Origin of the sequence: Agaribacter marinus, assembly GCF_030160655.1 — a bacterium.
Taxonomy (GTDB): Bacteria; Pseudomonadota; Gammaproteobacteria; order Enterobacterales; family Alteromonadaceae; genus Glaciecola; species Glaciecola marina.
This window is the reverse complement of the sequence record NZ_BSOT01000002.1, coordinates 1-57,671: the sequence shown is the minus strand read 5'-3', so window position 1 is coordinate 57,671 and position 57,671 is coordinate 1. Positions and strand designations below refer to the sequence as shown.

52 protein-coding genes (1 of these 52 running past the window's edge) are annotated in these 57,671 nt (G+C 41.6%); 27 read left to right on the top strand and 25 right to left on the bottom strand.

The genetic code is table 11. The annotated features are described in order from the left end of the window. The 4 genes in view from QQK00_RS00730 to QQK00_RS00715 are tightly spaced (at most 53 nt apart) and all read left to right on the top strand, a layout consistent with a single transcriptional unit that may run on beyond the window. Positions 1 to 50: the 3' portion of a hypothetical protein gene (locus tag QQK00_RS00730; protein WP_284215565.1), read on the top strand. It extends 88 nt beyond the left edge of the window; 50 of the gene's 138 nt are visible here — the last part of the coding sequence; its start codon lies beyond the left edge, outside the window; its stop codon occupies positions 48 to 50. 13 nt (positions 51 to 63) lie between these two features. Next, on the top strand, positions 64 to 831 hold the full coding sequence (locus QQK00_RS00725; protein ID WP_284215564.1) for a MotA/TolQ/ExbB proton channel family protein: 768 nt from the start codon (positions 64 to 66) through the stop codon (positions 829 to 831). A 53-nt stretch (positions 832 to 884) separates the two neighbouring features. Next, on the top strand, positions 885 to 1,955 hold the full coding sequence (locus QQK00_RS00720; RefSeq protein WP_284215563.1) for a VWA domain-containing protein: 1,071 nt from the start codon (positions 885 to 887) through the stop codon (positions 1,953 to 1,955). Continuing rightward, the gene (locus QQK00_RS00715) at positions 1,952 to 2,908 is read left to right on the top strand and encodes a vWA domain-containing protein (RefSeq protein ID WP_284215562.1); all 957 of its coding nucleotides are present in this window, start codon (positions 1,952 to 1,954) and stop codon (positions 2,906 to 2,908) included. The genes QQK00_RS00720 and QQK00_RS00715 overlap by 4 nt, the downstream gene beginning before the upstream one ends. 58 nt (positions 2,909 to 2,966) lie before the next feature. Here QQK00_RS00715 and nagA read toward each other — a convergent pair whose 3' ends face one another. Further along, complete coding sequence (gene nagA / locus QQK00_RS00710) at positions 2,967 to 4,097, bottom strand: N-acetylglucosamine-6-phosphate deacetylase (protein ID WP_284215561.1); 1,131 nt, start codon at positions 4,095 to 4,097, stop codon at positions 2,967 to 2,969. 174 nt (positions 4,098 to 4,271) lie between these two features. Between nagA and QQK00_RS00705 the strand changes: the two genes are divergently transcribed. The 3 genes from QQK00_RS00705 (at position 4,272) to QQK00_RS00695 (ending at position 7,930) form a co-directional block, all read left to right on the top strand. Continuing rightward, on the top strand, positions 4,272 to 5,141 hold the full coding sequence (locus QQK00_RS00705) for an ATP-grasp domain-containing protein (protein WP_284215560.1): 870 nt from the start codon (positions 4,272 to 4,274) through the stop codon (positions 5,139 to 5,141). A 90-nt stretch (positions 5,142 to 5,231) separates the two neighbouring features. Continuing rightward, positions 5,232 to 6,197 carry a carbon-nitrogen hydrolase family protein gene (locus tag QQK00_RS00700; RefSeq protein ID WP_284215559.1) on the top strand — a complete coding sequence of 322 codons (966 nt, stop codon included), beginning with the start codon at positions 5,232 to 5,234 and terminating at the stop codon, positions 6,195 to 6,197. A gap of 167 nt (positions 6,198 to 6,364) precedes the next feature. Continuing rightward, positions 6,365 to 7,930 (top strand): alpha-L-fucosidase, encoded by a 1,566-nt coding sequence (locus QQK00_RS00695; protein WP_284215558.1) that lies wholly within the window; start codon positions 6,365 to 6,367, stop codon positions 7,928 to 7,930. Positions 7,931 to 7,993: 63 nt separating this feature from the next. On the opposite strand, the gene ribA is transcribed toward QQK00_RS00695, so the two are convergent. The 4 genes from ribA to QQK00_RS00675 all read right to left on the bottom strand — a co-directional run bounded on the left by ribA (position 7,994) and on the right by QQK00_RS00675 (position 13,430). Further along, on the bottom strand, positions 7,994 to 8,611 hold the full coding sequence (ribA, locus tag QQK00_RS00690) for a GTP cyclohydrolase II (RefSeq protein ID WP_284215557.1): 618 nt from the start codon (positions 8,609 to 8,611) through the stop codon (positions 7,994 to 7,996). A 100-nt stretch (positions 8,612 to 8,711) separates the two neighbouring features. Next, the gene (locus QQK00_RS00685) at positions 8,712 to 11,591 is read right to left on the bottom strand and encodes an EAL domain-containing protein (protein WP_284215556.1); all 2,880 of its coding nucleotides are present in this window, start codon (positions 11,589 to 11,591) and stop codon (positions 8,712 to 8,714) included. A gap of 73 nt (positions 11,592 to 11,664) precedes the next feature. Continuing rightward, positions 11,665 to 11,988 carry a hypothetical protein gene (locus QQK00_RS00680; RefSeq protein WP_284215555.1) on the bottom strand — a complete coding sequence of 108 codons (324 nt, stop codon included), beginning with the start codon at positions 11,986 to 11,988 and terminating at the stop codon, positions 11,665 to 11,667. Continuing rightward, positions 11,976 to 13,430: a protein adenylyltransferase SelO gene (locus QQK00_RS00675; protein WP_284215554.1), complete on the bottom strand. Its 1,455-nt coding sequence runs from the start codon at positions 13,428 to 13,430 to the stop codon at positions 11,976 to 11,978. The genes QQK00_RS00680 and QQK00_RS00675 overlap by 13 nt, the downstream gene beginning before the upstream one ends. Positions 13,431 to 13,545: 115 nt before the next feature. Between QQK00_RS00675 and QQK00_RS00670 the strand changes: the two genes are divergently transcribed. Further along, entirely contained in the window at positions 13,546 to 13,929 is a 384-nt protein-coding gene (locus QQK00_RS00670; protein ID WP_284215553.1) for a c-type cytochrome, read from the top strand. Positions 13,930 to 13,996: 67 nt separating this feature from the next. Beyond that, positions 13,997 to 14,689, top strand: coding sequence for a glutathione S-transferase family protein (locus QQK00_RS00665; protein WP_284215552.1), 693 nt, complete (start codon positions 13,997 to 13,999; stop codon positions 14,687 to 14,689). A 25-nt stretch (positions 14,690 to 14,714) separates the two neighbouring features. Here QQK00_RS00665 and recQ read toward each other — a convergent pair whose 3' ends face one another. Continuing rightward, positions 14,715 to 16,490, bottom strand: coding sequence for a DNA helicase RecQ (gene recQ, locus QQK00_RS00660; protein ID WP_431307714.1), 1,776 nt, complete (start codon positions 16,488 to 16,490; stop codon positions 14,715 to 14,717). Positions 16,491 to 16,663: 173 nt separating this feature from the next. Then, positions 16,664 to 17,032 (bottom strand): YbaN family protein, encoded by a 369-nt coding sequence (locus QQK00_RS20460; RefSeq protein ID WP_431307713.1) that lies wholly within the window; start codon positions 17,030 to 17,032, stop codon positions 16,664 to 16,666. 183 nt (positions 17,033 to 17,215) lie between these two features. Here QQK00_RS20460 and QQK00_RS00655 point away from each other — a divergent pair, with 183 nt between their 5' ends. The 6 genes from QQK00_RS00655 (at position 17,216) to QQK00_RS00630 (ending at position 23,593) form a co-directional block, all read left to right on the top strand. Continuing rightward, on the top strand, positions 17,216 to 19,768 hold the full coding sequence (locus tag QQK00_RS00655; protein WP_284215550.1) for a hypothetical protein: 2,553 nt from the start codon (positions 17,216 to 17,218) through the stop codon (positions 19,766 to 19,768). 175 nt (positions 19,769 to 19,943) lie between these two features. Continuing rightward, the gene (locus QQK00_RS00650) at positions 19,944 to 20,444 is read left to right on the top strand and encodes a DUF6491 family protein (RefSeq protein ID WP_284215549.1); all 501 of its coding nucleotides are present in this window, start codon (positions 19,944 to 19,946) and stop codon (positions 20,442 to 20,444) included. 411 nt (positions 20,445 to 20,855) lie between these two features. Continuing rightward, positions 20,856 to 21,611 (top strand): hypothetical protein, encoded by a 756-nt coding sequence (locus tag QQK00_RS00645; RefSeq protein ID WP_284215548.1) that lies wholly within the window; start codon positions 20,856 to 20,858, stop codon positions 21,609 to 21,611. A gap of 205 nt (positions 21,612 to 21,816) precedes the next feature. Next, a complete protein-coding gene (locus QQK00_RS00640) occupies positions 21,817 to 22,341 on the top strand; it encodes a P-loop NTPase family protein (protein ID WP_284215547.1) in 525 nt (174 codons plus the stop codon). Between the two features lie 108 nt (positions 22,342 to 22,449). Next, positions 22,450 to 23,319, top strand: coding sequence for an SPFH domain-containing protein (locus QQK00_RS00635; protein ID WP_284215546.1), 870 nt, complete (start codon positions 22,450 to 22,452; stop codon positions 23,317 to 23,319). 64 nt (positions 23,320 to 23,383) lie between these two features. Next, positions 23,384 to 23,593 carry a type II toxin-antitoxin system antitoxin gene (locus QQK00_RS00630; RefSeq protein ID WP_284215545.1) on the top strand — a complete coding sequence of 70 codons (210 nt, stop codon included), beginning with the start codon at positions 23,384 to 23,386 and terminating at the stop codon, positions 23,591 to 23,593. Positions 23,594 to 23,673: 80 nt separating this feature from the next. On the opposite strand, the gene cynS is transcribed toward QQK00_RS00630, so the two are convergent. Together cynS and uvrD are read right to left on the bottom strand one after the other, a co-directional pair. Further along, positions 23,674 to 24,123, bottom strand: a complete 450-nt coding sequence (cynS, locus tag QQK00_RS00625; protein WP_284215544.1) for a cyanase — start codon at positions 24,121 to 24,123, stop codon at positions 23,674 to 23,676. A 213-nt stretch (positions 24,124 to 24,336) separates the two neighbouring features. Next, entirely contained in the window at positions 24,337 to 26,505 is a 2,169-nt protein-coding gene (gene uvrD / locus QQK00_RS00620; protein ID WP_284215543.1) for a DNA helicase II, read from the bottom strand. A 179-nt stretch (positions 26,506 to 26,684) separates the two neighbouring features. Between uvrD and cysE the strand changes: the two genes are divergently transcribed. Together cysE and QQK00_RS00610 are read left to right on the top strand one after the other, a co-directional pair. After that, positions 26,685 to 27,503 (top strand): serine O-acetyltransferase, encoded by an 819-nt coding sequence (cysE, locus tag QQK00_RS00615; RefSeq protein ID WP_284215542.1) that lies wholly within the window; start codon positions 26,685 to 26,687, stop codon positions 27,501 to 27,503. Positions 27,504 to 27,998: 495 nt separating this feature from the next. Beyond that, positions 27,999 to 31,157, top strand: coding sequence for a carbohydrate-binding protein (locus QQK00_RS00610; RefSeq protein WP_284215541.1), 3,159 nt, complete (start codon positions 27,999 to 28,001; stop codon positions 31,155 to 31,157). Between the two features lie 149 nt (positions 31,158 to 31,306). Here the strand turns inward: QQK00_RS00610 and yghU are convergent, their stop codons facing one another. The 8 genes from yghU to lptM form a co-directional block, all read right to left on the bottom strand. Next, a complete protein-coding gene (gene yghU / locus QQK00_RS00605) occupies positions 31,307 to 32,155 on the bottom strand; it encodes a glutathione-dependent disulfide-bond oxidoreductase (protein WP_284215540.1) in 849 nt (282 codons plus the stop codon). 115 nt (positions 32,156 to 32,270) lie between these two features. Continuing rightward, entirely contained in the window at positions 32,271 to 32,849 is a 579-nt protein-coding gene (locus tag QQK00_RS00600) for an IMPACT family protein (protein WP_284215539.1), read from the bottom strand. A gap of 19 nt (positions 32,850 to 32,868) precedes the next feature. Then, the gene (locus QQK00_RS00595; RefSeq protein WP_284215537.1) at positions 32,869 to 33,600 is read right to left on the bottom strand and encodes an HAD-IA family hydrolase; all 732 of its coding nucleotides are present in this window, start codon (positions 33,598 to 33,600) and stop codon (positions 32,869 to 32,871) included. Beyond that, positions 33,597 to 34,511 (bottom strand): tyrosine recombinase XerC, encoded by a 915-nt coding sequence (locus tag QQK00_RS00590; RefSeq protein WP_284215536.1) that lies wholly within the window; start codon positions 34,509 to 34,511, stop codon positions 33,597 to 33,599. Before QQK00_RS00590 ends, QQK00_RS00595 begins: the two co-directional genes overlap by 4 nt. 64 nt (positions 34,512 to 34,575) lie before the next feature. Continuing rightward, a complete protein-coding gene (locus QQK00_RS00585; protein ID WP_284215535.1) occupies positions 34,576 to 35,277 on the bottom strand; it encodes a DUF484 family protein in 702 nt (233 codons plus the stop codon). Continuing rightward, on the bottom strand, positions 35,274 to 36,134 hold the full coding sequence (gene dapF, locus QQK00_RS00580; RefSeq protein WP_284215534.1) for a diaminopimelate epimerase: 861 nt from the start codon (positions 36,132 to 36,134) through the stop codon (positions 35,274 to 35,276). The genes QQK00_RS00585 and dapF overlap by 4 nt, the downstream gene beginning before the upstream one ends. A 6-nt stretch (positions 36,135 to 36,140) precedes the next feature. Then, a complete protein-coding gene (lysA, locus tag QQK00_RS00575) occupies positions 36,141 to 37,388 on the bottom strand; it encodes a diaminopimelate decarboxylase (RefSeq protein ID WP_284215533.1) in 1,248 nt (415 codons plus the stop codon). After that, positions 37,388 to 37,588, bottom strand: coding sequence for an LPS translocon maturation chaperone LptM (lptM, locus tag QQK00_RS00570; protein ID WP_284215532.1), 201 nt, complete (start codon positions 37,586 to 37,588; stop codon positions 37,388 to 37,390). Before lptM ends, lysA begins: the two co-directional genes overlap by 1 nt. A gap of 313 nt (positions 37,589 to 37,901) precedes the next feature. Here lptM and QQK00_RS00565 point away from each other — a divergent pair, with 313 nt between their 5' ends. From QQK00_RS00565 to QQK00_RS00555, 3 genes are all read left to right on the top strand, one after another. Further along, positions 37,902 to 38,669: a hypothetical protein gene (locus QQK00_RS00565; RefSeq protein ID WP_284215531.1), complete on the top strand. Its 768-nt coding sequence runs from the start codon at positions 37,902 to 37,904 to the stop codon at positions 38,667 to 38,669. Between the two features lie 161 nt (positions 38,670 to 38,830). Further along, positions 38,831 to 40,345 carry a bifunctional metallophosphatase/5'-nucleotidase gene (locus QQK00_RS00560; RefSeq protein ID WP_284215530.1) on the top strand — a complete coding sequence of 505 codons (1,515 nt, stop codon included), beginning with the start codon at positions 38,831 to 38,833 and terminating at the stop codon, positions 40,343 to 40,345. A gap of 1 nt (position 40,346) precedes the next feature. Further along, a complete protein-coding gene (locus QQK00_RS00555; protein ID WP_284215529.1) occupies positions 40,347 to 41,957 on the top strand; it encodes a GGDEF domain-containing protein in 1,611 nt (536 codons plus the stop codon). Between the two features lie 15 nt (positions 41,958 to 41,972). On the opposite strand, the gene QQK00_RS00550 is transcribed toward QQK00_RS00555, so the two are convergent. Together QQK00_RS00550 and QQK00_RS00545 are read right to left on the bottom strand one after the other, a co-directional pair. After that, on the bottom strand, positions 41,973 to 43,061 hold the full coding sequence (locus QQK00_RS00550; RefSeq protein ID WP_284215528.1) for an MJ1255/VC2487 family glycosyltransferase: 1,089 nt from the start codon (positions 43,059 to 43,061) through the stop codon (positions 41,973 to 41,975). Positions 43,062 to 43,064: 3 nt separating this feature from the next. Then, a complete protein-coding gene (locus QQK00_RS00545) occupies positions 43,065 to 43,589 on the bottom strand; it encodes a phosphatase PAP2 family protein (RefSeq protein ID WP_284215527.1) in 525 nt (174 codons plus the stop codon). A gap of 203 nt (positions 43,590 to 43,792) precedes the next feature. Between QQK00_RS00545 and rraA the strand changes: the two genes are divergently transcribed. After that, on the top strand, positions 43,793 to 44,281 hold the full coding sequence (rraA, locus tag QQK00_RS00540; RefSeq protein ID WP_284215526.1) for a ribonuclease E activity regulator RraA: 489 nt from the start codon (positions 43,793 to 43,795) through the stop codon (positions 44,279 to 44,281). Between the two features lie 5 nt (positions 44,282 to 44,286). Here the strand turns inward: rraA and QQK00_RS00535 are convergent, their stop codons facing one another. The 3 genes from QQK00_RS00535 to mpl are packed head-to-tail and all read right to left on the bottom strand — an operon-like array spanning position 44,287 to position 47,044. Then, entirely contained in the window at positions 44,287 to 45,069 is a 783-nt protein-coding gene (locus QQK00_RS00535; RefSeq protein WP_284215525.1) for a S1/P1 nuclease, read from the bottom strand. A gap of 36 nt (positions 45,070 to 45,105) precedes the next feature. After that, on the bottom strand, positions 45,106 to 45,717 hold the full coding sequence (locus QQK00_RS00530) for a flavin prenyltransferase UbiX (protein ID WP_284215524.1): 612 nt from the start codon (positions 45,715 to 45,717) through the stop codon (positions 45,106 to 45,108). A gap of 1 nt (position 45,718) precedes the next feature. Further along, positions 45,719 to 47,044, bottom strand: coding sequence for a UDP-N-acetylmuramate:L-alanyl-gamma-D-glutamyl-meso-diaminopimelate ligase (gene mpl, locus QQK00_RS00525; RefSeq protein ID WP_431307712.1), 1,326 nt, complete (start codon positions 47,042 to 47,044; stop codon positions 45,719 to 45,721). A gap of 243 nt (positions 47,045 to 47,287) precedes the next feature. Here mpl and QQK00_RS00520 point away from each other — a divergent pair, with 243 nt between their 5' ends. The 4 genes from QQK00_RS00520 to QQK00_RS00505 all read left to right on the top strand — a co-directional run bounded on the left by QQK00_RS00520 (position 47,288) and on the right by QQK00_RS00505 (position 51,152). Further along, positions 47,288 to 48,268 carry a class 1 fructose-bisphosphatase gene (locus QQK00_RS00520; RefSeq protein WP_284215522.1) on the top strand — a complete coding sequence of 327 codons (981 nt, stop codon included), beginning with the start codon at positions 47,288 to 47,290 and terminating at the stop codon, positions 48,266 to 48,268. 112 nt (positions 48,269 to 48,380) lie between these two features. Further along, entirely contained in the window at positions 48,381 to 48,911 is a 531-nt protein-coding gene (gene ppa / locus QQK00_RS00515) for an inorganic diphosphatase (protein WP_284215521.1), read from the top strand. A 98-nt stretch (positions 48,912 to 49,009) separates the two neighbouring features. Beyond that, positions 49,010 to 49,486, top strand: coding sequence for a DUF3299 domain-containing protein (locus tag QQK00_RS00510; RefSeq protein WP_284215520.1), 477 nt, complete (start codon positions 49,010 to 49,012; stop codon positions 49,484 to 49,486). 46 nt (positions 49,487 to 49,532) lie between these two features. Then, complete coding sequence (locus QQK00_RS00505; RefSeq protein WP_284215519.1) at positions 49,533 to 51,152, top strand: methyl-accepting chemotaxis protein; 1,620 nt, start codon at positions 49,533 to 49,535, stop codon at positions 51,150 to 51,152. A 17-nt stretch (positions 51,153 to 51,169) separates the two neighbouring features. Here QQK00_RS00505 and QQK00_RS00500 read toward each other — a convergent pair whose 3' ends face one another. Then, the gene (locus tag QQK00_RS00500) at positions 51,170 to 51,874 is read right to left on the bottom strand and encodes a 2OG-Fe(II) oxygenase (protein WP_284215518.1); all 705 of its coding nucleotides are present in this window, start codon (positions 51,872 to 51,874) and stop codon (positions 51,170 to 51,172) included. Continuing rightward, positions 51,874 to 54,714 carry an excinuclease ABC subunit UvrA gene (gene uvrA / locus QQK00_RS00495; protein WP_284215517.1) on the bottom strand — a complete coding sequence of 947 codons (2,841 nt, stop codon included), beginning with the start codon at positions 54,712 to 54,714 and terminating at the stop codon, positions 51,874 to 51,876. Before uvrA ends, QQK00_RS00500 begins: the two co-directional genes overlap by 1 nt. A gap of 283 nt (positions 54,715 to 54,997) precedes the next feature. On the opposite strand from uvrA, the gene QQK00_RS00490 reads away from it, so the two are divergent. Further along, a complete protein-coding gene (locus QQK00_RS00490) occupies positions 54,998 to 56,374 on the top strand; it encodes an MFS transporter (protein WP_284215516.1) in 1,377 nt (458 codons plus the stop codon). A 68-nt stretch (positions 56,375 to 56,442) separates the two neighbouring features. On the opposite strand, the gene QQK00_RS00485 is transcribed toward QQK00_RS00490, so the two are convergent. After that, positions 56,443 to 56,595, bottom strand: a complete 153-nt coding sequence (locus QQK00_RS00485; protein WP_284215515.1) for a hypothetical protein — start codon at positions 56,593 to 56,595, stop codon at positions 56,443 to 56,445. A gap of 390 nt (positions 56,596 to 56,985) precedes the next feature. Here QQK00_RS00485 and ssb point away from each other — a divergent pair, with 390 nt between their 5' ends. Next, positions 56,986 to 57,519 (top strand): single-stranded DNA-binding protein, encoded by a 534-nt coding sequence (gene ssb / locus QQK00_RS00480; RefSeq protein WP_284215514.1) that lies wholly within the window; start codon positions 56,986 to 56,988, stop codon positions 57,517 to 57,519. Positions 57,520 to 57,671 lie beyond the last annotated feature (152 nt).

The window sequence follows — 57,671 nt, the reverse complement described above, 5'->3', positions numbered from 1 at the left end:
CCGTACAAATTAGCCTTGATTCACCCGCTACTTTACCCAGTGATATTTAAGCGAGCAAACATAATGAAAAATGACGCGAATATGAACCCCTCGCCAATAGTATCTTTGATTGTATTTATTGGCATTATCGCAATCGTACACCTGTTTTATCAGGGCGTTGTGCGACCCGGAGCTGCAGCCGCAATTTTGGCAGAGGGAAGTGGCGCTACGACAAATTTATGGGTCATATTTAAAGATTTTGAACAACAAGCTTGCGTGAGTATTGGGTTATTCTGTGCATTCTTGATTATCTATAAATATCAGCGCATTGTATTTAGAGAAGAGCCTTTATTCACAATGGACTATTTGTCTGACTATGATAAATCTGAACGACTTAATGTAGGTGCTGCTTTAGGGTCTCTTGAATCAAGTACTTATTCTGAAAATTCGTCTATGCAAACGTGGATAAATTGCTTACAACGGTTTAAGAATACTCAAAATGTGCAGCATGCTGCTGACGCCATCAGCGATAGTGTAGATACGCTTGCCGCCCAGCTCGAATCAGGTAATAGCATGATTCGTTATTTTATTTGGGCAATACCTAGTATTGGTTTTATTGGCACAGTGAGAGGCATAGGTTCGGCGTTGGCGAAAGCAGAAGAAGCTGTGGCAGGCGATATTTCCGGTATGGTAGATAAACTCGGTGTTGCCTTTAATTCAACCCTTGTGTCGCTAATGATTTCAATTTTGTTGATGTACATACTGTACGTGTTAAACAATCGGCAAGACGAAATGGTGATTAATACGCGCAAGAATTGTGAAAAACATTTGCTAACGCACCTTCACCAGTAACTGTGTTTATTTTATTCGTAATGCGTAAAAACTCACTGTGAAGCTCACTCATCATGTTTAAGCGTCGTAAAGAAGAAGGATTCAACCTCGCCTTTCTAGATGTGATGGCGTGTGGTTTGGGCGCGGTTATTCTTATTCTAATATTGGTTAAATTTAACAGCAATACCAATGTGCCAGTAGAAGAATTAGAACGACTTCAACAAGAACTAGCAGCCTTGCAAGATGAATCGTCTGAACTTGCTCAAAGCCTATCTGAAGAGGAGCAAGAGACCGCTGCAAAGTCTGCGACACTTGAGGCGATCAAACAACGGATAGAGCAACTCAAAATTCAGCAACAGGAAACGTCTTCTGCATTAAAAGACCAGATCGCAGTCGTCGCTGATTTAGATAATGCAATAGCTGCGATTGCTCCACAAACAGCGGATGATCTATTAAAAACACCGCAGACCAAAGAAGAAAGTTACTTACTTGGTTTAAAGGTAGAAGGTAAGCGGATTGGTATCTTATTAGACACCAGCGCGTCGATGACTGAAGAAGCCTTGATAGACATTATTCGTCGTAAGGTGGGTACCGATAGCGAAAAGCGACAAGGAAAGAAGTGGCAGCGTACGTTGAGAATTGCTCGTTGGGTGTTGGCTAGATTGCCAGAAAGTTCGCATTTTTCAGTCGTGACGTTTAACAATGAAGCCAGTAGCTTAGGCAAGCAAGCCGCAAATAAAGCAAATGATACTGATGATTTACAGGCAGTGCTGGGCGATATTAATCGTTTAACGCCGACAAAAGGCACAAATTTAGAGAATGCGCTAAAAACGATTGCTCGCGATTTTCCGCATATGACAGATTTGTATATTGTCACCGACGGTCTACCAACCTTAGTAGGGTCTACTAGTGGATTTCCTCAAACACGCAAATGTAAACCAATAGAGGGTTTACAAACGACCATTACGGGCGACTGTAGAATGGAAACCTTTGCGCATACCTTACGCACTAACCCGCTAGCGGGTGTACGAACGAACATCATTTTACTGCCATTAGAAGGCGACCCGATTGCCCCTGGCGCATATTGGAGTTGGGCTGAACGTACAAAAGGGACTTTTATTGCGCCAGCGAGGACGTGGCCATGAGAAAGCAAAGAGCGCCAATCGAAGTCTTTAGCTTGTCGTTTTTGGATGTGATTTCATGTGCATTTGGTGCAGTGGTAATGTTAATTTTATTGGCCCAAAACGGGGACGATGGCGAGTTTAATGATACGAGCCAAATATCGTCTATTCTCAAGGCCTTAACGAAAGCAGAAGCAAGTGTCTCTAGCTTACAAAGTGCGATAGACAGTCAGCAAATACTACAACAACAATCTGCGTCGGAAAGTGCCAGCAATGCGACAGAAGCCGAAGCACTTGAAAGCAGTATTGCCAGAGCACAACGAGATTTACAGCAACTTACGGATAAGGCAAGTGGTTTAGAAAATGTCAAATTGATGCGAGAGCGTGCAGCAATATCCGTTGGTAAGGCGGATGAGCGTGACGAAGAAGTGGGTGGCATTCCCGTTGACAGTGACTATGTGATATTTATCATAGATACCTCTGGCAGTATGAAAAGTATTTGGCAAAAAGTCATGAGAAAACTCGATGAAGTATTAGAGATTCATCCGCAAGTAAAAGGGTTTCAAATTATGTCTGACAATGGCCAGTATTTATTAAAAACAACGGCAGGACGTTGGCGTTCAGACACACCCGCGAGTCGCTCGTCGGTGCTAAAAGCCATGCGGTCTTGGCGTGGTTCGTCAAACTCGTCACCTGTTGAAGGGATTCAAGCTGCGTTGCGAACGTATGGGAAAACCACGGATTCACTCGCCTTATATGTATTTGGTGACGACTATAGTGGTGGTTCTTATGATGCGACCCTTGCACAAATTAATAAACTAAATACTCACCCTAAAACCAAGGCGAAATATGCCAGAATTCATGCCATAGGCTTCAAGCAAAATGGTTTAGGTTTAACGCAAGAGCTAGTAAAGTTTTCAACGCTTATGCGTGAAGTGGCGGCTCAAAATAATGGGACGTTTATTGCGCAGAACTGACGTTTAGTCGATTTTTCTCGCGCGCCTGAAAGGCGGGTGCCTTAAAACAACATATGATTTACAATAAAGACTGCCCTTTGCAGACATTAGCAGTAATTTTGTAGGCGTCATTGAAGCAAATAAAATCAGCACTATATCCCACTTTAACTTTACCAAGTGTATCCGACATTCCTAAAAAAGCGGCTGGCGATGAACTTGCCATATTTAGGCTAGTGCTTAAGGGAAGGTCAAGTCCATGATGAGTGTTAACGACTGCTTGCATCATATCAAGTGCAGAGCCCGCTAGCGTCCCATTAGGCGTCGTTAATTTGCCTTGTTCAAGTAGAATGGTTTCACCGTTAAATACAAGTTCAGATTCAGGTGCGTCGGCAAAGTTCATCGCATCAGTCACCAGCATCATTTGCCCAGGAGTCTTAAGTTTTATGGCCATTTTAGCGTTAAGGTCATGCACATGCATATGGTCGACGATAATGCCGGCAAATGTCTCTTGGGTATTTAGCGCGCAACCAATTACGCCGGGTTCACGTGCGTTGCTCATTGACATTGCATTGTATAGGTGAGTAAAGCCTGTAGCACCAGCGTCAACGGCTGTCTTCGTTTGCATGAAAGTAGCGTTAGAGTGGCCAATAGAGACGATAACACCGGCGTTGCATAAGGCTTGTATTTGCTCTGGTGGCACGGTTTCAGGAGCAAGGGTAACAACTACTTTACCTATGTCTTGGCGGCAAAATAAATCAAACTCTTGATTGGATAGGCCCCTAATTTGATCTTCTGGATGAATACCGCGCTTTGGTGCGCTCAGGTGAGGGCCTTCAAAGTGAATTCCCAAGAAACCTAGCTGTTTTACAGCTATGGCTTCAGACATCGCATCTGCGGCGGATGCCATTACATGGTAGCTATCGGTAATGACGGTCGGTAGCATGCATGTGGTACCAAACTTAGCATGCGCGTTCCGCATGCAGATTAAGGTCTCAATACTTGGTTGATGGTTTAATAACACACCACCCCCGCCATTTACCTGAGTATCGATGAGTCCTGGTGCAACGCGCCCATCAAGAATGATATCGGCTTGTTGTTGGGAGCCATCCGTAATTTCTTGGATACGACCCATCGCGACAGATATAAGTTTGTTGCGTAGCCATGTATCACCATCAAATAAGTGCGAGGCGAAGTAGGTGGTTTGCTTCATTTGACATTCCTTATAAATTCGTACAACAAAGGCCAATATCAACTGGCGCTATTCGATCTTGATTCATTAATGGTTGATTTGCAACGAATGTTTACTTATGTGGGTATTTGGGCATATATTGGATAGGGAAAGGCGTGCTGATCTAATCAAAACATTATTGCTGGAGTATTTGCTATGAAACGATGTGCGTTTTTATCTACAAATAATCTCGAAGACTTTTATGTGTATGACGACATGGTGAAACCATTTCTAACGCGTTTGGGATGGGATGTTCAAGATGTGTCATGGCATGACAAAGCGGTTAACTATGACGAATTTGATTTGATCATAGTGAGAAGCACTTGGGACTATCAAGCGCATGCAGAAAATTTTTTAGCATGCTTAGAACGTATTAATGCGTCGAGCGCACGTTTAGAAAACTCGCTCGATCTAATGCGTTGGAATCTTTCAAAGTGCTATTTACGATCGCTGCATAGTAAGGGTGTGCCGATTTTGCCCTCTGTTTGGCATGATCAGTTTAATCTTGAAGCGTTCAAGGCTTGTTACACAAGCTTACAAACTGATGAATTGGTAATTAAACCGCTTGTAAGCGCAAATGCAGATTACACGTATCGAGTGCATTTTGAACAACTAGAAGACATGCATGAAGAACTTGAAAATGCGTTTTCTTATCGAGCGTTTATGGTCCAAGCGTACGAGCATTCGATTGAGCAGGTGGGTGAATATTCCCTTTTTTATTTTGATCATCAGTTTAGTCATGCGATTCAAAAAAAGCCGAAAGTCGGCGATTTTAGAGTGCAAGAAGAACATGGTGGCGAATTATTTAGCACTGCGGCGACTAAAGCGATGAGACAGTTGGCAAGGCTGGTATTGGATGCGCTTCCAGAGCGTGCATTGTATGCAAGAATCGATATGCTTGATACCGATAGAGGTTTAGAAATCATAGAAGTAGAACTGATAGAACCGTCACTATATTTCAATATGGACAATGCGTCAGCTGAACGTTTCGCAAAGGTCATTAACAATAAATATAGTAAGCAATGAAAATTATCTAAGTAACCATGGTGTTGGCAGTTATACAAGCAATTAACACCTTGTCCATTATGGCAATGGTAGCATCACAAAGGAGATGAAATGGCAGAACTAACAAATTGTAGCCAGTTGAGAGTAGCGTTGGCGCAAATGGCAGCAGTGTGGCTGAATAGGCAACAAACCACAGAAAAAGTGGCGCAGTATATTTGCGATGCGGCGGACCAAAACGCTAATTTAGTTGTGTTTGGCGAATGCCTTTTGCCAGGTTACCCCTTTTGGTTGGATTTTACCGGCGGTGCGGAGTTTAATGCTAGCAAACATAAAGAAATTCATGCGCATTACCTTACCCAAGCGGTTAACATTGACGAAGGGCATTTAGACTCAATTTGCGCACTTGCAAAAGAACGCAGTATCGCGGTAATTTTGGGGATTGCAGAGCGGCCAAGTGATCGTGGCGGCCATTCAATTTATTGTTCCCTCGTGTACATTGATTCAGATGGTATTATTCAAAATGTGCATCGAAAGTTAATGCCTACCTACGAAGAAAGACTTACTTGGTCGCCAGGTGACGGACATGGTTTACGTACCTTTCCAATGAAGAATTTTACCTTAGGTGGTTTAAATTGTTGGGAAAATTGGATGCCCTTGGCACGTGCAGCGTTGTATGCACAGGGCGAAGATTTACACGTAGCGATTTGGCCGGGCGGGGAACACAATACGCACGATCTTACGCGCGTACTAGCAAAGGAGGGTAGAAGTTACGTTATTTCAGTCAGTGGCCTCATGCGGAAAACGGACTTCCCCGCGGATACGCCCTATATTGATGAGATTTTAGCGGCTTCAAAAGAATTAATTGCAAATGGCGGTTCATGCATATCAGCGCCAGATGGCACTTGGGTGATTGAACCACAAGTGGGTGAAGAAGGTTTATATGTTGCAGATATTGATCACAAAAATGTACTACGCGAACGCCAAAACTTTGATCCAGTCGGACATTACTCTAGACCAGATGTTACCCAACTCACGGTGAATAGAGCGCGCCAAACGACGGCGATTTTTAAAGATTAGTACTGGCAGAATTGGTTGGTGCATAGTTGCACGGATGCAACGTCGTTTTTCTACGCTTGTTGCTCATAAATCACTGTCGATGATCGTGTTAGATAAATTACCTTGTTGTATGATGACATATAACTTATGGTAGTCTCTAGATATGTAAAAGAAGTCTAGGGCTAAAAATGTCTCGAATAAACAAATGTAGTATGCAGTTTATCACTGCGTTACTTGCTGCCATGTTTTCATCGTTGGTAAGCGCAAATACAAATGATACGAAAGGCGTTCACGAACGTTGCGGCGAGACTGCGTGTTATGAAGAAAGCTGGTCTTCGATGGCTAAGCATCAAGAAGATGCACAGTGGTTAAAAGATGCAAAATTTGGTATTTACTTTCATTGGGGTGTCTATTCGGTGCCAGCATTTAAAAATGAATGGTACCCACGTAACATGTATATTCCTGGTACACCAGAGTTTGAACATCATCGCCAAACATATGGAAATGAGGTTCACTATGCGGATTTTATTCCACAATTCACGGGTGAACACTTTGACGCAGAACAATGGGCCAGGCTATTTAAGCAAGCCGGTGCTAAATTCGCTGGGCCAGTAACTGAGCATCATGATGGTTTTTCAATGTGGGACAGTAGCGTAAACCCTTGGAACGTCAATGATATGGGCCCAAAAGTGGATATATTGGGTGAGTTAGCCACTGCACTGCGTGCACAAAACTTGAAATTAATTACGACTTTTCACCACAATAAGCAGCTAAATCGTTATCAAACGCCAGATGCGCTAGCGCAGGAATTATCGCGCAGTGTGGAAAAAGAGAGTCGACGCTTTTGGCATTCTCACTACCCGCCTTATCCGGGGACGCCACAGGCCGCATTCTCCGACGATCAGCTAAATATTTTGTTCGGAAATATCGACGAAGATGAATGGCTCGAAAAGTTTTGGTTTGGGAAACTCAAAGAAGTCATCAACAAGTATCAACCAGATATATTGTGGTTTGATGCATGGTTGGACTCAATTCCAGAAAATTACAGATTGAAAGCGAGTGCTTACTACCTGAATGAGGCATTGAAAAATAACCAGGATGTTGTGCTAATCAGAAAACAAGATGATTTACCTGATGAGGTATCTATTGAGGATTTAGAACGATCGCGCAAACAGAATGTTGAAGAACGCCTATGGATGACCGACGCTGCCATAAGTCCTACATCATGGAGTCATGTAGAAAACATGACGATCAAAAAAGGTAAAGACTTATTGCATATCTTAATTGATATAGTCAGTAAAAATGGCGTACTTTTACTCAATATTTCGCCACAAGCAAATGGCCTCATAGATGAGAAACAACAAGATGCATTGCTAGAAATGGGGACGTGGCTATCACTTTACGGTGAAGCAATCTACGGAACCAGCGCATGGAAAACCTTTGGTGAAGGTCCTACCAAGCAACCAAAAGGGCATTACGACAATAGTAAAAAATTTCAAACCCTTGTTTATTCTGAAAAAGATTATCGATTCACACAAAAAGACAACGTAGTTTACGTTATTCAGTTAGGCAAGACTGATAGCCAGAAAATTCGCTTAAAGAGCTTTACAGAAGATAGCAAGGTTAAGAGCGTAATTGCATTGTCAGATGTCAATAATGTTCTGTGGGCACAAAACAAAGATGGTTTGGAAATCGTTCCACCTAAACGGCAAAATGATTTGGCAAATGTGTATAAGGTTACGCTGGTTAAATAGCGTAGTATTCCTAATGAAATGCTAGTAGATACTCATCAACGATGAGTATCTCTGTTTTGTCTTCTACTTCAGCTTTTCTAGGTTAAACACGTGTCCAAGCTTAGAGGTCTTTGTCATTAAGTAGTGCTTGTTGTCATCCGTCACGCCGTGGTCGATTGCTTTGCGTTCTACGACATTTATACCCATAGCTTCCAACGCATTTAATTTTTTAGGATTGTTTGTCATCAATTGGACTTTTTGTACATTTAGCGTATCTAACATCAACTTACAAATACTATAGTCTCTAAGGTCAGCGTCAAAGCCTAGATGCTCATTTGCCTCAACAGTATCTAGTCCCGTGTCCTGAAGATTGTATGCCTTAATTTTATTGAGTAAGCCAATACCTCTGCCTTCTTGGCGTAAATATAAGATGACACCATGCCCTTCCTCAACAATATTCGCTAGGGCTTTTTCTAATTGAAACCCGCAGTCACAACGCGTACTAAACAAGGCATCACCTGTTAAGCATTCGCTATGTATTCTGATGGGAACAACGTCGCCCGTTTGCCATTCACCGTATGAGAGCGCTACATGCTCCTGTTGTGATGCTGTTTCTACAAATCCGTGAATAGTAAATTCACCGAATCTAGTGGGGAGTTTTGCGCAACTGACAAATTCATACGCAACGTGATTGTTACTCATTTACTTCTGATATTTACTGAGGGATTGCTAAGTATTGGGGGTGAACGCTAACATTGCAACTATTTTTTGACTGGTCTACCACTGGTCATCGTCGACCATGTCACATGTTACTTTGATTCTCTATACTTGAGTATGACTCGAATTCTGATAACGGCATGGGCGTCGCGATACAAAACCCCTGTGCATAATCTAGTCCCAACTTACCTATTTGCACCATGACTTCTTTAGATTCTACAAATTCTGCAACGGTCTTAATTTTCATCGCCTCAGCGACGTCTCGAATGGAGGTTACCATCGCCAAATCAATTTTATCACTCAAAATATCCCGGATAAAATTACCGTCGATTTTAAGAAAATCTACCGGTAAATTCTTCAGGTAACTGTAACTCGAAAAGCCACTACCAAAATCATCTAATGCAAACATACACCCAAGTTTTCTGAATTCCTTGATGAATTCTATCGCATCTTTCATCTTGATGATGGCCATGGTTTCAGTGATTTCAAAGCATATTTTATGGTAAGGAATTTGATATTTTTCAAAGGCATTGAGCAAGAAAAATTTAAAGTCATCGTCTGATAAGGAGAATCCAGATAAATTGATGTTAGCTTTTGCCAATGACGCCATATTATCTGAATGCGTATTCAGCCACTTAAAATAATTTTCGATGACGTTTTTGTCTATATTGTGACTAATATGCGCTTTTTCGGCGCTAGGCATGAAAAAGTCCGGTGCGACCAAATCGTTGTCTTGCGTTCTTAAGCGCACAAGTACTTCATAGTAGTCACGGTCATCTTGTTCCGCTAATGGTCGATAGTGCTGGTAAAATAGTTCGAAACCATCGTCTTTCAACGCGCTTCGTACTTCATTGATCCAATATAATTCGCGTTTGTATGACGAGTGCATACCTAACTCTGCACTGTATATATGAATCTTATCTCTACCACCTTCTTTTGCAATCAGGCAAGCAGTATCAGCAAAGCTCAATAGCTCTTCGGCACTAGGAATCACGGATTCGTATACTGCAATCCCTATGCTGACGCTTTGGTTAAATAAATGGCGATCCCAGCGAAATCCGAAATTACGTACCTTGTCCAGCAATTGTTGCGCAAACTGCCTTAGTTGATTGCCGTTCTCATGTTCAATCAGTATACCAAACTGGTCAGCGCTAAGACGTGCGAACGGAAATTTGTCTGAGACGACATCAAAGAGTTCTAGTGATAACTCTTTGATATAGATATCTCCGGCACTATGTCCACATGTGTCGTTAATGACTTTAAATTGGTCTACATCTAAAAATACGAGTGCGAAAGGTTTTCCGGTCTCATCAAATTTTTCAATTTTCTCGGTCATTATTTGAAGAAAATGACGTCGATTATATAAACCAGTCAGCTGATCGTGTGTATTTAGATATTGGAGATTAATTTGATGCAATCGACGTTCGGTAATATCAAATAATGAACCGAAATGCAGGGTTTGCTCTTTCACCTTTTTAATCTGGCAGGATATTGAAAACCAAAACTCGCTTCCGTCCCTGCGTTTTCCTTTAACTTCTTTGCCTAACACGGTTTGTTGAATACTGAGTTCACCCAGTAAAAGGTCAACATCTTTTGTTGTTGCAAATAGGCTTGCTAAGTTTGGATTAAATTTAATGAATTCATCGTTATTTTTGTAACCGAACAAGCTACAAATAGCAGGGTTTACATGAATAAGATCGCCATTGGGGAAGGCGGTAAAAAGTCCTTCAGCGGCATGCTGAAACAAGTCATTGTATTGTTCTAAGTGCGTTATTTGTTGAATCTGAATAGCACTTTTTTGCGCTTGAATAGATTGTTCACGACTTATAATAGCTACGCCAATTAGCATGACACCGAGACAACTAAACGCAAAAGGGTACGGCGCAGAAAATGACAAGTGACTTGCATTATTAGCAAAGGTATAAAACTCCAAAGCGCCGACAATACCGAGAGCTAACCACCCTAAGAAATAAATTGTTGCGCTACGAAAGTCTATGGCTTTTCGGTAAAACAAAGTGGCTAATATTTTACTCGCAAAGAACAATGCTGCAAAAGATATCAATAATATCAATTGGTAAAAATCATCTAGCAAAATGATGCCAACAATAGGGATAACGAGCAGCACATAATGCGCGCGTATCCATATTTCTGAGACCGGAGCAAATACGATTCGAGTGATTTTTATGGCTGCAAAGAGTGTACTTATTAAACTAATGGCCGTGAGCTCGGCAGCAAAATTGGGCAACATGAATAACATTGGTAGTATGCCCTCAGCACACAACATGGTTGTCATTGCTGAGGCCGAAAATACGCAAAACCAGAAACGAGAGGGCGCGTTTCTTAGTATGTATGTCAGCAAAAAGTAAGTTGCCAGCAATGATAGACCGCCACTCATTGCGCCAATCAGTATTAGCCGCATACTAGATTGTTTGGCATAGCTTTCAGATTGCCACAGTTCAATGGGGATCAAACTCAGTCCGTCATCCTGAATTTGCATGTAAATGGTAAACGTTGATTCTGCGCGAGACGTAAAACTCATTTTAAAACCATTGCGGCTTAAATTTGCAGTATTTGATAGGTCACTTTGCAAACGTGATGATTGTATAATACGACCCTGCTCATCCAATAGATACGCTTCTGCACGATCAATAAAGGTGTTGCCTGCAATCAGCGTCAACATTTTACTTGCGGTCGACTCGTTAACAACCGAAAAACGCAGCCATAAGCTAACACCTTCCGGAATATTCACAATATCACTGTGTTGCCGCCAGTCCTGCATGCTAAGGACGTCAGAAAGCAATAAGCTTTGCTCTGTGAGCAAAAACTCTGTGCGTTCCGTCAAATTGATCGAGGAATCGAAATCCACATTGACAGGTTTAGATGTCGTCTGTGAAAAACTAAACGTAGACCAACAAATTGTCGCGAGTAAAAACGTAAAAAGCAAATGTCGCAAATGATTGCTCATTTCATGTTTTTCTTTTCATTTAGCCAGAAATCGTTGATGAAGTGAACACTTATCTCGACTTTTGTCTGAATTTTCATTGATGTACCAACAGTCTAGATTCAATGTGGTCGAATAGTTTGAAGAATTTTTTTTCATCATGTTTGGCCAATTCAAACCAAATATCGTCAATTGTGTAGTTAACTTTCAAGAAAATCATTTCTTCACCTGTTTCCATATTGATTTTTGCTGCAGCGACAAATAGGTCTGCGGATACTTCTTCATCAACATAACTTAACTTCAATAAATGGAGTAACTCTTTGCTCCACTGGCTCACTTGGTCCATATCTGGTGGTGTTCGCGACGTTAACACAATAGCATTCTTTACGATGTCGCATTTGGTTTTTGTTAACTGCTGCATGAGAGTGACATTCCTTTTTCATTAGCGCTTGGTGCTTGCATGAATATTTCAAGTGTTTCTTGTCGCTGAAAAGGTGTTGAGATGGCAGAAAATAAGTTTTCACAATATGAAAAATCGCCGTTTTCTGCCCTTAAAATCGCTTCTTGCATATGATGATTACGCAACACGTAGCGAGGATTTACTGAGCGCATGTTTTGTTGTACTTGGGTTATGTCATTTTCTAGTGCTGTGAGCACCTTTTTATAAGTGACCGCCCAATTCGAAAACGCTTCCTTTTGTTCAAAATGAGAGGAGAGCGCTTGCGTATTGCCATTGATAATGTCCATGAGGTGTTCAGTAATATGCAGAAAACTAAGGTGATAGTCGGTAAACTCATCACGGACTAACTGCATGAATTGATTGATACATTTAGACATTTCTTCGGTTTTAGTCGCACTAAATCCAAAGCGCTGTTGAATAAGTTTTTGGTACTGAGATAGAAACGCAGGTTCAAAGGTCGACAATGCTTGCTTTAGCTCGTCCATTGAGAGCTTGTTGCTAAACGCGTGCGCTAAGGCATTTAAGTTCCATAACGCAATGCTTGGTTGTTGGTCAAACGCATAACGTCCGCTGTGATCAGATTTATTGCAAATGTAGTTGGGAATGAAGTCGTCTAAAAAAGCGTAAGGGCCATAGTCAAAGGTGATACCATGGATAGACATATTGTCGGTGTTCATCACCCCGTGATTGAAGCCATAAGCCTGCCAATAGGCTATCATTTTGCCGGTGTTTTGACATACTTCAGTGAGCATTGCTAGGTAAGGGTTGCTAGCTTTTTGGCACGCCTGAAAATAGAAATCAAAACAATAGCTAAATAGTTGATCGAGCTTCTCAAATTGTTTGCTATGGAAAAAATATTCGAAATGGCCAAATCGGATATGACTTGGGCAAGTACGAATAAGCATTGCGCCCGATTCTACCACTTCTCTGCGGACGGGCTCTTCACTTGCAATCAAGCATAAGGCGCGTGATGTCGGGATGTTTAGTTGATGTAAGGCTTCACTTGCCAAGTATTCGCGAATCGTTGATCTCAATACTGCTCGTCCATCTGCGTGACGACTATAAGGTGTTTGCCCCGCGCCTTTTAAATGCAGATCGACAAGGTTCCCCGTCGGTGTTTTAATTTCGCCTAATAATAAGCCCCTGCCATCGCCTAATTGAGGGTTCCATTGCCCAAATTGATGGCCTCCATATTTTTGGGCAACACTATTTAGTGATGGCGTATAGTCTTCATTAAATAGTTGCTTGAATAGTGCTTCATCGTCTAAGTGACTGAGGGGAATGCCGAGTTCGCTTGCTAGTTTTTCATTTTTTAGGGCAACACGAGGAGATTTAACGGGGAATGGTTTTACGGGACTACAAAGTGTTGGTAAACGTTCTGCAAAATGATGAAATAGCTGCATTTAAATCCTAGGGTCTGTTAGTCTGAGAGAAGAAGCATGAGGGTAGTATACGCTTATGCTGTGTGATTTCGATTAAAGCATATTAATTTTAAAGGAATGTTAAAAAGAGTGGCATATGATTCTGACAGGCAATAAGCGTATACATATCACAAGATGTGAGTTACACCGCCGATACATTTTGCCAGTGGTTTCAATACTGCTGCTGCAAGCGTGTTTGGAAGAGCCTTTAACTGCAAACGACGACGTAGGAGAAGATAAGCTTGCAAAATGCGGTGCGTGCCATGGTCTTAACGGCATTTCGAATATTCCAATTATACCAAACCTTGCCGGGCAAAAAGCAGAATATACTGTGCTTCAACTTAAAGCATTTCGTTCGGGGGAGCGAGTCAATGCTGCGATGACGCCTCACGCTAAATCGTTAAGCGATCAAGACATTGCAGATCTAGCTGCACATTACGCAAACCTAGATCCAAGTGGTAAAAGTAGCTCCTCACCTTAATCTAAAACCCTTGGATAGATGTAAGCACTACATTATGTATTTTTAAGTAACTCGAAAAGGTATCAGTATGTTTACTGTGCATCACTTGACGCAATCTCGCTCTCAACGCATCGTCTGGCTGTTAGAGCTCACCAATGTCGAATATCAAATTGTGCCTTACGCGCGAGATCGTGAGACGAATCTGGCGCCTAATGAATTAAAAAAAATTCATCCATTAGGTGCGGCACCGGTTTTAGTGCATAACGACACCGTACTCGCTGAATCAGGCGCAATATGTGAATATATTTTGCAACAAACGAGCACGACACAGGATACGTCCACGCAAAAGAGCGGGCTACTGCCGCCAAGAGAACAACAAGCGTATATTGATGTTCAATTCTGGTCGCATTTTGCGGAAGGAAGCTTTGCGCCGCCCTTAGTTGCATCCCTCGTATTATCAAAAGTGAAAGTCAAAGCGCCGTGGCTAATACGACCAATTGCGATCAAATTGGCTGATGCCATAATGGGCGCTTACTACGGTAAAGTGATTGCACGTAACTTGGCGTTTATTGAAAACCATTTGCAAAGTAACACGTGGTTTGTCGGTGATTCAATTACCTTGGCCGATGTGCAAATGAGTTTTGGCATGGAACGCGTATATAACGCAGGTATGATTTCGGCGTTTCCAACTATGTGCGCTTATGTTGAGCGTTTGCTTGCCGAACCTTCATTTCAACAAGCAAAGCGTAAAATAGAAGATGCAGAAGCAAGTTTGGAATAATTTTCTTGGTGTAGAGGCGCACAAACTACGCCTTGGCAGCTAAGTAATCACCTATCAGGTTAATAAATGCACTGCCATAGCGTTCGAGTTTAGTTTCGCCTACGCCATTTACACGCATAAAGTCGTCATTTGAGGTCGGTAGTTTTGTTGTCATATCGGCTAGACTTGCATCACTAAAAATAACAAATGCGGGTAGGTTATTTTCATCAGCAATTTGTTTGCGCAATTGTTTGAGTTTGGCGAAAAGTTGCTTATCAATATTTGACGGTACATATTTATTTTTCTTGGCTGAATTAACGGATAAGCGGGGAAGTGCCATTTCTATAGGTTTTTCTCCTTTGAGTACTGCCCGCGCACTTTCATTTAGTCGTAAAACGCCGTTCCGGGTCATGTCGATATATGCTAAGCCCTGATGTATTAGCTGCTGAATAATATTATGCCAATAGTTATCTGATTCAGATTTTCCAATCGCGTAGGTGCTCAATTCATCATGTTTGTTATCGAGGATTTTGCGAATACTTTTACCGCGTAATACATCAATAACATATTGTGTTGCTGTATCTGCTTGTAGACGGTAAATACAAGAAAGCACCATTTGCGCCTGACGGGTAGCATCAAACATTTTAGGGGGGTCTTGGCAAATATCACAATTGCCACAAGCCTTCCCGAGGTAATCAGAAAAGTAATTGAGCAATACCTGCCGACGACATGTTTGTGATTCCGCAAATGCCTGCATAGCGTCAAATTTGTGCATTTCTATTTCAAAACGGTCTGAGGTGGCACCATCAGCTATCCATTTTTTGATTCTTGCGGCATCTCGTTCATCGTATAAAAGTAAGGCTTCTGCGGGCATACCGTCGCGGCCTGCTCGACCTGTTTCTTGATAAAATGATTCGACACTGCGAGGCACATCGTGATGCACGACAAAGCGAACATTGGATTTATTTATGCCCATACCAAACGCGACTGTTGCCACAACGACTTGCAATTGGTCACGTAAGAAACGATTTTGCACAGCTTCTCGTTCTTCTGTTGATTTGCCCGCATGATAACCGTCGCAGGGAACACCCGCTTGTTGCAGTTTTAGTGTTAAATCATCAACTTTGGCGCGGCTGCCACAATAAACGATGCCGCCATTGCCGCCCTGTTGCTCAACAAAACTGACTACCTGATCAAAACCTTTGTATTTACTCAATAGGTTGTATCGTATATTTGGGCGGTCAAACCCACCTTTAAATACAAATGGTGCTTGCATATTCAACTGATGAATAATATCAGCTTGGGTAGCTGTGTCGGCAGTTGCAGTAAGCGCAATCATGGGTGCACTGGGGAAGGTCTTTTTTAATTGGCCTAAGGCGCGATAGTCTTGGCGAAAATCATGCCCCCAATGACTGACACAATGCGCTTCGTCTATCGCGATTAACTTGATTGGAAATTCGCTAATGTGTTGTAAAAAATATCCCCGAAGTAATTTTTCGGGGGCAACATATAGCAAGCGGATTTCGTGATTACCTAGGCGCTTATAAATAGCTTGCTCTTCGTCTTGCGTTAACGAAGAGTTTAAATATGCTGCACTCACGCCTTGTTCGCTTAATTGTTGTACTTGATCTTGCATCAAGGAGATAAGCGGGGAAACCACTAAGGTCAATCCTTCCATTACAATTGCAGGCACTTGATAGCATAACGATTTGCCACCACCGGTTGGCATTAAAACTAATGTGTCTTGACCGTCAAGGACAGCGGAGATTGCCTCCCATTGGCCGTCTCTAAAGCTATCATAACCGAAGCTTTGTTTTAGCACCTGGAGACTTGTTTTTTGAAGGCTATTTACATCGACGGACAAACTAAAATTGCTCTTAAATGGTAGGAATGTATTTATGTTTTTCCAGATTGTATCATGCAAAGTGCAAGTCAGAATACCTGTCCTTGGGGTCTGCCAGACTTTATTTTCGCAATTAAATCGATTATCCGTATTTATTCTGAATTACGTGTCCAAATCCAGCATGCTACAGCGATTAAAATCAGGCTAATACATAGCGAAACCCATATATTTGACTGCGTGTACCATATCATCACACAACTCGCACTCATGAAGATTGTAGATGCCCACTTTGCTTTTACTGGTACTATTCGGTTTTTTCGCCAATTAATGATATGAGGGCCGAAGGTTTGGTGGTTCAACAGCCAATACTCTAGCGCTGGCCATCCCTTACTGCCGCTCCAAGCAGCAACGAGAATAAAAGGGACCGTTGGCAATCCAGGTATTATGATACCTATGATTCCGAGGCAAAGTGCTAGGCATGCTAAGATTCTCCAAAGAATCGTTGTAACAAATTTTCTCAAGCTACGCTAAACCCTTAGTGAAATTTTGGAATGTGTAACGCTATCAAAACGCCCGCGTGTTTGCAGAATATCTCAAAAAACATAATCATCATAGGTAGAATAGATAAGCATGCCTAACGTATGTTGAACAGTTAGGTTAATTAGCTCTGTTAGCTAATTGTGACGCATTGGAAGTACTTTTACATGTTATACAAAGCGATGTTACCCAAGGCCATTACGCGAATATTCATTATTTTTGCGCTTTTTATGTATCAATTATCTGCTTACAGTTTTGTCATGCAGGTTGCACAGAACAATAGTGCAAGTGCAAAAAGCTCGAGTGCTTTGCGATATGATGTTGCGCACTATGAGAATTTTGTTAATCTCGAAGGTGATATCAACCTTCAGCACCCTATGGTCCAGTTTGCCTTAAACAAACTTAGTATGACAATGTCATCGTTAGACATGCCGAACTATGTCATCAATCTGCGGTTTGTTAATAGTGTAGAGGCGCAAGCTTATGCGATTTCATCAGATGACAAGGCCCTAAATGTTAATGCAAGTGATTACCATGGCTTAATGTATGGTTTGTTGGAGGTTAATGAACGCTTAAGTTTTGGACAAAGCATTCAGCAAATTTCGCTTACGCATACACCTTATCTAAAAAAGCGAGGTTTAAAGTTTAATCTTCCTTTAGATGCAAGAACCCCCTCTTATGATGATACAGGCGATTCCGCCCAAACAAACATCGCCACCGTTTGGGATATGACATTTTGGGAAGCGTACTTAGACAGAATGGCGGAGCATCGGTATAACCAACTGACGCTTTGGAACCCTCAACCGTTTACATCTATGTTAATGCTTGAGCGCTTTCCAGGTTTGGCCCTAGATGACGTGTATGTCTCCAATGCAGCATTGACGAAAAAGATAGGCGTGTGGGGCGAAGCCGGTGGTGTCTCTGCTGTTGTTACAAACAACATGCGCAAAGTAAAAACCTTGAAGATAGCAAGTAAAATACAATTTTGGCGAGATGTGATGGCGTATGCAAAAAGCCGTGGCATAGATATCCACATTGTCACTTGGTCGATTTATGTGAATGGCATAAACGGCGCGCATGGCATTGATGCAAACATTGATAGCCCCAAAACGCATGCGTTTTTTCGCGAAGCCGTAAAGGAGTTAGTACTTACATACCCAGATTTAAAAGGGATTGGTATTACCGCGGGCGAAAACATGCCTGTGGATGGTGAAGTACAAAAGTGGACACGAGAGAAGTGGTTATGGCAAACCTATGGCTTGGGTTTAGCCGATGCGAAAGAAGTAAACCCCAATAGAGAGATCGATTTTATGCATCGGTTTTGGTATTCAGGTTTTGAAGATATTCAAAAATACTGGCAGGACTATCCTGATGCGTTTTCGTTTAGTTTTAAATATTTGATGGCACGAATGTATTCGTCTCCTGAGCCGTCGCATATTGCGCAGCGTGTTATTCCTCTATTACGTAAGCATGAGGCACAGGGACAGCCGAAGATTAAAACGTGGTGGAATTTACGCAATGACGACATTTTTGTATATCGTTGGGGGGACCCTGAATATGCGGCTCAATTTATAAAGAATTTACCTTTGGATATTACAGAGGGTATACATATGGGATCAGACGGATATGTGTGGGCTAAGACATTTTCAGATAAACAAATCGATGAGTCTAACCGGTGGGAAATAGATAAACACTGGTATAAGTTTATGATTTGGGGGAGGCTTGCATATGACCCAGACCTACCAAAGTCTTTTTTCCTTAAGCATTTAGCTTATAAATTTCCTGAGCTCCATGCTGAACGTCTCTATGCCGCGTGGCAAGCGGCGTCAAAAATTGTGCCGGCAGTCAACCGCTATCAATTTCAACCAGGTGACCGAAAGTTTGCGTCAGAAACCTCGTCTTCTCGCGAAACTTTTCGATATGTGAATGATTTTCAAGTCGCGCGTTCAATGCCTGCATCTAAGCAAATAAACGCTAGGCAATATGTTGAGGCAGTATTAAGCAAAACAGATATTGCAGATAAAATAAGCCCATTGGCTTTGGCAGAGGATATGGAAAACAATGCCAATGAGGCGCTTTCTGGCGCATTGAAACTGAGTGAAAAGATACAGATAGACGGTGAGACGGCTCGCACGCTGGCCGATATTAAAGCCTTTGCGTACCTTGGTTTGTACTATGCCAATAAAATTCGTTCTGCCGTTGCCTTAGAGTTTTTCGAAAAAACGTATTCACTAGAGAATGATGCTGCACCATATAAAAATGAGGCTATCGCGGCCATTGAACGCGCGATTGTGCACTGGGCAAATTACCGCGAAATATCGGAAGAATATTATCATCCGCAACTTTTGGCGCGCGTTAACCGTATTGATTGGAAAGCGCTTGAAAAAGAAGTGCTTTACGAAAAAGTGATTGTGCTACAAAAGGTCACCTCTCCGATGACATTGCCGTCGACAAATGATGTCGACGGTAAGCTTAAAATCACTTACAACCCAGATTTACAAGGGGAAGAGCGGCATCAACGCTTACGCATAAAAACGCCAGATGCAGGTCAATTTATGGTAGAGGTATATGAGCATGATGGTGTGCTGATAAATAACTATCATAGCAGTGGAAACGGGCCTATGCGCTGGGAATGGTTGCAAGAACGGCCAAAAGGGCAGCTGTACTATTTAAACCTTAAGTGGAAGGACATAAATTCGGTCATTAAGGTACAAAATTAGTTATCAACTGTGTTTATATGTGCTCGTTGTTGTACAGTTTTGTTGCCATAATTAAATAAATATCATGAAACTAAATCATGTTATCGGCGTTCATATTTACTGTCTTTTACGGAAAATGTGTAGAGAAGAAAGTAGTGAATGACATTAAGTAAACGCTAAGAAACAGGTGAATATTATGAAAATCCACGCGACAGCTTTTGCAATTGGTGCATCAATACTATTGAGTGCATGTGTCAGTACAGAGCCGCCCTTGCCAAAATACGACGAGTTACTAAAGGCAGAAACACAACAAGACGGGCGAGCTTGTATCCAGCAGCGTAATATCCGTGGCTTTGGTGTGTTGGAAGATAACGTGATAAGTATTGATGCTGTCGGTAAAAAAGATTACTACCTTATTACCACGATTTATCAGTGCAATTCCTTACAAACCGATTTTAGAGCCGGCTTCAAAGGGTCATTTACCCAGCTGTGCGGTGGTGGTCGGGACCGAGTCATAACATCTGAAGAGTCTTGCCCCATTCGCAGTATTTTTGAATTTGAATCTAGAGAAGAAGCGTTTTCCGCATTCAATAAGACCAGAGAGATACGCGAAAATATGCGTCAGAAAAATAAAGAAGAATCCAGTGGTGAAGAGACTAAAACGCAGAAAGAGCAAAGCTTGATTGCTATGCATTAGTTGGATTTTTTATATAAGTTTTCGAATAACTTGTGCGCCACTTTAAGTGGCCAAGTAAGGCAATTTTGAGCATCTCTGAAGGCTAATACACGGCTGCGCCTTTGTGTTCATTATTGTAAAGCGAATCGAAGGGGCGTAAATCTACATGATGATTCACAATGTGGTTTCGAGCCACAGCAGGCAATAGAACACATATCTAAATTAAGGGGTGTTGCGGTTCCAGATACTCAGGAACAAATAGATTGGGTGGTAAAAGGCCATGCAGCAATGTCAAACACGTAACAGAAAATTCAACCTGACCTCCGCTGAGTCGTCTGTTTTTGTGGCTTCACGCTAGGCTACCACAAAAAGTAAACAACTCAGCTTTAGCAGGTAAATTTAGCATTAGATGCTATATGAATTTGGCAAATTATGCTTAAAAGAACTCTTTCATTCACAAGCTTAGTTTTTTTCTACTTTCTTGTGTCTGTTGTTATTCATGAAGCTGGTCATGCTTTTACTGGAAAAGTGTTAGGGCTTGGCACGCCAATTATTAGCATCTGGCCTGGAATCGAACTTTTCCCTAATATAGGAGCATCAATTTCTACAACCCCTTGGCCAGAAAATGCCATTGCTTATGTCAGTTTCATTCCAGAGGCAACTAGGTTTGTAATTGAGTTTCCTGAATATTCTCGCTTTTCAAGCCTTAACCCAAAGCTAACAGTGGTCCCCGTGAATACTAATCAAGAGAATTACTTTCCGCCAATAGTTGGTCTCATGGGAAGTGGCGCTACATATCTTATGTCACTTTTTTGTACACTTTATTTGTACTTTTTTAAGCCCAAGGGTATTTGCCGAATCTTAGCTGTATGGGGTGCTTTCTTGTTCTACGACATACTTTGCTATACGGTATTTCCAGTGTTTTTTGGCATGTCGCATCTCATCTTTATAGGTGGTAATCATCCAGAGCCAATAATTTTTCTAGCTAATATGGGAATTCCTTTTGAAATTGCGGTTACATTGGTTATTAGTATCTGTGTCGCCCAAATTGCGGCACTATGTTATATATCAAGAAAAGAAGGATTGTTTAAATTAAAAGTACCTAACAAGCAACTTAATTTCCACTCTTCTAAGTCAAGCGGGTATAGATGTAGGGGTAACAGATTTACTGGTCGGTATTCCAAATGAGTAAAATGTAATTGTTAGTTGACATTAAGTAACCCTTAGGTAAATATAAACGAATGAATACTACTCTTACGCAACTCACAGCTCGAATTATCATCATTCCATAGGAATGGTGGGATGTGTAATATATTAAAAAATTAATCAAACCCGCCCTTGAGGCGGGTTTTCTATTTCTGCCTCTTGGGGAAACCTAGTTGGAGGCACTAGAATGAAGAAAGTAGCAATATTTGGCAAACCTGGTAATGGTAAATCCACTTTAAGTAAAAAACTGGCGTCAGCTACCGGTATACAGTTGTATCCTTTAGATTCCATTTTATATAAAGCCAATGGAGAGGAAGTGGATCGGAAGAGTTACGAAGATACACACGAGAACATTTTGTCTTTAGATAAATGGATTATTGAAGGTTTTAGTCCCATAAACTCATTGGATACTTTCAACAGGAGGCTAGAAGAGGCTGATACTCTTATCTATATAGATTTGCCTTATTTTGTGACTTATTGGCTTGTAACTAAACGACTCATTAAAAGTGTGTTTCAAAAGCCAGAAGGCTGGCCTGAAGGAAGTTCGGTATTAAATGGAACACTGAAAAGCTATAAAGTGTTAAAGCTTTGTCCAAAATTTTGGAATGATAGTTTCTTGCAAAGGGTAGAAAAACTGTCGATTAACAAGTCATTACATGTCATTCGATCCATTTCTGAGTTAAATACCTTTGTAGAGAAAAATGTGCAATAAATTGAATTTTTTACACTTGTCAGAAACATGCATTTACAAATTCAATTTGCATAATCTTTAAATTGATCTTAAAGTGATATCATAATGATATCAGCTAAGGTGTGTTATATGATCAATGAAAAGCAAGGTTTTTCGGTAAATGGTTATGGTGTTGTTGTAGTGTTGAGTATTGCTGCAATTTGGGTTTTATCTCAATTGCATAATATTTCTCAGGCATCAACGAGCTTTATCGTAGCGCTTAGCGTGACTGCGGTACTCGTTATTCTTTGTCTGCCTGGTTTTTTTATGGTGCAACCCAATCAAGGTAAAGTTTTATCACTATTTGGCAGTTATGTCGGTACCGAAAAGCGCAACGGTCTGCGCTGGACCATCCCTTTGTATTTGCGCCGAGTAGTGTCGCTGCGGGTACGCAATTTTGAAAGTGCGAAAATAAAAGTAAATGATAATCAAGGGAATCCCATTGAGATTGCGACGATTGTCGTTTGGTCAGTAAGTGATACCGCTGAGGCAGTGTATGAAGTGGATGACTACGAAAGTTACGTAACAATTCAAAGTGAAGCCGCGCTTAGAAATTTAGCTAGTATTTATCCCTATGACCCAAGAGATGATGCTGAGTCAGAAATTGCATTGCGCAGCCATCCGACGGAAATTGCAGATAATCTGCGTACTGAAATACAAGAACGCTTAGGCAATGCAGGTATTACAGTGCTTGAAGCAAGAATAAGCCACTTAGCTTACGCACAAGAAATCGCCAGTGCCATGCTCCAGCGTCAGCAAGCGTCGGCTATCATTGCAGCTCGTAGCCGCATAGTTGAAGGTGCGGTGGGTATGGTTGATATGGCATTAACCCGCTTGTCTGAAAAAGAGATCGTAGAGTTAGATGAAGAGCGCAAAGCGACAATGGTTAGTAACCTACTTGTGGTATTATGTGCAGAAAAGAGTACTCAGCCTGTGGTGAATACTGGCACGCTGTATTGATCTTGTATTTACCGATATTCGCAAATACTACTGAAAGCAAGTATGTAAGTTAGGGCTGTTTAGAATGGGCAAAAAAGCTTATCCACTTAGAATTAATGAGCAAGTATTGTCTGCCATGCAACGCTGGGCAGATGACGACTTGCGCAGCCTTAATGCGCAAATTGAATATGTGTTACGTGAGGCCTTAGTCAGTTCAGGTCGCGTAAAAGTGACGCAACGAGTTATAACAGATATCGAACCAAATGATGCGGATGATAACAGCAAGGCTAACTGACCATAGACTTGTGTTATCTCCACGTTATCTAGCGCCTATGCGTTTTTGGCGCAATTACACCTAGTTGTGTCGGCAGATTGTTAGTATGTTTTATAAGGCAGGAACTTACCTGACATTACTACGCTCACACGATCGCCTTTGTCGTTTTCTTCGCGTTGTAAATCCATCGAAAAATCGATAGCACTCATAATGCCATCGCCAAATTCTTCATGAATTAATTCTTTTAATGTTGTCCCATATACATTCACAAGTTCATACCAACGATAAATTAGCGGATCTGTAGGTACTTCTGTCGGCAATGACCCCTTATAAGGCGCGATTTGCAACCAAGCAACGGCTTCGTCTGACAACGAAAGTAATTCACCCACTGCTTCTGCCTGAGATTTCGTCATTGCCATTTGACCTAAGCAAGCTGCCGTTGACCATTCTTTGGAATGGCCAATTACCTCGGCTATTTGTTTCCAGGTAAAACCTTGCGTGATTTTTGTTGCTACGATCATTTTGGTGACTTCTTCTCTAGATGTAATCATCTTGTATGTCCTTTGATTTTGTTAATACTAGCGAGGGAAGAGCAATTTTGAAGCCAAACAAGGTAAAGGGATAAGTGTCACGTCGTCAGGTAGTTTCGACGGTATAATTCGAGAAAATCGACATTGTATGCCCGTCAAATGTTAAATTTAGGTGCAGTTTAAAATCGCTCTGCACCTAAATGATTCAATGACTCAGCGTTTTACTTCTGTTGTTCAGCACGTTGACAGTTTTGCATACGCCATCATTAACCATTTTGTACCAAAGTCATCAAAGTTTACTTGTACACGCGCATGCTCGTTGGCACCCTCATAATTGAGTACAGTACCTTCACCAAATTTTTTATGTGAAACTCGCTGACCAAGCGAAAAACCGCTATCGCTGAAAGTTTCATGAGACGCTGCGCTGTCAAAACGGTTGTATACGGGTTGCGATACCTGAGAGCGTAGGCGTATTTCTTCAAGATACTCTGACGGAATTTCACGGATGAAGCGTGACGCTGTATGATACTTATCTTGACCATATAAACGCCTTGTTTCCGCATACGTAATGATGAGCTGCTGCATCGCGCGTGTCATTCCTACATACGCAAGGCGGCGTTCTTCTTCCATTCGTCCAGGTTCTTCATTACTCATGCTGCTTGGAAACATGCCTTCTTCAACACCGGCCATAACCACCAAAGGAAATTCTAACCCTTTAGCCGTGTGAATCGTCATCATTTGCACGGCATCTTGATCTGCTTGCGCCTGTCCCTCACCAGCTTCAAGAGAAGCGTGAGCTAAAAACGCTGATAAGGGTGTCATACCATCCGCTTCTTCGGGCATTTCAAACTGTTTACAGGCCGTGACGAGTTCTTGCAAATTTTCTACTCTTGCTTGTGCTTTGTCACCTTTCTCGGCTTGATACATTGCATACAAGCCGCTCCCTTTAATGACACTGTCCGCTTGTTTTTCTAATGCTTGTTGACTGACATTTTCGGTCATAGAGTTGACCAGGTTAATAAAACTCTGTAGTGCATTTGATGCACGCCCAGTAAGGCGTTTTTCATTCAGCATGACTTCACTCGCTTGCCACATTGAATAGTTGTTCTCTCGGGCAAATATGCGAATGTTACTCAAGGTTTTATCGCCTAACCCTCTTGCAGGCGTATTGACCACGCGTTCAAATGCTGCATCATCGATTACGTTGTTTACTAAACGCAGATAACTTAGCGCATCTTTTATTTCTTGGCGTTCAAAAAAGCGCAATCCGCCATAAATGCGATAAGGCAAGCCTTCGTGAATGAGCGCTTCTTCTAATACGCGTGATTGGGCGTTATTGCGATAAAGTATTGCGGTGTCATTTAGTGCATTACCTGCTTCAAAAAATTGTTTAATGCGCGAGACGATGAATCTTGCTTCATCAAGCTCATTGAAACCGGCGTAAAGCGCAATTTTTTTGCCTTCATCACCCTCTGTCCATAAGTCTTTGCCGAGCCTGCCGCTGTTGTAGGCAATAACAGCGTTGGCTGCATTTAGAATATTACTGGTAGAGCGATAATTTTGCTCAAGTCTTGTTGTACCAGCGCCTTCATAATCTTTTAAAAACTTAGATATATTGGCGACATTGGCGCCTCGCCAACCGTAAATTGATTGGTCGTCGTCACCCACGATCATCATACTGTTACTGGGCGATTTCATTAGTTTTAGCCAAGCGTATTGAATATTATTCGTGTCTTGAAACTCGTCGACAAGTATTGCTCGAAAGCGTTGTTGATAGTGATGCCTGAGTTCTTCATTGTCACGCATCGTTTCAAAGCAGCGCAGTAGCAACTCGGCAAAATCGACTAAGCCGGAGCGTTGGCATGTTTCTTCATACGCGGCATAAATTTCTTTCATCTTTTGTTGATTGGGGTCGTTATTCGTCTCAACATGAGCGGCGCGTAAGCCTTCATCTTTATTGCCATTAATAAACCATTGAACCTGTTTAGGTGGACAATGTTTTTCATCTAAGTTCATCGCTTTTAGTAAGCGTTTTACTAGTCGGTATTGGTCATCAGAGTCAATAATGGTGAAATTTTGAGGTAAGCTTGCTTCTTCGTAATGTAGTCGCAATAAACGGTGGGCAAGACCATGGAAAGTACCAATCCACATGGCATTCAACGCACCACCAGAGAGCCTTTCAACTCGGGCACGCATTTCTTTTGCTGCCTTGTTGGTAAAGGTGACCGCTAAAATACTGTACGGAGATATATTTTCAACTTCCATCAACCATGCGATTCGATGCACTAATACGCGTGTCTTGCCGCTACCCGCACCAGCCAGTACCAACATATCTCCGGTTGGCGCTGCGACAGCTTCGCGTTGTTTGTCATTCATTTGGTCTAAAAGTCGAGATACGTCCATCTTTATATTGGTAGTCTATTTCTGTTCTATTTTGTTGGCACTATACCAAAGTTAATGAAAAAAAACTGTCTATTTATACAGCTTTATTGTCAAGAATACAGGTATTCTTGTGTAGCTAATTTGACACGGTGTATAATTTAAATAGACTTAGCGAAAATTATGATGTTGTGAGTATTCTTATGACGATACAAATAGAAAGACCACAAGCACTTTCGAGTGAAGACTTTTGGCGTGCACTTAAGTTGGAGGCAAAAGATGTCTCGGAGCGAGAGCCTTTGCTTGCCAGCTATATACACTCCTGCGTTGCTGGACATCATAATTTTGAGACCTCATTAAGTTTCATATTGTCCAATAAGGTAAGTGATGACGTAATGCCAGCAATGTCGGTAGGTGAAATCTTTAATGAAGCCTATTTATTAAATCCTGCAATGGTTGAAGCTGCTATTTATGATATTCAAGCGGTGGTTGCACGAGACCCAGCGGTTTCTGCATTCCTACCTGTATTGACCCACTTTAAAGGATACCAATCGTTACAAGTACATCGGCTTGCGCATTATTTGTGGAAAAACAATCGTAAGGAATTAGCTTTGTTCATGCAAAGCCGTAACTCTGAAGTATTTTCAGTAGACATCCACCCAGGTGCAGTCATTGGGCAAGGTGTGATGCTTGACCACGCAACAGGTATTGTCATCGGCGAAACGGCCGTGATTGAAGACAATGTGTCGATATTACAAAATGTGACGCTGGGTGGTACTGGTAATGAGCAAGGGGACCGACACCCCAAAGTCCGCGAAGGCGTGATGATTGGTTCCGGCGCTAAAATTCTGGGTAACATAGAAATTGGGAAAGGCTCAAAAGTTGGCGCCGGCAGCGTTGTGTTAAATAACGTTGCGTGCGGTGTCACGGTTGTTGGTGTACCAGCAAAAGTTGTCGGTAAACCTGATTGCACGATGCCTTGTGATTCAATGGAGCAGAACGTACTTCGAGACAAAGCCTAGTTCGACTAGCCTCTATTCTTCAAAAGAATAACTAAAAAAGACAATATTTAATTTAAATGTGTTAATCAATAACTGTCGCAAAATGTATACGTTTACATTTATTTTAACAATTTGTTGACAATAAATACACTAATAACCTACCTTTAAATAGCAGTCTCACAGAGATTTAGGGTTTTCATACTATTTTTAGTGAGTCCGTTTTAGATATTTATGTTAACGTTTACATTTTCCTGGCGATGGGTATATCAAGACATACAGCATACGCAAGCCGCTTCTATTATGCATAGAAGTAACTTACTTATCCTGTATTAAGGGATTAACTGAATTCAATTCTGTGTCAAGGGAGGGATATAGCGAAAATACAAGACATTCAATCGAACAGTAGTTGGTTGTGTAGCAGTCTAGTTTTCGAAAGGCGTAAACGTTAGTGGATATCGTACGAGAAATTGCGTCGTGCGCAATTTAGTTATTTATACTAACGTTAAGGCACACCACATGTACACACAAAAGCTATCACCAAAGCAGCATCGGTTATTCAGCCGATTAAATTGGGTAAGTAGAAAGTTCTCACTTAAGTTTCAAGTACTCTGTTTTTGTAGTTTAACTTCCATTCAAGCTTTTGCTTGGGATGGTCCAACTGACAACGCTACTTGGAATCAACTAAAAAGCCAAGTAGAGGCAAAACGACAAGCACTTATTGCCAAAATTTCTGAGGCAGAAGCAGCAGGCGTCAATACAGACTATGCCTACGTGACGCAAGTCACTATTGAGCGGTTTCAGACCTACGCACAATATGACCGAGACAATCCAAATAAACTTTTGGATGCAGTGAATGCGGTATGGTGGAGCAATAAAATCCCTGCAAATTATCATATAGAATTACCTTTTGACGAGCTAGATGCGTCTATTGATATAGCTGATGAAGCAATTGCAGAATTGAATGCCCAAATAAATGGCACCATTGTAAAAAAAGATCCTGTCGATTTTTCTGCACAAAAAGTGACGCTTAACGGAGAATATTATCGTCAATTCGGAAAACCTGTTTTTCCAAGTAATTTCAATTTCATGCCAAGAGATGAAGACGTCATGCAGGCATTTGGACGACAAGGTGGGGCATTTTATTCAACAAAAGATTTGCAACAAGATGGCACAGTCGCAACGAATCGTATCAATAATATTTCCAATAATATTGCAAACCAGAATGCGGACAGTGTCGGTCCCATTTCATATTTTATTGGTCATACCGGAAGTAATAGTTGGCAACAAGCAAATCATCCTGAAGCATTGCAGTACGGACGGTTTTTTACTCAGAGAGACATTGATAGTCCCGTTGTCAGGTCTTGGTATACTGACCTATTTGAGAGCGTATTACCTCAAGTAACACCATCGTCAGGAAATACAGAAACGATGCATTTATTGCACAATGAACCTAGTTTTTCTACTAGAGAAGGTGGATGGTTAGCTGCAAACGGTGTTTCAAGTTTCACCAGAAACAAATATCGCATTTGGTTACGCGAAAAGTATGGCGAGTCAATTGCGAATTTAAATGCGGTTTACGGTACGAGTTACTTCGATTTTAACAATGCAGCACAAAGCCTCACAATACCTGTGCCAACTGCCCTGCAAGGTGGACCAATTTGGTATGACTGGTGTCGTTTTAATATGGATAGGGTAAATGATTGGTGGACATTCTTAGCAAACGGCACTACTTCTAACGATATCGACAATTCACCTATCACCGTTAAGGTGTTAGGTGGCCAGCTTAAAAATCCGTACCGAGATAACGGTCTTGATATGGAGTTCCTTGTAAAGTTGCAAGATATTCCAGGGCAGGATTTTGCCATGGCTCCTGCAGAATTAACGGATATAAATATTCGACCAAGAGACAAGGAGTGGATGGCACATTACCAGTTGGATTGGGTAGAACAGTCGATGGGTTTGGACTTTACCAAAACCGTTGCGCCGGGTAAGCCATTCTATGACTCTGAATGGCATGGTTTAAGTGCACGTTGGCAAGATTTTAATATGCGTCCAGAATATGTTCGCGCGGGCCTTTGGTTAGCTTATACACATGGTATGAGTGCCACTACCGCATGGGTATGGGGGCGTAAAAATGATGGAAGCTTTGAGTCTGTGAATTCAATTTTCATATCAGAACCAACCACTCAGCCTCGTATGATGAATGCATTTGGGCAAACATTTAAAGAGTTAAACGCCCACGCAGAATCCATTGTTGATCTGGTGCCACAAACTCGTGACTTTTATATCTACTACGTGGAAGATTCTGCCATTCAGGATCCCGATTATATTCATGACCTTGAAGCAGTATACGAAGCATTAAAAGTCATGAACGTTCGCGTTGGTTTTACTACGCCGAGTGAAATAGGTTCTCTTGCTAACAGCAAGACAGTCATCGTGCCGCGGACACCGTATATTTCAGATGCCAACTTAAATGCGTTAAAAAGCCATGGCGGGAATATTGTCGTTATTGAGCCTAGTAGTAGCTTTGCCAAAACGGAACATGGCGACAATCGTGGTGCTGCAAACGTTAATACCTTTGCTACTTTTAATTTGGACTCGGCGTTCGCGATGGCGGATACTTTTAAAAGTGGTTTTGCGAGTATTATTCCCTCGCAGTTGGTGCCGTATACGCAGACGAAAGCGAATGGGCAAAACGGTTATGGTGTACTAATTAACCAAGCAAATACCGGTAACGCGGGGGCTACAACAATCAGCATGATCAATATTTCAAATGAGCCGCGAACCGTTGATTTTTCTTTAACTGGTGGTGCTAATGCATTTGTAGATTTAACTACGGGACAAGTCGTTTCTAAAACACAAACCTTACAACCTTACGACGTACTTTTGGTTGAGACAACATCAGCGAGTGCGTCTGTTCAGCTAGGTGCACAAGTAGAGGCTGAATCGTTTACCAATCAGTCTGGTATTCAAATAGTCGGTGGCATAAAGGTCGGTTATATTCAAAACAATGATTGGACTGAATATGCATCAACGGATATTGCTGGTGCAGATCAATTTACAGCGCGCGTTGCTAGCAATACATCAGGTGGCCAAATTGAAGTAAGGGAGGGGAATGCAAATGGTCAGCTCCTGGGTACCTTAAGTGTGCCGAATACCGGTGGTTGGAATCAATTTCAAAGCTTTAGTACGTCTATTACTAGTCCAAGTGCTGGTGCAGATATATATTTAGTTTACAAAGGCGGTTCTGGCTTCTTGTTCGATATTGATTGGTTCCAGTTTGACTCCGTGTCACTCGCAAATGAGGACTTAGGTGACACCATTGAAGCAGAGCAGTTTGATTCAATGAGTGGCGTTCAAGTCGTCAATAACGCGAAGGTTGGTTACATTGAAAACAACGACTGGATTAAGTTCAAAAATCGCCGTTTTGCCGGCGCGTCGAGCATTACGCTAAATGTTGCAAGCAACACCTCAGGCGGTACTATTGAAGTAAGAATTGGTGCTACGACTGGCCCACTTTTGGGTTCAGTAACGGTACCAAATACGGGGGGGTGGAACCAATTCCAAGATGTTACAGGAAGTATTTCAGGTATTAGTGTCGAGACAGATATTGTGCTGTCCTTCAAAGGTGGCAATGGTTTTCTATTTGATGTGAATTCATTCCGTATCGATTAGAAAAGTTCCGCTAGATTTACGGAAAGATAAACCAACATTGCAAAGCGGCCGAGTAAGGCCGCTTTTTTTAGGCCTTAAATAAAACAATAATTGCCTAACAAACAACTGAATTTCATTTTAGTCTAATGATTCAAACTTATATAAGAAACTTAAACTCTACCTTCAAAGTCAGCTGCACAATGACGCTCACGTAATTGTTCGTTTTCCTCACCCCAAGGCTTATTTACAATTCGACCGCGTTTAACACCTGGCCGCTCGGCTATTTGATTTGTCCAGCGTTGTAGGTGTTTGTAATCTTGCACTTGCAAAAATTCACCAGCTTCATAAATATTGCCTTGTGCTAACACGCCATACCAAGGCCATATTGCGATATCTGCAATACTAAATTCTTGACCGGCTACAAATTCATGCTGACTAAGTTGTTTGTCTAACACATCCAATTGTCGTTTGACTTCCATGGTATATCGATTAATGGGATATTCGAAACGCTCAGGTGCATAGTGATAAAAGTGACCAAAGCCACCTCCTAAAAATGGTGCACTGCCCATTTGCCAAAATAGCCAGTTCAACGTTTCTACACGTCCTTGTCCATTGCTAGGTAGCAATTTTCCAAATTTTTCCGCGAGGTATACTAGAATATTACCTGATTCGAATACGCGTTGGATACTATTCTCGCTATAGTCCAATAACGCAGGAATTTTAGAGTTGGGATTTACCTCAACAAAGCCGCTGCCGAATTGGTCGCCTTCAGAGATATCAATCAACCAGGCATCATATTCTGCTTCACTCACCCCAAGTTCTAATAATTCCTCAAACATGATAGTGGCTTTTACGCCATTAGGCGTTGCAAGTGAGTATAGTTGAAAATTGTGCTTACCTTTTGGTAGTTCTTTTTCATGCGTGCTACCAGATATTGGACGATTTATATTAGCAAATTTTCCACCACTTGCTTGATCCCACGTCCACACATTTGGGGGTGTATACTTTTCGGTCGTCATTGGTTTTGCCTATGGAGTATTAAATTGTCTAGTATTAGATTGGGTCTTTATATGAAAACTTTCAAGGATATTTTTTTGTGTTTTAGATGTCGTGTAAGCTGGTCAGGGTTTTCGTTTATGAACTGTGAACTTGATACGGTAATATGAACTGTTTAAATTGTGCATCGTGAGACTTGGGAATGCGAATAGCCATTGTAACAACTGATGTGTATGAGACGTCTACGAGGTCTCCCTCATGTTGTGAAAGCCAATGCCTTATTTTTTGCTCGTCGCTAAAACTAACGGTGCAACGTCGTTCAAGCATGTCGATAAATTCAATCGTTTCAACTGCGTTAATCGCTTGATTTGTTGCATTTGAATAAGCCCTAACAAGGCCGCCTGCGCCCAATTTGATACCGCCGAAATAACGGCTTACCACAACAATTACGTTACCTATTTCGCCATGTTGCAATACATTAAGTATAGGCTTTCCAGCAGTACCACTCGGTTCACCGTCATCTGACATTGCTGCACTCGTAGGCACTTTGGGTGAACCAAATAGGTATGCCCAGCAATGGTGCCTTGCATCAGGGTATTTCTGCTTGCAAATTTCCAATGATTGCATTGCGTCCGCTCTATTTTCTGCTTTGGCGACATATGCGAAAAATTTACTCTTTTTTTCTTCAAAGAGAGTTTCGACAGGTTTTATTGGCATCAAATAACTCAAGCGTACTTTATCTCTGTTTTTTTATAATGCGTTTAAGTTCTTTTAAATGTTTAAGTTGTATGTGGGGCAGTAATCTAGCATCACGTTCATTGCTGATTGCCATTTGCCGGTCTGCTGCATACCAAGCGGTATTGTAGCCAGCGTCAATGGCACCTTTGATATCTTTATCCAAGTTATCGCCTACATGTAGCATTTTTTCTGGCGGTATATTTAGCAATATTGATGCTTTGTTAAACATATCCGCTGACGGTTTCATTCTGCCATCTGGGCCAGCCAACAGTATATGTGAGAAGTATTTACCAATGCCTATCTTTTTGCAATCTACGTTGCCGTTAGTGATTGCAACGAGCGGTAGACGGTATGATAGGCTTCTTAATAAACGCCGAATGCCTTTGGACACCATAAAATCGCTTCGTTTGTCGTAAAAAGCATCAAAACATTTACTGACGGCGGATGGAATGTCTTCAGCATTCATTTCTGCAAAAACGAATGCTTTAGTCAATGTGACTTCTCTTAGTACGCTGACATGATGCGCTAGTTCAGGTTGTTCCTGCAGCGCTTTTAATTTGAACAATGTCCAATCTTGTCGCGTATAATGAGCCGCTTGAGGATAGTGCTTACTAATATAGTCGAGTAAATACTGATCGGCTGCCTTAATATGGGGCCAATTGTCGTAAAATGTATCATCTAAATCGAAACTTATAGCTTCAATTTTTGGTAATGGTTTGTGAATAATCACTTCTTCTTCGCCCTTGGGTGTGCCTTGTCATATACGTCTGCGAGATGTTGAAAGTTCAAGTGAGTATAAACTTGTGTGGTAGATAAGTTAGCATGTCCTAACAATTCCTGTACGCCACGTAAATCATTGCTACTTTCTAGCACATGAGTAGCAAAAGAGTGGCGCAGTGTATGCGGACTAATCTTTTGATACAAGGTTTGTTCTTGTGCCCATTTACTGAGTCGATTTGCCACTTGCCGATTACTTATACGGCGCTTTTGTATGGAAAGAAAAAGTGCTTCAGGGTCCTTTACATCAGCAAGTGTTTGACGTGCCATTTTATATTTTGCGAGTGCCGTTTTGGTCTTCCTACCTAGTGGTATTTGCCGTTGTTTACTGCCTTTTCCCATTACGGTAACATCCCCTGAATCTAAAATATCATTTACATTTAGGTTTGTTAATTCTGATAATCTAAGCCCACAGCCATACAGTAATTCAAATATTGCTTTATCCCGTAAGCCAAGAAAACTGTTTTCATCGAAATTAAGCAATGCTGCCATTTCATCGACGTTAAGTTGTTTTGGTAAGGGTTTATTTTCTTTAACGGATTGTATTTGCGTTGCAGGGTTGTGCGCGAGTATTTGTTCACGGACTAGGTATTTGCAAAAGTTACGTAGTACTGTTAGCCGCAGATTTATGCTGCGAGGTGACAGGCTACTTTGGCTGCTTACATGCACAACTCTTTTTACGTGTTGGGCCGTTAATAAAGCCCAGTCTCGATTGCCTAAAATCTCTGCGCACGCTAAAAGCTGTCGTCGGTAATTATTCACGGTGTGGTGAGATAATTGACGTTGAACTTCTAACTCCCTTAAAAATTTTATGACTTGTATATAAACAGGGTGCTCTTCAGTCAGTTCTAATTCGCTTGGCATAATAAACATAGCACCTGTTTGTGCATAATATTGGTTAAGCTTGATTCTCTATTCTGCGTTCAGCTTAACTACTAAGTATCCGTTCCAAATGAAACGCTAAAAATTGTCTCAAATAGTCGAGTAAAGAGGTATCCATTGAAGGAGAAAAATGTGATGCATCTTCACTGGCAATGGCTAAAACTGCTTTTACAGTAGTCTCTTTTGTTTCGATCCCATTAATTTTTACTATTGCAACAGAACCGATATTAATTGATTTAAACAGTACCTGTTGTTCATGTGTACTAATTCTTCCCAAATAATAGTTGGTATTGGCGAGTTTTTTGTCAAGCAAACTACGTTGAGGTAATTCTGGTAGCTGCTCTGCTAATGCATTATCAATCAATACGATACTTGCTTCGAGCAAGCTCAACTTTTCGCAAAAATGATGGTGCAGAGCGGTTTCTATTTGCGCTAGCGTTTGATTTGTTGATAGTACAAAGTTTAGTTCAGTATACGCGTTGTAAATGATTTCGTTTCGCTCAGCATTGCGTATCATTTGTTCCAAACGTTTTTTTTGTTGTTTAACTTTTTCTCGGTATTGTTCTAACTGAATTTGCGTAAGAGAAACTACACCATGATTTTCTTGCGGCAATTTTACATCCGCTAACAGTGATTTGTGACGTAAAAAAAAGTCCGGATGTCTACGTAAATACTCAGCTATCTGATTTTCGTCAAGGGAATCAATTGTTGTTTCGGAAAACGTATCTATAGATGCGCTATTTGTCATAACTGGATATGTCCGTCATATACATGTTCTGCAGGCCCAGTCATTTTAAGCAATGAATCCTTACCCTGCCATTTTATTTTTAATTGCCCACCGGGCAAATCAACTCGCACTTCTTGATCAAGTTTTCCTTGAATTTGACCAATAGCAACGGCGGCACAAGCGCCACTACCACAGGCTAATGTCTCACCAGTGCCTCGCTCGAAAACACGAAGTTTAATGTGTTTGCGATCGATAATTTGCATAAAGCCGACGTTTACGCCTTCAGGGAATCTGTCGTGTTGACCAATGAGCGTGCCAATTCCTTCTACGTCTGTATTGTCTACATCCGATACGTCTAACACACAATGTGGGTTACCCATTGATACTACACCACAGAAAAACGTCTGATCCTTGTCGCGAATAATATAGGTGTTTTCTTGTTTATTGGCTTTAAATGGTACTTCAGCAGGCGTAAAGTTTGGTCTTCCCATATTGACCGTGACTAGGCCATCTCGCTCTAAATAAAGTACCATTTTCCCTGCTTTTGTACTCACGGTAATTTTATTACGATTGATTAAGCCCTTATTTTTAACAAAGCGGGCAAAACAACGTGCGCCATTGCCACATTGAGATACTTCTGAACCATCTGCATTAAATATCCGATAGTGAAAGTCCTGCTCAGGATCATAAGGCGGCTCAACGACTAGCATTTGATCGAAGCCTATGCCGAAGTTTCTGTCTGAGAGTTGTTGAATTCTATCTTTGGAAAAGAATGCGTTTTGTGTCACATTGTCAACCACAACAAAATCGTTGCCTAAACCGTGCATTTTTGAAAACTGCAAGGTAGATTTTTTGGGTGTTTTTTGATGTTGCGGCATGAGTAATTAATCCACTGTATATTCGTTGTCAAACAATTGTGGAATGGTTTCTCTGGCGCGAACAAGTACTGTTTTTTCGCCGTCTACCATTACTTCCGCGGGGCGGCAACGAGTATTGTAGTTGCTCGCCATTACGAAGCCATATGCGCCAGCACTGCGCACAGCGAGTAAATCATTTGGTGCAATTGTTAATTCTCTATCTTTGCCGATAAAGTCGCCGGTTTCACATACTGGGCCAACGACATCGAATATGTTGCTCTTGCCTTCTCGCACTATAACAGGTTCTATTTTTTGCCAAGCGCTATAAAGTGCAGGGCGCAATAGGTCATTCATCGCGGCGTCAACGATAGCAAAATTTTTCTCTTCACCTTGTTTTAAAAACTCGACCTTCGTAATTAAAACACCTGCATTTGCCGCAATGGCTCGACCAGGCTCAAGGATTAAGGTCATGTGTTCTCGGCCTTTCATGCATTCAGCCATAGCAGCCGCATATTCGTTTGGGTGTGGTGGTTTTTCGTCGTCATATACCACTCCTAAGCCACCACCGACGTCAAGATGCTCAATAACAATGCCAGATTCAGCAAGCTCATCGATGAGTGATAGTAGCTTATTTAGAGCATCTACAAAGGGAGAAATCTCTGTCAGTTGTGAACCAATATGACAGTCCATGCCTTTGATTTCTAGGTGGGATAAGGACTGTGCTTTTTTGTATGTAGCGAGTGCATCTTCGTGGGCAATACCAAACTTATTGGCTTTTAGGCCTGTCGATATATAAGGGTGCGTTTTTGCATCTACATTGGGGTTAATTCGAAGCGATATAGGGGCTTTTTTACCGACAGACTTTGCTACCTTATCGATTCGTTCTAGCTCGGGGATAGATTCGACGTTAAAGCACTTAATGCCATGTTCTAATGCAAAAGCAATCTCTTCGGGGGTTTTACCTACACCAGAAAAAACAACTTTAGATGGGTCGCCTCCAGCGGCAATTACCCGAGACAATTCGCCCCCAGATACTATATCAAACCCAGACCCTAATTTTGCGAGGACAGACAACACGCCTAAATTTGAATTTGCTTTAACGGCATAGCAAATTAAATGTTTGTGATTATTTACAGCAGAATCGAAAGCATGCCAGTGGCGTTCCAGCGTTGCGCGAGAATATACATAGCAAGGCGTGCCATATTCTTCAGCGATAGAAGCAAGAGGGATATCTTCAGCAAATAGACAGTTGTCACGGTAGTTAAAAAAATCCATTAAGGAGAGTCCTCGGTATTATTCGATTGTAATGCTTTGGTATTTTCTGATAATCGGTTTTCAGAAATGGACGTTTGTTCCGGTTCTGGATTTTCTTGATTGGTTTGAGCTTGTTCAGGCAAATACAAAGGCCCGCGTTGACCACATGCACATACAAGCAGCATGATCATTATGAGCGTAACCCTTTTCTTCAGACGCATTTTTATTCGATAGCTTAAAAAACAAAATTTCCCTAAAGATGCACGTCAAAGGCCTAAAAAGCAAGTGTAAAGAGCGTATAAAGGAGGATAATTAGGAAGATTTTTTGTAGCGTAAGAGAGATGAGGATTTTTGTTGTATACTATTTGATCAGTATGTACGAGATTTCGGCAATGAATGCATGAAAAAATGACATTGTTTGCTATGCTGCTCGAGAGAATACCGAATTGAAAAAAAATTTGAGTAAACCGGTCTTTGTTATTAATAATCATAAAATATACAAAAGTAAATTAAATAAATTGATGGAGCAATACCATGGAGATCACTAGATTTTTGCGAGAAAGATATTTTTTTGTTGTTGTAGCTCTTGCAACGAGCGCTGCCCTTAGTACAAATACACAAGCTGCGGTTATGGACGATAAAGCCAAGCAAATTGCAGACAAAACAGTAGAAGTGATGGGCGGTAGAGAAAGTTATGATGCTACTCGGTATTTAACGTGGGTATTTTTTGGTCGAAACTTTCATGTGTGGGATAAATATACAGGAGATGTTCGCATCGAAAGCAAGGATGGCGACCTTGTGTTAATGAATATCAATACTAAGCTAGGAAAAGTATGGAAAAACGGTAAAGAAATTACAGACGACAAAGTGTTGAACGATAAGCTTGAGTGGGGTTACAGAACCTGGATAAACGACTCATATTGGTTGGTCATGCCCTATAAATTGCATGACGATGGGGTGACCCTTAAGTATACAAGAGAAGATAAAACCGCGGATGGCAAGCCTGCCGACGTATTAACAATGACATTTGAGGATGTTGGCGTAACGCCTGACAACAAATATGAAATTTTTGTCGAAAAAGACTCACATATGATTACGCAATGGAAATACTATCCAAAGGCTGATAATACTGAGGCTCGTTTTGAGATACCTTGGAAAAATTGGGCATACTATGGTGATATTATGTTGTCAGATGATAGAGGAAAAATGAACTTAAGCCCGGTAAATGTATATCAATCGTTGCCAAAAAGTGTGCTTACATCTCCTGCGTCGGTTCAAAATATTCCTGGTGCAATATTGTAAATACCGGTTGTACATACTGGGAAGTATTGACAAAAAAACTGATGAGCAGAGTAAAGGCGAGTATGTTGGTAACAAGAGACGGTAACGGATTGTCATATTTTGCCGATATACATAAAATCACAGTATATTGTTCAGCTGAAACCTAGGAAACCAATTCGAACGTGCGTGCCTTTATTCTTTGTTCAACTATGCGATTCTATGTATCTTGCATTGTCGCCTTTGGTTTGTGCTGTTTCACACAGCTCGGGAATGCAAAGGATTTTAATATTGTTTTTTCTGCTGATATGCCTGCTATTTCTGATCGTGAATCTGGGCGTTATGCAGAGCTAGCTAGTTTTATTAAGCAGGAGCGTGAAAAAGACAAAGACATGTTTTTCATCTATGGTGGGGGGTCATTGGGACCAAGTGCCATGTCTGGGTTTGATCGCGGTTCACACATTATTGATATTCTGAATTCTATTGAGCCTGACGCAATGGGTATTACCAAGCGAGAATTTAGTTATCGTGAAGACGAATTGTCTGCAAGAGCATATGAGGCGGCGTTTCCACTCATATCCAGTAACACGGCAGACAAGCGGATTGGTGATGGCCTTGAAGGTTTAGTTGATAGCGTCATTATAGAAAAATCTGATAAAAAATTAGGTTTTATATCTATTCTTAGCGAGCGGGTGATTAGTGAGTACTTGCTTGAATATACCAACATCCTAGACCCTAAAAGTATCGTTAAACAACAAGCAAGTTACTTGCGAAATCAGGGAGCAGACATCATAGTTTTACACCTTTCATTCCCTTTTGATTTTGTTGGTGATTTTTTGAATAGAAATATTGTTGACTTAGCATTTTTGTCCGACACACGCATTAGAGAATCGACTGCCCCTAGTTACTTTAGTCATGAGCGATTCTTTCATTTGAATTCGGCTGGGCATGCTATTGTTAGTGTTGTTGATACCGGCAGCAAATTACGCGTTAAAGAGTCAGTCGATGTTGATTTGCTTACCTTTTCGAAAAGTAAGAATATCCAATTACAAGTAGACGCGTATCAGTTGCGTGTGGACCGGCTTTTAAATCAACAGATTGGTTACTGGAGAAATGCGTATTCAACCATAAGGGCTGACGTAAGAACCAAAGAGAATGCCTTTGGCAATTTTGTTGTCGATGCCATGAAACAGGCAACGAAAGCTGATATTGCCTTTCTAAATGGTGGCAGTTTTCGAGGAGATGTTAATTACGCTGCGCAATCAGTCATTACGCGTAAGCAAATTGCGACTGAACTACCTTTCAGAAGCAGATTAGTTGTTATTCGTGTGACAGGCGAAGAACTCTTACAGGCGTTAGAGTCTGGTTTATCAGAGTTTGAAAGCTATCAGGGGCGCTTTCCTCAAATTGCAGGGATGAAGGTCACTTTTGATAGTGACAACGCTGTTGGAGAGAGAGTGATATCTGTTTCGGTCAAGGGAAAAGCACTTGATATGGATAAGCAGTATCGATTGGCAACCTCTGATTATATTGCCAGCGGTGGCGACGGATATTCAATTTTGGCTTCTATCGAAAAATCCAAAGAGGATGTCGTTAGCCCCATATTGATATCGGATTTGGTCATTCGAAATATCCGTTCTAAAAAAGGTGTTGATAACACCACTGACGGCCGTTTAGTTAATTTGTCTGGTGGGAAGTAAGTTGCACAAGAGCAAGCAAAAAACTATCCGTCTATTCATTTATGCGCAATTTGCAATACTTGCACTTTTTTCACTACTTACTTTTTTTACTCTATACCGCTTATTGGAAGTGGGGAGTTATTTTACGCACATCACGAACAAAACTATTCCAGATATTTCTCGCTCCTATCAATTAAACAACCAAATCGAGAAGTTACTCACATCAACTGTGACGTTGTCAAATGTGCAAAACGACTCAGCTCGTCGCTTGATGAATATTGAGGTACAGAACACACTATCTGATTTAAACCATATTATATTTACCAATCAAACAGACGAATTTCTGACTAAGCAAATTTATGTGCTAGCGCAAGAGTTGGAAGAGCTTGATGTTCTAGTCGCAAAACGCATTAGTATCGAAAAATTGTTGGCTGAAAAACAATCACTTTTTATTGAATATGTGCAGTCATCTTTTATTTTTCATGAACTAAACGAAGACAACCAAGCCATGTTGTTTGATGCGCTGCTCTTAGCGTCTGAAATTAAACAAGAGACAAGGCTACATAAGCTTCGCAGAATAGAAACACAAATTACGTCTAAGCTTGATCCAGTGCTTGAACAGCTCGAAGAAAAAAGCAAGCACGCAGAGGTATTTAGAACAGTGAAGCACCGTTTGCTTAGCGAGCAGGGGCTGCTTAATTTACGCATAGAGTCTTTACGGATTATTGGAAGAGCTAAAGGGCGAGGTAGTTTTGTTAGGAACCTATTGGCCGATGTCGCCAGAGATTTAGAATATCAAGCAACACTCTCGAATGATGCGATTATCCAAAGTTCTAATAGCATTGCTAGAGGGACTGAAAAACAAACGTATTATGCTCTTGCTGTTGGTGCTATTTGTACTGTTTTAGCATTGGCTATTATCTATTTTATCTATCGTAGAATAGTTGTTCGTTTAATCCAATTAAAGCGACAAGTTGATGAGGCTACCATCAATCAACAGACTGAAATAGTAGTATCTGGCAATGATGAAATAGCTTGGTTGGCAAAGGCTTTTTCGACTTATGTTAAACGTGTGAACGAACAAGAGAGCGCGTTGTTGAATATGACGCTGAGTGACCCACTGACAGGTATACCCAATCGCCGTGCATTTGAGAAATACATGGATTCTACCCTAGCTCAGGCTAGACGACATGGGTGGTATTTGAGCGTTATGCTAATAGACGTGGACTCATTTAAACCATATAACGATCATTATGGTCATCCTGAAGGTGATGCTTGCCTGCGTTTGGTGGCAAATCAACTCAGCCAAAGCCTAGGTCGAAACTCAGATTTGTGCGCGCGTTACGGCGGCGAAGAATTTGTGTGTATTTTGCCCTCAACCGACGCTGAGGGCGCAAAATATAAAGCAGAGTTATTGCGTCAAGCAGTTGAAGATTTGGCAATCGAGCATGATTTTAGTAATGTAAGTGCTGTCGTTACCGTTAGTATTGGCGTAGCAACCTTCAAGTTAGATGCCAAGAGTGACGTGGAAAAAAGTGTCTTTTTAGCGTGTGCCGACAAGAAGCTCTATGAAGCAAAAGAGGGAGGGCGGAATCGCTGCGCCTATTATTCGAAATTGCCCGAAAAGGAATAAGGAATAGAATTTTTCCTAGGATGTGTTCGCTAAATTGACCAAGCGCTTTTTAACGTCTTCCGGGAATTTCACTTTTTGCCAGAGTTGCTGGCATATACCCTCTGATTTTGACCAGTTACCTTCCGCTATCCAATCGATGAATTGACTGCAGTCAGAAGGGTAATCAATTTGAATCCCCTTTTTATTTTGTAACCATTCGTCGATTTCTTCAGCATTCAAATCATGCATCACGTCACATACGCCTAACTCTTTTAAGGTATATGCATTAGACAACTGTTCATATTGTCGTTGCAGAGGCTTTACTAACATCGGTTTCCCCAAACTTAGACACTCGGTGGATAATTCAAAACCACAATTGCTGATAACGCCAGCAGAGCGTAAGAGTGACTGTTTAAATTGGCTAGTTGACAAAGGGTGCCAGTGGATATTTCGGTCTTTTTCTATTTGTTTTACCGAGGGGTGATAACAAATAAAGGTATACTCACTCAAGGTGTGCAGTTGTTCTCTTATTGATTGTGTATTCTCAAAGGGGAGATACACCAGAATATCGGTGCCTTGCGAGCTGTTTTTAGATGGCGGGATCAAAAAGTCATCAGCAACAAATGGAGGAATAATATTGTAACCAAAATGATACCAATGTGTGCCTAGACTATGATCAGTTGGTGCAAAATATTTTGTGATTGCTTTGTCCAAAATGCTTTGTTCTTGTTTAGGGACATGATGCAAAAAAGCTGCTTGGTGGCTTACTGAAAGTGAAGGTACCCCAGCAAACTTTGCAGCCCAAGCAGTCACAGGTTCAAAATCGTTAATGATAAGGTCATAATTTTTTACGATGAGCGATTTTACATCGCGAATAAAGGTAAAAATGTTATTTTGGCTGAGGGTTTTTCGATGCTGGATCCGTCCATTATCTGTAATGAAGGTCAAGCCTCTAGCATGCTGAAATTGCCCAAAAGGTGCCATATCGAAGTATTGTGAATGTTGCCTGCCTGAAAAAAAATAGTCGACTTGCATATTATCTTTTTGGGATAGCCCTTGAGCCATATGTCTTGCGCGAGTGATGTGTCCATTTCCCGTTCCTTGAATACCGTATAAAATTCGCATTCGTTACCCTAGAATATTGATGCTGGTGTTGGCAACAGATACCCCAAGTGCCATGCCAATAATGACGTCCAACGGAAAATGTACTCTTAAGACAATACGAGAAATACCCACAAAACTTGCCCAAATATATGCTACTGCGCCGACAGTAGGATAGAAGTGCGCAATGATTGTCGCCATTAAAAAAGCTGCTGCGGTATGTCCTGACGGGAGGCTAAATTTATCAGACGGAATAACGATGGATTTAAAGTTAAGCAAAAGGTCGCAGGGCCTTGTGCGTTTGAAAACGTGCTTTAAGGCCAAATACATCGGCACTTCAAAACTATAAGCTAATAGTGCGGTATAAAAGAAAAGTACACCATGCTCTTTATCTAAATAATACAAAATAGCGGCGAGAATAAAGTATAGATGCCCATCGCCGGTCTTAGATACACCTTTGAAAAACGACATTAGTGCTTTTTTCTCGTAAGTCGATGTGTGTTTAGCTATCCATTCAAATACTTGTTGATCTAAACTGGCGAGGCGTTTCATAGGCGGAACTTGATACTCTCGTTATATGTCTCGTACAATAATGTTGTTTTATTAAGCAATGGTGACAGAATTACTAAAAGAATATGACAATTTGCTAGAGCACATCGTGTCATAAAAACATTTAGATATTTGCAGTTTACACTGTGCAAAAATTGAACTAGGGTAAGTGCTGTTGCCCTAAGCCCTTTATCGAGATTGAGTTAATGGAATATAACACTTCAGAATTATGTGATTTATACTCAGACAGTATTGACGTTGTTGATCCTATCTTTGTTAGTTACGGTGGACGATATTCTTATGCTGGTGAAGTGACAACGATTAAATGCTTTGAGGATAGAGGTTTGGTTGACAAAGTGTTGGCGTCGGATGGTCAAGGAAAAGTGCTTCTAATCGATGGGGGGGGCTCATTAAGACGTGCTTTACTTGACGCAGATAATATCCAACTGGCTATCGATAACGATTGGGAAGGTATTATTTGTTTTGGCGCTGTGCGCGAGGTGGATTTGTTAGAAGAACTCGATATTGGTATTCATGCCTTGAACGCCATTCCTGTGGCAGCAGATGCAAGGGAAATTGGTGATTTAGACGTTGCGGTAAATTTTGCTGGTGTGACTTTTTTACCAGAAGATTTTGTTTATGCAGATGGCACTGGCATCATTTTATCGCCAGAGCCACTAGAAGTAACTGAATAAATCAACTATTTTTCGGCTGCTATTTCATTTAGGTAAGCAGCTATTCTAACCCCCGCCATTTTTAGCCGTTGTTTTGCAGTAGGTAAGTGATCGTATAAGTACTGCCAAGAGAGTTTATCTCCGTCTGGATATATCGTGTCTCTAATTGCAATGCTCTCTTCTATGTACACAGTAGGGTCGGTCGTTGTCCACTTACTTACGTCCTCTGGCGTAATCTTTTTGCCTAACCATTCACTCCATTCGCTGAATGAAAGTTTTCGACGGTCTAACAAGCCAGAATCCCATACTCTATGCAGGTTAGAATCCTCCCAAAAAAATTCTAACTTGACATCATTTCCGCCTCTATCGGTGCCATTCCCGGCGTGTAAAGGCTGATGTAAATCGCCGATAATATGAATCGCAAAACGTAAGGCTAGCTGTTTCGCTTCAAGGCTCGCCTTAGGATCTTTTAGCGTGCTTGTGAACGAATTTAATGCCGATACTGCATCACCATTAGGCGGGGAGCCAACCTCAACATACTTTTTACCTTTTGGTACTGAGACATAATGATATGGTCCTGCCACCTTTTGCCAAAATTCATCAGGGCTAGAGCGCATTTCATCCGCGTAAGTTGACGCTTCGGCAAGGCTTTCATTGGGTAAAATCTCCATCACCCAAATTCTGGCTTCGTCACTTAAGTAATTTTCCGCTAGTTTGCCTGTGATACGGTGCCCAGTCTGCCCCCATGCGTAGGCTTGTTGTGTGCCAATACATAGAAGAATTGCACTTGCTAATAGTTTGAATTTCATCCGTCGTTTCCTAGGTAAAGTAGATTTATTATTTTGTTATTTTTGGTAACCCCAGCGATTGACTAGCGTTTGTTCTATGTTCAAATGATCGAGTATGCGCGCAACAACAAAATCCACTAGGTCTTCAACAGACCTTGGCTTGTGATAAAAGCCTGGTGAAGCGGGCATAATAGTGACTCCCATATTGGACAGTTTCAGCATGTTTTCTAGATGAATACTTGATAGCGGCATTTCTCTGGGCACTAAAATAAGTTGTCCTCTTTCTTTTATCACAACATCTGCTGCTCGCTCAATCAAATTGTCACTTGCACCCATAGCAATAGAAGAAAGTGTGCCGGTGGAGCAGGGACAAACAATCATGTGTTTTGGCGCTGCTGAACCAGACGCAACCGGCGAAAACCATTCTTCCTTACCGCATACCGTAATTTGCCCTTCGGTGGCACCGCACATCTCTGTAAAAAAAGTAGAAGCTTGTGACGGACTGCTTGGCACTTTTAAATCTTCTTCAGTCGCAAAAACCACTTTTGCCGCTGACGATATTAACAAAAATATACGATAGTTATGCTTCACTAACTGTTTAAGGAGATTTACAGCATATGGCGTGCCGGATGCACCCGTAATGGCTAAAGTAATCGAATGCTCTGGCATGTTAGCTATTCTCCAAACGAGTAAGTAATTTAGCATGAATGCTATCAAAACCACCGTTACTCATTATTAGTACATGATCACCCGCGTTCAATGAATTAGCCAACGTGTCTACAATGCCATCCACCGTTTGATAGACGCTTACCGGCGCTTCACTATTTTCTACGATTTCGTCCATAGACCAAGCAAGTTGTTTAGGTTCTAGTAAATGCACTTCATCCGCCAATTGCCATGATTGAGATAATTCATTCTTGTGCACTCCCATACGCATAGTATTCGACCTTGGTTCGAGAACAGCGATAATTTTTTGGTTACCAATCTTGTTTCTCAAGCCATTTAAAGTGGTTTGGATAGCGGTTGGGTGATGGGCAAAGTCGTCATATACAGTAATACCTTTAACTACCCCTTTGATTTCCATGCGCCGTTTCACATTTTTGAACGTTGACAGTGCTATGATTGCATCATTTATTGTGACCCCACCGTGATGCGCGGCAGCGATAGCCATAAGTGCATTGTGCATGTTGTGTTCACCAATGAGCGACCAGCTAACTTGTCCAACAACCTTATGATGATGTAATACATCAAACACACTACAATCTGATTTAACAGGGTTTGTCTGCCATTCGGCTTTTTTTGCTTTACCGGCATATTGTTTGTCGCTCCAGCAGCCCATTTCTAGTACTGACTCAATATTGGGTTCTGCCGCTTGTGCCAGCACAAGTCCATTGGACGGCACGGTTCTTACACAATGGTGAAATTGGCGTTTTATTGCATCTAAATTTTCAAAAATATCTGCATGGTCAAATTCGAGGTTGTTGAGTACAAGTGTGCGAGGGCGATAGTGCACAAATTTAGAGCGTTTATCGAAGAATGCGCTATCGTATTCATCGGCTTCAATGACGAAAAAGGGAGATTTGCCGATGCGTGCAGATATGCCGAAATTTTCTGGGACGCCGCCAATCAAAAACCCTGGTGCTAAGCCGGCATCCTCCATGATCCACGCTAACATGCTAGTTGTCGACGTTTTGCCATGCGTACCTGCTATCGCCATTACCCAGCGATCTTTTAGTAAATGTTCGAGTAGCCATTGAGGGCCGCTGATATAAGGTAAATTGCGATCAAGCACGTATTCAACCGCAGGGTTGCCACGAGCCATTGCGTTACCGATGACAACGATGTCAGGCTCTGGCGTAAATTGACTAAGGTCGTAACCTTCAGTTAATTCAATGCCTAACTGCGTCAATTGAGTACTCATTGGCGGATAAACATTACGATCTGAGCCTGTGACTTTGTAGCCCAAGCTTTTCGCAAGCGCGGCAATACCACCCATAAATGTGCCGCAGATCCCAAGGATATGTATATGTTTCATGTAGTTGTTTTTTTATGCTTGTTGATAAAGAGTGTAACAGAACAAAATAAGTAAACCGAATATCTCATTTCAATAAAAGGGTAATAAAGTTAGACTAAACTTATGAAACGTGTTTGGTTTCTATGCTTTGGTATTCATCTGGAGCAGACGGCTTTGCAAAATCTCTTCAACTGATGTGAAACACGAATAAGGAACACAATTTACATGAAACGTCTTAATTCCCAATTGCAGCAAGATGGCGCGCAGCTAGAACTCATTTTGTTAATACGAACACTGCTTGCGGCGTGCAAAGAAATATCGTTTCGAGTAAGCCAAGGTGCTTTAGCGGGAGTTTTGGGGTCGACCTTGTCTGAAAACGTGCAAGGTGAAACGCAAAAGAAGTTGGATGTTATTTCAAACCAGATAATCAAAGATACGCTGTGTGAATCAGGCTACGTGAAAGCCATGTCGTCTGAGGAAGAAGAACATGTTGTCCCTTGTGATCCTGATGGAAAGTATCTCGTGAGTTTTGATCCTCTAGATGGCTCTTCAAATACTGAAATTAACAGTCTTATCGGTACAATTTTTTCCATTTTTCATGCACCTCAGTGGATGGAGCCAGGCGATCCATCGGCATTTGTTCAGCCGGGTACACAAATGGTCGCAGCCGCTTATGTTTTGTATGGTCCGTCTACTATGCTCGCTATGACGACAGGCCGTGGGACGCACCTTTATACGCTTGATAAAACACATGGCGGTTTTTTGCTTACTCAAGCAAACATTCAGCTACCGCAGCAAACTGCTGAGTATGCCATCAATGCCTCAAATCAACGCCATTGGGATACACCGATGCAACGCTATGTATCTGAGTTAGTTGCGGGTAAAGAAGGCCCTCGGAAAAAAGACTACAATATGAGATGGGTGGCGGCAATGGTTGGGGATATTCATAGGGTGTTATGTCGAGGGGGGATTTTTATGTACCCCGCGGATAAAAGAAATCCTGAGCAAACTGGAAAGTTACGTTTGTTGTATGAGGCAAATCCGATGGCATTTTTGATTGAACAAGCCGGTGGTAAAGCGTCTACGGGCGAACGCCGAATTATGGAAGTCGTACCAACAGATATACATCAGCGAGTCCCTGTTATTATGGGATCAAGTGAAGAAGTGGATTATTGCTTGTCTTGCTATGAAGAAACTAAAGCGTAAGGCATCTTTTAGTATAAAACATCTACTTTATAGCAGCGCAAAAATTCTCTATACTTGCGCCAATAATTTTTGTTCAACTTTATACAAGTAAATTTACACCAAAGGAAATTTAATGAGTCTTAGTAACGTGCCTGCGGGCGAAAAATTGCCTGACGAAGTTTTAGTCATTATCGAAATCCCAGCGTTTTCAGCGCCTATCAAATATGAAGTAGATAAAGACACCGGCGCATTGTTTGTCGACCGCTTTATGGGTACATGTATGCAATATCCATTAAATTACGGTTACGTTAACGATACCTTATCTGATGACGGTGATCCGGTAGATGTATTAGTGATGACACCACATCCATTAATTGCGGGCTCAGTAATTAAGTGTCGACCGGTTGGTGTATTGAATATGACGGATGAATCTGGACAAGATGCTAAAGTCATTGCGGTACCAGTGTCTAAGTTATCGCCTATCTATGATGCTGTTCAAGACATTGATGATGTGCCTGAATTAACGAAACAACAAGTTGAGCACTTCTTTTCTCACTACAAAGACCTTGAAAAAGGCAAGTGGGTTAAAATTGAAGGTTGGGGCGATATTGATGCAGCAAAAGCTGAAATCGTTTCGAGCGCGGAGCGTTTTGCTAAAGGCTAATTTAGCGTTTGTTTAGTTTGTCATTCTTCGAAAAAGCTCGCTTTGCGAGCTTTTTTTATTTACGGTTCGTTTTTATCCAGATGTTTAAAGGTCTTAGAATGCATGGGAAGTATTTTTTTCTCTCAGTGTGCTTGCTTAGTTTCACGTTTGCTTTAAACGCGCAAGCGCCAAAAGAACTCTATTGGGAAGACCTCGTACCTACAGATTTTGTTGTACCAGAAGCACCGCCTCCAGCAATTGATCATGAAGGTAACATGACACAGGCTCAGCCAAATGCGCCTTTGGTTGAATCTTTGGATGGTATGCTAGTAAAAATACCTGGATTTGTTGTACCACTTGAAGGTGATCCTGACGCGTTAACTGAATTTTTACTCGTGCCTTACTTTGGCGCATGTATTCACGTTCCCCCGCCACCTTCCAATCAAATAGTTTATGTAAGATTTTCTGAGCCGGTGCCGATAGATAACTTGTATGATGCAGTTTGGGTCACAGGTAGGCTGTCTACACAGGGATGGAAAGGTGACATCGCGTCAGTCGGATATCGATTATCGGGCTCTGCAGTAAGCGCTTTTTGACGACAACAAATGCATCACCTTTTATCTGAGAACACTAAGGTGGAGTATGAACTTTTTAAAAGAACTATCAATTGCGCAGAAGTTATTCTTGATTCCAATTGTTGGTATAGTTACGTTCTTTATATATGTTGCAATTACGTTTAATACTGCAAATACCAACGTAAAGTTGCTAGATGATGTTCGGGACATTCAATTTCCTGCGCTTTTGGGCTCACGCAACGCGTTAGTTAAAATGGAGAATGTGAAAGCTAATTTGAGTGCAGCGGTCACGACCGGTGACGAAGATTCTTTAGAAAATGCGGCGAATGAGTCAACACTGGCGATTGACAGCTTGCAATCGATTTCGCAGATAAATACTGACTTATCCGCAGAGATAGAGCCAATTATTGCAGAATTTGAAGAGTATTATAAAGTGGCCTATCAAGTCAGTAAATCGATGGTAGACAACACAGCAGACTTTTCCAAATTGACTGAACAATCTAAAAAGATGAACTCTTCCTTTGATTCAGCTACGTCTCAACTTCGTGATTTTAGTACCGCCCAGCAAGCACAATTTGAATCCGCCATTGAAGAAGCAAACACGGCCGCTCAGAGCTTGAGTTTATTAGGAATAATTATGGGCGTGGTCGTTGCAGTAATCCTCATCGCTATCTCATTCCCGATAGTACATAACTTGCGCAGTAGCATAGTAAACGTTGTGAATTCTCTCAGGGATATTGCAGAGGAAGATGGGGACTTAACCGTTCGCATTCAGACAAAAAATAAAGATGAAATTGGCGACTTAGTACATTGGTTTAATCAGTTTGTAGAAAAGCTACAAAATGTCGTGCAAGATATTGGTAATGCTAGTCAACCGTTAAATAAGTTAGCGCAAAACTTAAATGATGTGTCGGATAACGCCAGAAATACTATCGCTGCTCAGCAACTTTCAGCAAGTGATGCGAAAGCGGCTGTAGATGATATGACTACGAGTGTTGACGCTGTTGCACATAGTGCAAATGAAGCGGCTGGTGCCGCTGGCGAAGCGTCTGAGGCAGCTGATGAAGGTCAGCGAGTAGTAAATCAAACCGTCAATAGTATTCAAACGCTCGCGTCTAGAGTTGATGAAACCGCGGTTGTAATTAAGAAACTTGAAGAAGACTCCAATCAGGTTGGTGTTGTGCTTGATGTCATTAAGGGCATTGCTGAACAGACTAACTTATTAGCTTTGAACGCCGCAATTGAAGCCGCGCGCGCTGGTGAACAAGGTAGAGGGTTTGCGGTAGTTGCTGATGAAGTACGTACCCTTGCATCTCGTACCCAACAGTCTACAGAAGAAATTCAATCAACGATTGAGCAACTTCAAAACGCTGCTAGATCCGCTGTAACAGTAATGGCCAAAGGAACTGAACAAGCAGCGCAATCAGTTGACGAAGCTAATAAAGCTGGCAGTAGTCTAGGCGCAATTACCGATACTATTAGCAGAATAACAGCGATGAATGATCAAATTGCGCGCTCGACCGGCGAGCAGCAAAAAGTAGGTGTATCGATTACACAAAATGTTGACGATATTTACAGCAGAACTGAAGATACTGCGAATAGCTCTGAAAAGTTAACCTGTGTTAGCCATGAGTTAGAGCAACTATCCGAAGACTTCGATAAAATCATGAAGCAATTTAAATATTAAACGTAAGCTTATTGGTATTATTGATTTACGTTAAACAAAATTTTTGCAGGGTTAAATAACACCCATGATGTAAGAATATATTTGTTGTTTGACAGTGGCACGTTGCCTCTATGTGTATGCGTAAATCCAGCAGGTGCAATAACCATAGTACCTGCCTTGGGTTTTATTTTTTGTTTTTGATAGAAAAACTCTGTTTCACCGCCATCTTCTACATCATTTAAGTAGAACATAAACAGCAATACTCGATGAAGTGCTTCTGTGCTTTGTTGTTGAGGGTAGATTTCTGAGTGCCAGTACGGATAGCCGCCTTCACCAACGGCATAGCGCTGAGCATTAATCTCACCTAATCTAAATAAGTACTTCACGAGGTGGGCTAGTTTTGGTTTGCCTAATTCATCAAAATTGTGCGCTGTCAGTTTAACTGCACCTTCGGTTTTCGGATCTTTAATAGTTAAACCTATCGGGCCGATGAGAGCAAAATAATACTGCTTAAAGTAATCGATTATTGCCTCTGTACTAGCTTTAAACACCGCTTGTTGAATAGGGTCAAACTCTGAATGTCGGTTAATCGAGACATCTGTAGAATGCTTCATCGATTTGTCGACGCCACCTCCCGTTTTACCTGCGGACAAGTGATGACTCGTATTAAATATAGCTATCACTTGTTCGCATAAGTCAGGCGCAAGGGCATTGTCAATAACGCGAATAAAGCTTTCTTGCATTATTCGCCCCAGGTTTTGCCAATCATCGGTGCAAGAAAACGAGCAGTATGTGACGCCTTCACTTTGCAAACTTCCTCAGGTGACCCTTGAGCCACGATTTGACCACCGCCAGAACCACCTTCAGGACCGAGGTCAATGACGTAGTCAGCTGTTTTAACTACATCTAAGTTGTGCTCAATGACCACAACGGTATTTCCATGATCTCTGAGTCTATGCAGTACTTCCAACAACTGCTTAATGTCGTGGAAATGCAGGCCGGTAGTCGGTTCGTCTAGTATGTAAAGTGTTTGCCCAGTATCTCGCTTGGATAGCTCCTTAGCCAACTTAACTCGCTGTGCTTCGCCGCCCGATAGTGTGGTTGCTGCCTGACCCAGTTTGATATATGACAAACCAACGTCCATCAACGTTTGTAGCTTACGTGCAATGGCAGGAATGGCATCAAAGAAGACACGCGCATCTTCTACTGTCATATCTAGCACTTCGTTGATGTTTTTATCTTTAAATCGAATCTCCAGCGTTTCGCGGTTGTAGCGTTTGCCTTCGCATAAGTCACAAGGTACGTATACATCAGGCAAGAAGTGCATTTCAACCTTAATTACACCGTCACCCTGACATGCTTCACAGCGGCCACCTTTTACGTTAAAGCTAAAGCGACCAGGTTTATAACCGCGAGATCTGGCTTCTTGTGTACCGGAGAAAATCTCTCGAATGGGCGTAAATATGCCAGCATATGTCGCAGGATTTGAACGTGGCGTTCGGCCAATAGGGCTTTGGTCGATATCTACAACTTTATCGAGTTTATCTAAGCCCTTAATACTCTTGTACGGTGCTGGTTCGTTTGTTGTGGCACGATTGAGTTCGGTCTGTGCAATACGATAAAAGGTATCGTTGATAAGTGTCGACTTACCTGACCCAGATACACCTGTAATGCAGGTCATTAAACCAGTTGGGATTCGTAAATCAACGGACTGTAAGTTGTTACCCGTAGCGCCTTTAAGCTCAATCCAAGGTTTGCCTTTTGTGCTATGACGTTTTTCGGGTATTTCAATTTTTTCGACGCCGGAGAGGTATTTCCCGGTCAAGGAGTTCTCACAATTCTTAATGTCCTCTAATGTGCCGGTGGCAATGATTTCACCACCATGTACACCCGCACCCGGACCAATGTCGACCACAAAGTCAGCTTCACGAATTGCATCCTCGTCGTGTTCAACGACGATGACAGTATTCCCAAGATCACGCAAATGCCGAAGTGTTTTTAATAAGCGTTCATTATCGCGCTGATGCAAACCAATACTAGGTTCATCGAGCACGTACATTACACCGACTAGGCCCGCCCCTATTTGACTGGCAAGACGAATTCGTTGTGCTTCACCGCCGGAGAGAGTATCGGCACTCCTGTCCATTGATAAGTAGTTTAAGCCAACATTTACTAAGAACTGCAAGCGGTCGATAATTTCCTTTAGTATTTTTTCTGCGATTTTTTCTTTTTGACCGGTTAAATTTAAATTGTTGAAAAACGTGAGGGAGTCAGATATTGAGCGTTCAGTGATTGCTGATAAGTTTGTGTTTTCAATAAAAACATGGCGGGCTTCCAAACGTAATCTAGATCCCGAACAAGACGAACAAGGTTGTTGGGCCAAATACTTAGAAAGTTCTTCTCGCACTGTATTTGATTCAGTTTCCCTGAAGCGCCGCTCCATGTTTGGAATAATGCCTTCAAAGGCATGTTTTCGCTCCATCACATCGCCACGTTCGTTGATGTAACGGAACTTAATCGATTCGCCTTTTGATCCATTCAGTACTATATCTTTTGCTTTGTCATCAAGTTCGCCAAAGGGGACTTTAAGGTCAAAACTATAGTGTTCGGCAACCGACATTAACATCTGAAAATAGTAGTAGCTGCGTTTGTCCCAACCGCGAATCGCACCGCCAGAAAGAGATAATTCGTCGTTACTTATAACCCTAGCTGGATCAAAAAATTGCCTCGTACCCAAGCCATCACAGGTTTGGCAAGCGCCCGCTGGATTATTAAACGAGAACAAGCGAGGCTCTAGTTCTGAAATACTATAGCCGCAATGCGGGCATGCAAAATTAGCTGAAAATACTATCTCTTCTTTTGAGTCGTCATCCATATACGCGACTTTTGCGTTACCTGCTGCTAGATTCAAGGCAGTTTCAAACGATTCAGCTAATCGTAGTTGCAAATCATCGCGTACCTTGAAGCGATCGACCACCACATCAATAGAATGTTTTTTGCGTAAGTCTAATTCGGGAGGATCGGATAAGTCACACACTTCACCATCAATACGCGCACGAATAAACCCTTGCGCCGCCAAAGATTCAAGCGTTTTTACATGCTCACCTTTGCGCTCATGAACCACTGGGGCAAGTAACATCAATTTTGTGCCTTCTGGCATCGCAAGGACTTTATCCACCATTTGCGATACCGTTTGTGCATCAAGCGCCACGTCATGATCAGGACATTTAGGCGTACCAACACGTGCAAATAACAAACGTAAATAGTCGTATATTTCGGTAATAGTACCGACGGTTGAACGCGGATTATGGCTAGTAGACTTTTGCTCAATCGATATTGCCGGAGACAGACCTTCGATATGATCTACGTCCGGTTTTTCCATCATTGATAAAAACTGACGGGCATAAGCAGACAGACTTTCTACGTAGCGACGTTGCCCTTCAGCATAAAGAGTATCGAACGCAAGAGAGGATTTACCTGAACCAGATAATCCTGTTATGACCACTAATTTGTCGCGCGGAAGTTCAATGTTTATGTTTTTGAGGTTGTGGGTACGAGCACCCCTGACTTCTATCTTATCCATAATTCCTTTGACGAGTGACAAGCAATCTAATCATTTAGTATGCCATAGAAATCCTAAATATTAATGCATTACTTACGCATTCTTTAATAATTAGATTTGGGGCTTAACGCGCCCAATATTTCATGAATACGCTTGTATACTCTTATAAAATGCTACGAAAAACAGTACACTTCGCACCAAAATACTCGTCGGCAATGCGAAGCACCTAAAATTTGTTGGGTGTCGCGCCTATATTTTCGAGTACTAAGGTCTAAAAACACAAACAAGCGGTAAGAAAATAAGCATGAGCAATAGCAATAGTAAATTAACATCGGCGGAGTTGGGTGCGGGTCTGAGCCTCGCTGCCGTATATGTATTTCGAATGTTAGGGTTGTTCATGGTTATTCCTGTTATTGCTATTGCGGCGCTTGAATACCCAGACTATTCGCCTTTACTCGTCGGTTTAGCTATTGGCGGTTACGGGTTAACACAGGCAGTTTTGCAGATTCCTATGGGGATACTGTCAGACCGGTGGGGGCGTAAACCCGTTATTTACCTCGGGTTGAGTATGTTTGTTTTAGGTAGCATGGTGGCCGCTTTCGCCGAATCAATGACGATATTGACCTTAGGGAGAGTGTTACAAGGGGCGGGGGCAATCGCAGGGGCGGTAATGGCGCTCGCTTCCGACGTCACGCGCGAATCCCAGCGAACTACGATTATGGCAATTATTGGGATATCTATTGGTTTTTCGTTTTATCTTGCATTACTTATTGGTCCAATGATTGCCGCAACATTTGGTATGCAAGGTATTTTTATGATTACCGTTGTTTGCGCGTTGATTTGTTTTCCTTTGGTAAAGTTTGGCGTACCAAGCAATACTATCAGTGCGCCAATCGGTGACGCTTTGCCGCAAAAAGAGTTATTGAAGCCATTGCTCTCACATCCACATTTATGGCGCCTAAATACGCTCGTATTAATATTACATTTGTTAATTACTAGCTTTTTTGTACAAATGCCAGTGTTACTGCAGGATGTGGGAGAACCACTAGCGGCGCACTATCAAGTTTATGGCATCGTTTTGCTGGTGTCTATTTTACTTCTTGTGGCCTTAATTCGCATGGCGACGGCCTTAACGATGGGTAACATGTTTAATATCGCGTTATTATTGATGGCTGTTGGGTTTGTCGCGTTGACTCAAATACCAAACTATTGGTTGATTGTATTTGCGGGTATCAGTTTTTTTGCAGGCTTTAACTTTCTAGAAGCAAAAATGCCGGCAATGGTGTCGTCTATTGCTCCAGCCGGCCAAAAAGGCAGTGCAATGGGAATTTATGCTAGCTTCCAATTTTTTGGGGCATTTTTAGGCGGCTTGCTCGCCGGTATAATGAATACTTACTTTGATATGAAAACCAGCTTTATCGCTTGTTTATTCATGATATTTTTAGGAAGTATGCTTGCGAGAGGTTTGGCCAATGTTGAAAAGGTACGCAGAATTACGTTGGAAATGCCTGAAGAGTGCCTCGGAAGTCAAATTGTTGATGACGTACTAACGGCGCTGATGGAAATGGACGGTGTAAAAGACGTGAGTGCGGATATAGAAGCACGCACATTTTACCTAAAAGTGGACGCAAAACGATTTGATCGTAAAAGTGCAATGCAGGTCTTAAATACATACTCTTAACGCTTGTTTTCACAAAGTTGATGTACTTAGCTCTTACTCCATAATGTTAATTACCACATCATTGCTGACTATATGAATACCGACAAAGACACCATTACCACTGTCATGTATAGGTGGACTTTAGGCGACGCTAAAAACTGTTGTGTTTGGCATACGGTGCCGCAATGACTGACAGTTTGCGTGGGAGTTTCAACGGGTACTTCAATGGCTTGTTTGCTCATAAATTTTCTTCTTATAGTTTCTATTAGTACGTTAAATAGACTAGCGATTAATGTCGAAGGATTCTTCACGACTAAATGTTTTATTTATCAAGAAATTGTCACAAGTTTTAACCGTATTATGCAAACGACTGTTCTAGTGAACAGTCGTATTTGGAATTGCTGAATGGTATTTTTGGGTCGGTCGGTATGAATAGTTGGGCTGTATTGACGATATTTGACTAGCCTAAAATAGGCAAATCGGGATACACTATACAAGTGAAATTCATATAACAAAATAATAAAACTGCAACAGCTATAGGTTGTTTTTATGGCGCTAACATAAGCAGCATTAGCGTTGACTAATGGTTGCAAAATGCGTTGCGGTATTTAAGAAGAAATAAAGGAAAAACAATGGCCTCTCGTGGTGTTAACAAAGTGATTTTAGTGGGTAATTTAGGAAATGATCCTGAAGTACGTTATATGCCAAATGGCGGCGCAGTTGCTAATTTAAGTATTGCTACTAGCGAAAGTTGGAAAGATCAACAAGGTCAACAACAAGAGCGCACAGAATGGCACCGCGTAACAATGTATCGCCGATTAGCCGAAATTGCAGGTGAATACCTTAAAAAAGGCTCTCAAATATATCTTGAAGGTAAATTACAGACTCGTAAATGGCAAGATCAGCAAGGCAATGACCGTTACACGACAGAAGTAATCGCCGATCAAATGCAAATGCTTGGCGGCGGCAGTCGTGGTGACAATGCCGGGCAAGGCGGTGGTTACCAGCAGGCTCCTAGCCAACCGCAACAAGGCGGATATCAGCAGGCACCCTCTCAACAAGGTAGTGGTTATCAAAAGCCACCTCAGCAAGCGCCGCAACAACCTGCACAAGCGCCTAAAATGTCAGAGCCAAGTTTTGATTATGATGATGATATTCCGTTTTGAGGAATACATAAATCGGGAACTGTAGATAAAAAGTGTTATAAGCCTGTTTTTACAGGCTTTTTTCATTTTTTAAGTGTACTTAAAGTAAGTGTAATCATCCCATTTTCAGTAGCCTAAATTCCTAGAATAATTACGCTGCCTGTAAAATAGTT

Excerpts from the sequence above, each read along its gene's own strand:
- QQK00_RS00670 (WP_284215553.1), top strand. The coding sequence starts at position 13,546 with ATGATTCTGACAGGCAATAAGCGTATACATATCACAAGATGTGAGTTA.
- QQK00_RS00530 (WP_284215524.1), bottom strand. The coding sequence starts at position 45,717 with ATGCCAGAGCATTCGATTACTTTAGCCATTACGGGTGCATCCGGCACG.
- uvrA (WP_284215517.1), bottom strand. The coding sequence starts at position 54,714 with ATGGATAAGATAGAAGTCAGGGGTGCTCGTACCCACAACCTCAAAAAC.
- QQK00_RS00665 (WP_284215552.1), top strand. The coding sequence starts at position 13,997 with ATGTTTACTGTGCATCACTTGACGCAATCTCGCTCTCAACGCATCGTC.
- QQK00_RS00510 (WP_284215520.1), top strand. The coding sequence starts at position 49,010 with ATGCATGGGAAGTATTTTTTTCTCTCAGTGTGCTTGCTTAGTTTCACG.
- ribA (WP_284215557.1), bottom strand. The coding sequence starts at position 8,611 with ATGAGTAACAATCACGTTGCGTATGAATTTGTCAGTTGCGCAAAACTC.
- QQK00_RS00500 (WP_284215518.1), bottom strand. The coding sequence starts at position 51,874 with ATGCAAGAAAGCTTTATTCGCGTTATTGACAATGCCCTTGCGCCTGAC.
- QQK00_RS00635 (WP_284215546.1), top strand. The coding sequence starts at position 22,450 with ATGATCAATGAAAAGCAAGGTTTTTCGGTAAATGGTTATGGTGTTGTT.
- QQK00_RS00685 (WP_284215556.1), bottom strand. The coding sequence starts at position 11,591 with ATGAGCAATCATTTGCGACATTTGCTTTTTACGTTTTTACTCGCGACA.
- nagA (WP_284215561.1), bottom strand. The coding sequence starts at position 4,097 with ATGAAGCAAACCACCTACTTCGCCTCGCACTTATTTGATGGTGATACA.
- QQK00_RS00650 (WP_284215549.1), top strand. The coding sequence starts at position 19,944 with ATGAAAATCCACGCGACAGCTTTTGCAATTGGTGCATCAATACTATTG.
- QQK00_RS00520 (WP_284215522.1), top strand. The coding sequence starts at position 47,288 with ATGAAACGTCTTAATTCCCAATTGCAGCAAGATGGCGCGCAGCTAGAA.
- QQK00_RS00705 (WP_284215560.1), top strand. The coding sequence starts at position 4,272 with ATGAAACGATGTGCGTTTTTATCTACAAATAATCTCGAAGACTTTTAT.
- QQK00_RS00590 (WP_284215536.1), bottom strand. The coding sequence starts at position 34,511 with ATGCCAAGCGAATTAGAACTGACTGAAGAGCACCCTGTTTATATACAA.
- yghU (WP_284215540.1), bottom strand. The coding sequence starts at position 32,155 with ATGACGACCGAAAAGTATACACCCCCAAATGTGTGGACGTGGGATCAA.
- QQK00_RS00715 (WP_284215562.1), top strand. The coding sequence starts at position 1,952 with ATGAGAAAGCAAAGAGCGCCAATCGAAGTCTTTAGCTTGTCGTTTTTG.
- QQK00_RS00610 (WP_284215541.1), top strand. The coding sequence starts at position 27,999 with ATGTACACACAAAAGCTATCACCAAAGCAGCATCGGTTATTCAGCCGA.
- dapF (WP_284215534.1), bottom strand. The coding sequence starts at position 36,134 with ATGCCGCAACATCAAAAAACACCCAAAAAATCTACCTTGCAGTTTTCA.
- QQK00_RS00630 (WP_284215545.1), top strand. The coding sequence starts at position 23,384 with ATGGGCAAAAAAGCTTATCCACTTAGAATTAATGAGCAAGTATTGTCT.
- uvrD (WP_284215543.1), bottom strand. The coding sequence starts at position 26,505 with ATGGACGTATCTCGACTTTTAGACCAAATGAATGACAAACAACGCGAA.
- QQK00_RS00485 (WP_284215515.1), bottom strand. The coding sequence starts at position 56,595 with ATGAGCAAACAAGCCATTGAAGTACCCGTTGAAACTCCCACGCAAACT.
- QQK00_RS00550 (WP_284215528.1), bottom strand. The coding sequence starts at position 43,061 with ATGCGAATTTTATACGGTATTCAAGGAACGGGAAATGGACACATCACT.
- ppa (WP_284215521.1), top strand. The coding sequence starts at position 48,381 with ATGAGTCTTAGTAACGTGCCTGCGGGCGAAAAATTGCCTGACGAAGTT.
- QQK00_RS00680 (WP_284215555.1), bottom strand. The coding sequence starts at position 11,988 with ATGCAGCAGTTAACAAAAACCAAATGCGACATCGTAAAGAATGCTATT.
- QQK00_RS00675 (WP_284215554.1), bottom strand. The coding sequence starts at position 13,430 with ATGCAGCTATTTCATCATTTTGCAGAACGTTTACCAACACTTTGTAGT.
- QQK00_RS00695 (WP_284215558.1), top strand. The coding sequence starts at position 6,365 with ATGTCTCGAATAAACAAATGTAGTATGCAGTTTATCACTGCGTTACTT.
- QQK00_RS00720 (WP_284215563.1), top strand. The coding sequence starts at position 885 with ATGTTTAAGCGTCGTAAAGAAGAAGGATTCAACCTCGCCTTTCTAGAT.
- QQK00_RS00640 (WP_284215547.1), top strand. The coding sequence starts at position 21,817 with ATGAAGAAAGTAGCAATATTTGGCAAACCTGGTAATGGTAAATCCACT.
- lptM (WP_284215532.1), bottom strand. The coding sequence starts at position 37,588 with ATGCGTCTGAAGAAAAGGGTTACGCTCATAATGATCATGCTGCTTGTA.
- QQK00_RS00490 (WP_284215516.1), top strand. The coding sequence starts at position 54,998 with ATGAGCAATAGCAATAGTAAATTAACATCGGCGGAGTTGGGTGCGGGT.
- QQK00_RS00565 (WP_284215531.1), top strand. The coding sequence starts at position 37,902 with ATGGAGATCACTAGATTTTTGCGAGAAAGATATTTTTTTGTTGTTGTA.
- cynS (WP_284215544.1), bottom strand. The coding sequence starts at position 24,123 with ATGATTACATCTAGAGAAGAAGTCACCAAAATGATCGTAGCAACAAAA.
- QQK00_RS00600 (WP_284215539.1), bottom strand. The coding sequence starts at position 32,849 with ATGCCAATAAAACCTGTCGAAACTCTCTTTGAAGAAAAAAAGAGTAAA.
- QQK00_RS00645 (WP_284215548.1), top strand. The coding sequence starts at position 20,856 with ATGCTTAAAAGAACTCTTTCATTCACAAGCTTAGTTTTTTTCTACTTT.
- QQK00_RS00545 (WP_284215527.1), bottom strand. The coding sequence starts at position 43,589 with ATGAAACGCCTCGCCAGTTTAGATCAACAAGTATTTGAATGGATAGCT.
- rraA (WP_284215526.1), top strand. The coding sequence starts at position 43,793 with ATGGAATATAACACTTCAGAATTATGTGATTTATACTCAGACAGTATT.
- ssb (WP_284215514.1), top strand. The coding sequence starts at position 56,986 with ATGGCCTCTCGTGGTGTTAACAAAGTGATTTTAGTGGGTAATTTAGGA.
- QQK00_RS00585 (WP_284215535.1), bottom strand. The coding sequence starts at position 35,277 with ATGACAAATAGCGCATCTATAGATACGTTTTCCGAAACAACAATTGAT.
- cysE (WP_284215542.1), top strand. The coding sequence starts at position 26,685 with ATGACGATACAAATAGAAAGACCACAAGCACTTTCGAGTGAAGACTTT.
- QQK00_RS00655 (WP_284215550.1), top strand. The coding sequence starts at position 17,216 with ATGTTATACAAAGCGATGTTACCCAAGGCCATTACGCGAATATTCATT.
- QQK00_RS00505 (WP_284215519.1), top strand. The coding sequence starts at position 49,533 with ATGAACTTTTTAAAAGAACTATCAATTGCGCAGAAGTTATTCTTGATT.
- lysA (WP_284215533.1), bottom strand. The coding sequence starts at position 37,388 with ATGGATTTTTTTAACTACCGTGACAACTGTCTATTTGCTGAAGATATC.
- QQK00_RS00535 (WP_284215525.1), bottom strand. The coding sequence starts at position 45,069 with ATGAAATTCAAACTATTAGCAAGTGCAATTCTTCTATGTATTGGCACA.
- QQK00_RS00725 (WP_284215564.1), top strand. The coding sequence starts at position 64 with ATGAAAAATGACGCGAATATGAACCCCTCGCCAATAGTATCTTTGATT.
- mpl (WP_431307712.1), bottom strand. The coding sequence starts at position 47,044 with ATGGGTGGTATTGCCGCGCTTGCGAAAAGCTTGGGCTACAAAGTCACA.
- QQK00_RS00700 (WP_284215559.1), top strand. The coding sequence starts at position 5,232 with ATGGCAGAACTAACAAATTGTAGCCAGTTGAGAGTAGCGTTGGCGCAA.